We start from the raw sequence: 55,131 nt of genomic DNA, 5'->3' as shown, positions 1-55,131 counted from the left end.
TGCTTGGCCAGGCCTTCCTTGACGAGGCTTTGCAGGTAGCGGTGGGCCGTGGAGCCCCCCGTTCCCGTTCGCCGGGCCACCTCGCCCAGCGCCAGCTCGCTTTCGGCATTGGCCAGGACCATGAGAAACCGGGTGGCGATGGAGACGGACTGGATGGTGCCGGAGCGCTTCTCGCCGGCTGTCGTCTGAGGTGTTGTTGTTTTCAAGGGCTGGGCTTTCTTGCCTGTACCAGGCGCATCGCAGGTGGGGGCGCAGGCGCCGCCGGTGTCGATGATACCGGCTCTGCCGAAGGCTCTGCACGGGTGCGCGCACACCATTTCGCCGCTGTTTTTTTCTTCCGCATGTGGGAATGCATTCCCTACTGTGGAATTTCAATGCATGATGGCGACCTTTGAAAAATACGAATCATTCTCATCAAAGGAAGATGCTGTGAAGCTGTGTTTCCATCGCAGGCTCCCGTCCCGGGCGGGCGCCATCGCACTCTCTACCCTGATGGCGCCGGCCGGCGCCTTTGCACAGGGCGCATCGGGTTCCGGGGGGGAATCCAACGCGCTTGAAGCGGTCGTGGTCAGCGGAGAAAAGGTCAGGCGCGAACTCAAGGACACGGCCTCCTCCGTGTCGGTCAAGGCCGGCAAGGACCTGGCCCGGCAGGAGTCCGGCAATGCCTCGGTCCACGAGGTGCTGCACGATGTGCCCAACGTGGTCTACACCGACACGGTGGGCGCGCCCATCATCCGCGGGCAGGACACGCAGGGCCCCAACAACGGCCAGAACGTCTTCTGGGGCGGCACGGTGCCGCGCGCCACCATCAACCTGGATGGGCACTACCTCAACTACAACGAGATGTTCTTCGGCGCGACCTCGGTCTGGGATGTGGAGAGCATCGAGGTGTTCCGCGGCCCGCAGACCACCTCGCAGGGTGCCAATGCCATTGCGGGCGCCATCGTCGTGAACACCAAGGACCCCAGCTTCAAGCGCGAAGGGGCCTACCAGCTGGAGGCGGGCGACTACCACTCGCGGCGTGCGTCCATCGCCGTCTCCGGCCCCGTGGGCGAGGAGCTGGCCGCGCGGCTGGCCGTGGACTACTCGGGGCGCGATACCTTCATCGACTACACCAATCCGCAGTTCCAGCGGGGCCAGGCCGATCAGGATTTCCGCGCGCTGAACGCACGCATGAAGTTCCTGTGGCTGCCCAGCAGCGTTCCGGGCCTGGAGGCCAAGTTCACCTATTCCCACAACGACAGCAACCGCCCCAGCCAGGAGGCGGCGTCCGCTCCGTTCAGCGCGCTGGAGCACTGGACGACGACCATGCCCAGCTGGAAGCAGAAGACCGACACCGGCATCCTCGACCTCAGCTACGAGCTGGGCAACGGCGTGCGGCTGGTCAACCAGTCCCAGTATTCGCGCTCGTCCGTGCAGCGCTACACGGGCATTCCCGGCGAGGGCGATGCCGATATCCGCCAGAACAATGTCTCCAATGAGTTCCGCGCCCTGGTGGGCAGCGACAAGGACCGCCTGAGCGGCTTCGGCGGCGTCTACTACGCGCGCACCGGCACGGACGAAAGCCTGCTGCTGCGCGGCCTGTCCGCCTTCGACGACACGAAGAAGAACCTGGGCGTCTTCGGCGAGCTGAACTGGCGCCTGGCCGACCGCTGGACCCTGACCAGCGGCCTGCGCTACCAGCAGGACGAGGTGGTGCGCACCGGCACCTCCGTGCTGGCCCCCACCGCCCTCGACTACACGAAAACCTTCTCGGCCCTGCTGCCCAAGCTGTCCCTGGCCTATGCCGCCACACCGCGCTGGACCGTGGGCGCGCTGGTCAGCCGGGGCTACAACCCGGGCGGTGTGTCGCTGAACCTCACCAGCCGGCAATGGGCCTATTTCAAGAAGGAGTCGATCTGGAACTACGAGCTGTTCAGCCGCGCCAGCCTGCTCGATGACCGGCTGATGCTCAACACCAACCTGTTCTACATGGACATGCGGGATGCGCAGTACAACATCCCCGTGGTCATCTCCCCGGGCGTGGCCCAGTCCTACACCATCAACGCGGAGAAGGCCCATGCCTACGGCTTCGAGCTGGGCGCCGACTACCGCGCGCTGGACAACCTGCGGATCAAGGCCGGCGTGGGCGTGCTGCGCACCCGCATCGAGGAAATGGGCAGCAACCCCGGCTACGAGCACAACCGCTTCGCCCGCTCGCCCGGCTACAACCTGAGCCTGGGCGTGAGCTGGGACGCCAGCCCCCGGTTCAATGTCTCCGGCCAGGTGCGCCATCTGGACGGCTACTACTCCGATACCGCCAACACGCGCGCCTATGCGGTCGGCTCCAACACCATCGCCGACCTGCGCCTGACCTATGCCTACAGCGCGCGCGTGCAGTTGTACGGCTATATCAAGAACGTCTTCGACAGGCGCGCACCGACGTACCTGCAACAAAACCGCGGCATCGGCGGCATCGAGGCCAGCATGACCGCGCCGCGCATGATCGGCGTGGGCGTGCGCGGAACGTTCTGAGATGGGAATGACAGCAGACATGACAACCCGCAAACCCCTGCACATCGGCCTTTCGCTGGCCCCCACCTGGCTGAGCGGCGACGCCTGGCGGCGGCCCGGCAGCAATATCGAAGGGCTGTACTCCAGCGACTTCGCCCTGGACCTGGCCCGGCGCGCCGAGGCCGCGCACCTGGACTTCGTCTTCCGCCCCGACGTGAGCTTTCTGCCCATGGAGGCGCTGGAGACGGGCGCGGGCTTCGCCAGCCTGGACCCCACGGTGCTGATGGCCGCGCTGGCGCGCGAGACCTCGCGCATCGGCCTGGTGTCCACGGTATCGACCACGTTTTTCCCGCCCTATGCGGTGGCGCGCCAGCTGCAGTCGCTGCACTGGATCAGCAACGGCCGCGCCGGATGGAACATCGTCACGGCCCTGCAGGGCCACGAGAACTTCGGGCTGCAGGCCATGCCCGATGCCGATGAACGCTATGCGCGGGCCGCAGAGTTCACCGACGTGGTGCGCCGGCTGTGGGCCAGCTTCCCCAACGAGGCCTTGAAGATCGACCGGGACAGCGGCCGCTACGCCGATGCCTCGCTGGTCCACCCCATAGACCACGAGGGACCGCACCTGAAAGTGCGCGGCCCGCTGAACCTGCCGGAGTTCGGCGGCCCGCGCATTCCGCTGGTGCAGGCGGGCGCGTCCAGCACCGGGCGCGACTTTGCCGCATCGGTGGCAGACATTGTTTTCGCGCCCACGCCGGACCTGGACGCGGCGCTGGAACTGCGCCAGGACCTGTCTCAGCGCGCCCAGCGCCATGGCCGCCAGGCGCGGGATGTGCGCCTGCTGCCCGGCCTGAGCCTGTACCTGGCCGACACCCGCGAGCAGGCCCGGGAGATGTTCCAGCAGACGCACGGCCGGGTGGACAGGGACCGCAAGCTGGCATCGATCAAGGCCATGGTCGGCCTGGACCTGACGGACTGGCCCGCAGACCGGCCTATCACCGCAGCCGACCTTCCGCCGCCCGTGGCAACCCCGTCCAGCCGCACGCATGCGGGCCTGCTCAGGCGCCTGATGGAACGCGAGTCATTGCGCATCGACGAGCTGCTGCAGCGGCCGGAAATCCTCTCCGCCGCGCACTGGCAGGTGGTCGGCACGGTGGACGATGCCGTGGCGCAGATCACCCAGTGGAGCGCCGCCGGCGCCATCGACGGCTTTCTGGCCGCGCCCGGCGGCTCCGTCGAGTCCCTGCATTGCGTGCTGGAGCAGTTGGTGCCGCGCCTGGTGGAGGCCGGCCTGTTCCGCTCCCGCTACACGGGCACCACGTTCATGGAGCACCTCGACGAGTCGAGGTAGGGGCTGCGCCCTGCCCTCGCCTGGCCTTCACTGCGCCCGCGTGTCGGAACCGCCATCGGGCTCGAACGCAAAGCCCACGCCATAGACGGAGCGAATCCACTCATGGCGGTCGTCCGCCGCCTTGAGTTTCTTGCGCAGGTTCTTGATGTGGCTGTCGATGGCGCGCTCGTTCACGTCCAGCGTGTCGGCGCAGGCCAGCTCCAGCAGCTGCGCGCGGGAGTACAGGCGGCCGGGCTGACGCATCAGGGCCTGCAGCAAGGTCAGCTCCCGCTTGGTCAGCGGCAGCACGCTGCCGTTGAGCATGGCGCGGCCCTGCTCGGGCAGCAGCGTCAGGCGTTGCTGCGCGGGGCCGGGGCCGGCACTGCGGCGCAGCACGGCCTTGACGCGGGCCACGACTTCGCGCGGGGCGAAGGGCTTGCAGATGTAGTCGTCCGCACCCAGCTCCAGGCCCAGCAGGCGGTCCATTTCCTCGACACGCGCGGTGAGCAGGATGACGGGGCTGGCGCTGTGGGGGCGGAACTGGCGCAGGATGTCCAGGCCGTCCAGCCCCGGCAGCATGATGTCCAGCACGGTGAGGTCGGGCGGGGAGCGCAGCATGCGGTCCAGTGCCTCGCGCCCGTGGCGGATGTGCTCGACTTCGTAGCCTGCATGGCGCAGGTAGTCGATGACGATGGCGGCCATGTCGGTCTCGTCTTCGACCAGGAGGATGCGGGCAGGCTTCATGGCGCGGGATTTTCCAGCAAGGGCAGCCACAGCGTGATGCGCAGGCCGCCGAGCGGCGAGGCAGCCGCCTCGATGCTGCCGCCATGGGCCTGGACGATGGTGCGGCAGATGGCCAGCCCCAGGCCGGAGCCGCCCAGGCCGTCGCCGTCGCGCACGCGGGAGGCGTCCACGCGGTAGAGGCGGTCGAACAGGCGCGGCAGGTGCGGGCTGGCCACGCCGGGAGCCGTGTCGTCCCAGCGCAGCTGCAGCATGCTGCGGTCCTGCATCTGGACAATTTCGGCGGACACCTGCAGCTGCCCGCCCGCAGCCGTGTAGCGCAGGCTGTTTTCCAGCAGGTTGGCAAACACCTGGTGCAGCCGGTGCGGGTCGCCCTGCACCAGCGGCGGCGGAACGCGCGCGGCCAGCTGGTCCACGGTGGAGCGGTCCAGGCCAATGCCGACTTGCTCGAAGCCGGGCCGCGCGCCGTCCAGCGCCTCGCCCAGCAGGGTCAGCACATGCACGGGCACATGGCCCGAGCCGTGCAGGGCCTGCGGGTCGTCCAGGCTCACGCGCAGGTCGCTGACCAGCCGTATCAGCCGCATGATCTGCCGGTGCAGGCGCAGCGCCATGCGGTCGTCCATGGGCAGCACGCCGTCCTGCACGGCCTCGACCTCGGCGCGCATGGTGGACAGCGGTGTGCGCAGCTCATGCGCCACGTCGGCCAGCCAGCGCTGGCGCGAGGCCTCCATGGTGGCCAGCTGCACGGCCATGTCGTTGAAGGTTTCCGCAAGGCGGGCCAGCTCCGCATCGCCCTTGATGGCCACGCGTGTGTCCAGCCGCCCGGCCGCAATGCCGCGCAGGCCGTCGACAAAGGCGGTCAGCGGCTCCAGCCAGCGCCGCGTGAGCCAGGCCGACAGCAGCAGCGCCAACAGCAGGCCGGCCAGCCCGGTCCAGGCCACGAAGTCCATCTGCTGCGCGAGGAAGGCGCGGTCCAGGTCGCGCTGCATGCCCTGCCCTGTCTGCACGGGGGACAGCACGATCTCGCCAATGGCCTGACCATTGGCTGCGCGCAGAACGCGGTGCGCCGCACCTGGCTGCGGCGCCATGCCGGAGATGAGCTGGCCCTGGGCATCCAGCAGGCCCACGCGCGCCCACGGGCCGCCGAACGGGCGATCCGGCGGCGGGCCTGGGCGGTCTGTACGGTCTGTACGGTCTGTACGGTCTGTACGGTCGGAGCGATCTGATCGATCTGATCGATCTGAGCGATCGGCAGGCTCTCCGCCTTCCGGCCCAGGTGGCGGTGGAAACACCGGGCCCGGCCCCGGACCGTGGCTTCCCTCAAAACCAGGCCTCGGCTCCGGCATAGGCATGGGGGGCCGCGGCCCGGGCTCGCCCGCAGGAAAGCCCCGGCCCATGCCTGCGCCCGGGCGCACCATGTCGCGCCAGAAACCGGGGTTGGCGCGCGCCGCATCCCAGCCGCCGTTTTGCTCGTGGTGCTGGACCAGCCGCTCGGCCAGCCCGTCCATGCCGGTCAGCTCCACCTCGGCCATGTACGGGCCCAGGCCCCTCTGCAGCCCCAGGCGGGAGAAGCCGAGAAACACCAGCAGCAGGGCCACCAGCAGCACGGCCAGGGCGAAGAAGGCCTTGTGCTGCAGCTTCAGGCGTGGGAGGCGGAGGCTCATTCAGTTGCTGCGTCAGACGGCAATGCCGATGGATATCGTGGCGGTGTGGCCATTGGTGGTGTCTCCGGTGAAGGTGGGCGTCTGCCAGGCGATCTGCTCGCTGGTGTTGTCGCCGAAGACATTGTCCGATGTCACGCTGACCCGCGACAGGTTGGAGACGCTGGCGCTGTAGCCGCTGACACCGGCATAGACGGCGCTGGCGATGTCCTTGGGCATGGCCATCTGCGAGGTCAGCAGCTTGTTGGTGTAGCTGCCGGCCGTGTTGAGGCTGCGGAACACCTCGAAGTGCATGTGCGGCCAACGCCCGTCATAGCAGCCCGGGAAGATGGTCACAAAGGTGCATTCGCCATTGCTGTCCGTTGCCTGCACGCCGCGCAGGAAGTTCTGGTTGAGCAGGTCGGTGGAGTACAGCGAATACTCGCCCTCGCGGGTGCAATGCCACAGGTAGATGGCATAGCCTTCCAGCGGGCTGCAGTTGGTGCTGACGTTGACCAGGGTGATCCTGAGCGTCAGCGGCAGGCCTGCAGCCGTGCCGCTCATGCCGCCAAAGCTGCTGCGCAGGTCGCTGCGCACCACGCCGCTTTGCGACAGCACATTGACCAGGCTGCCGCGCGAGCCGTTGGAGCCGTCGGCGGGGTAAGGGCCTTCGGTTTCCGTGGGATCGACCATGCAGGTGCCGGTCGTGGTTCCAGTCCCCGTGCCCGTACCTGTGCCCGTACCCGTGTCGGTGCCCGTTCCTGTCCCGGTTCCGGTGCCCGTGCCGGTTCCTGTCGAATCACTGGAATCACCACCGCCGCCACAGGCGGACAGAAGCGCCACGGCGCCGCCAGAGGCCATCAGGCCCAGCATGCGGCGCCGGTCGAACAGGCGGCGCGCCATGACTTGCAGATCGTGCTGAAGGCCCAGGTCGTGGGCATCTTGAGAGTGGTTCATGGGGATGGCTTTTTCATGAGGGCCTGTGCGCAGGCCCGTGGGGTTGCAGACAGCCCGGCGGCGTGGCCCGCCGGGCCACGCGATCACTGCTGCGGATGGGGCGGCGGCCCGCCTGCGCCGGGCCCGCCGGCCGGCATGGCCACCAGCTGCCCGTTCAGGCTGCGGCAGGTGCCGGCCAGCGTCTTGCCATCGGGCATGGTCAGCGTCACGCTGTCACCCTCGGCCTTGCCCTGGCAGGCGGTATAGGCCTCGGGCGGCGGCGACGGCGGATTGCCGTGCCCCCCGTGGCCCTGCGCATGGCTGCAGGCCGCCGCGAAGGCCGCCACAGCCAGCACAAGGGCCGGGCGAATGCGTGAAGCGTTGGTTTGCGAGAAATCAATCATGGTCTTTTCCTGGAGTTGCCAAGGAATTCTTGCGACCAATCTGGGGGAAAATTGGGAGAAGTGGGGACGAGCTGGTACAAGCTCACAGAGCGAGTGAGTCAACAAGCTCTGCATCGCACAACAGAACCATGAAACCAACAAGATTCCTGCTGCTGGCCGCCCTGCTCGGCCCACCCGCTCTTGCCGCAGATCTGACCGTGATCGAAATGCATGCGGCAAGCGGCAATGATCGCCCGTACAGCCTGGATGGCCAGCGGGTCAGTCCGGCTCAGTTGAGAAACACACTCTCCAGGAAGCTGACCGCAGCCCCCGATGCCAAAAGCACGGCACGCATTGCCGTGCTGGTCGATCCCGATGTGAAGGTCGGCGCTCTCTCCGAGCTTCGCGGTCTGGTGATGAAAGTGGGATTCGGCATGCCGCGCTATTTCATGACGACGCGGGTGAATGACAGGCTCTCCGAGATCCAGGTGAACTACAGCCCGGTCTTCCCGAGAAGCGGGCTGGAGGCGGTGATGTCGTCCGGCCAATCGGCTGCGGATCCGTCGCTCACAACGCCAGCGCCACCCCGCTGAGCCGTGCCAGCGCCTGCAACTCATTGATCAGCGCAGACGACAGAGGGATGCCTTCGGCGCGGCGCTGGAGCTCGCATTCATGCTGGCGCAGTCCGGGATAGCGGCCTTGGGTGCCCTGGGCCGCGAGCAGGCCGGTGATCCAGTTGGCCATGTAGTTGTCAAATCCCCGGGGTGACGGTGCGGCCAGGGCTGGGTTGATGACCAGCAGAAAGGCGCAGGCGTTGGCGGCGGAACCTTCCGCCGATCCGGGTACAGCGGGCTGGAACAGGCCGCCGCCCAGCGCGCCCGCCAGGCATTCGACCACCATGGCCAGGCCCAGGCCCTTGTGGCCGGCCATGGGCTGCATGGCGCCCTGCAGTGCGGCGTGGGGATCGGTGGTGGGATGGCCGTGTGCGTCCAGCGCCCAATGCGGCGGGATTTGCGCATGGCCGTCGCGGACGGCAGCCATGACGGCGCCGCGTGCGACCGCACTCAGGGCCATGTCGAAGACCAGTGGCGGCCGTCCGGCCACGGGCGCGGCGAAGGCGATGGGGTTGTTGCCCAGCGCAGGCCGCGTGGCACCGGGCATGGCCATGATGGACGGCGTGCGCTGGCACAGCAGGGCCATGCAGCCCTGTTCCACGGCGGGCAGCAGCAGCACGCCCAGGGCGCCGAGGTGGCCGCAGGCCTCGATGTGGCAGGCCACCACGGCCTGGCTTGCAGCCCTGTCCAGGCAGGCTTGCAGCGCCAGCTCCAGCACGGGCTGGCCCAGGGCATGGTCGCCATGGCAGCGCAGCAGGCCGTTGCGCTCCTGCAGGCTGGGCTTGGCCCGTGTATGGACGGTGCCTTCGCGGATGCGCTGCACATAGGGCGGCAGTCTTGCCACGCCATGCGTATCCACGCCGCGCAGGCTGGTGCGCACCAGTGCCTGGGCGGTGGCCTGCGCGTGGCATGCGCTCACATCAAAGGCCTGGAGCACGCCAGCAGCCCAGGCTTGCAGCGCTGCGGCGGGCATGCGCACGGCGTCGGTCAGCGGGTTCAGGGAATCAGTCAATGCGCTGCAGCTCCTGGCGAAAGGACATTGCACGCTCCACGTAGCTGGCGGCGCTTTGCAGCAGGCCCGCGACTTCTTCGTCACTGAGCGTACGCACCAGCTTGGCGGGGGCGCCAAGAATCAGCGAGCGCGGAGGGAACTGCTTGCCTTCGGTGACGATGGCGCCGGCACCCACCAGGCTGTGCGCGCCGATGACGGCACCGTTGAGCACCACGGCCTGTATGCCGATGAGCGAGCCCTCCCCCACGCTGCAGCCATGCAGCATGGCCTGGTGGCCCACGGTGACATGGGCAGCCAGGGTGAGCGCGAAGCCGGGATCGGCATGCAGCACGGCGCCTTCCTGCACGTTGCTGCCCTCGCCTATGCGCACGGGTTCGTTGTCGCCGCGCGCCACGGCGCCGGGCCAGAGGCTGGCGCCCTCGCCCAGTGTGACGTCGCCGATGAGCGTGGCCTCGGCCGCCACATAGGCGGATGCGGGCAGCTGCGGTGCCTTGTTCCGATAACGATAGAGGGCCATGCGCTTACTCCAGCGTGACATTGGCTTTTTTGACCAGGCGCGCAAAGCGTTCCTGCTCGGAGCGCAGGAACTGGGCTGCCGCCTCGGGGCTGTTGAGCACGGTGTATTCGTCGCGCCGTGCAAAGCCGGCCTTGACCTCGGGGTCGGCAAAGGCGGTGGCGATGCCGTCGTGCAGGCGGCGCACCTGGGCGGGCGGCATGCCCTTGGGGCCTATGGCGGCCACCCAGCCGGCGATGTCCACGCCGGGAAAGCCCTGCTCTGCCACGGTGGGCACATCGGGCAGCGATGCCACGCGCTCGCGGCCCATGATGCCGATGGCACGCAGCGCGCCGGATTTGAGGTGCGCCTGCGCCGTGCCCACGGCGATCACGCCGAAGTCCACCTGCCCGCTGAGCAGGTCCACCACCATCTGGCCCACGCCCTTGTAGGGAATGTGGCGTGCCGTGGTGCCGGCCGCGTCCAGAAAGACTTCGGCCGCGAGGTGGAAGATGGTGCCGTTGCCGGACGAGGCGTAGTTGAGGTCGCCGGGCCGCGCCTTCATGAGCGCCTGCAGTTCGCGCGCATTGCGCGCCGCCACCTTGGGGTGGACGACCAGCACAAAGGGCGAGCCGCCGACGATGGACAGCGGCGTGATGTCGGCCAGGCTGTCGTAGGGCAGCTTCTTGAAGACGCTGGGGTTGACGGCGTGGTTGTTGGAGATGAAGGCGATGGTGTTGCCATCGGCCGGCGCCTTGACCAGCATCTGCGTTCCCGTGGTGCCGCCCGCGCCCGGCAGGTTCTCTATGACCACGGGCTGGCCGCCCAGCGAGCGCACCAGCGCAGTCTGGGCCGAGCGCACGATGGTGTCGGCGCCCGAGCCTGCCCCCACGGGCAGGATGACGCGCAGCGGCGTGCCATTTTGGGCACGCACGCCCAGGGCAGCGGCCCCCAGCGATGCGCCGGCCAGGGCCAGCAGGGTGCGGCGGCGGGTGGGATGGGACGAGTGCATGGGGTTGTCTCCTTTTTGTGTTGTCTCATGCGCGCCGGGGTGTTTTTCTGCTGCCTTCGGCGCCCGGGTTTGGCTGTCAGGTCCGTGATGCAAGGGCTCCGAGGATTTCTTCGGTGTGCTCGCCAATTCCGGCCAGCGGCATGCGCACGCCGGGACGGTGGCCGTTCATGAGCAGGGGCAGCAGCACCACGTCGGTCTGGCCGCCGTCTTCGGTCTGCATGGAAGCCAGGCCGCCGCTTTGGCGCAGGTGCGGGTCGTCCACCAGTTGCTCGGGCCGAGTGATGGGCGCGTAGGGAATGCCTGCGGCCTCCAGCTGCGGCGCGAGCCGGGCCGATTCATGGCTGGCCAGGATGGAGCCCAGCTCGGCCAGCAGTTGAGGGCGCACGGCCACACGGGCGGCGTTGTCGGCGTATTCGGGGCGCTGCAGCAGGTCGGCGCGGTCCAGCACGCGGCACAGGGTGGCGAACTGCTTGTCGCTGACGGCGCCGATGAACAGCTGCTCGCCACCGGCCAGGGTGAACACGTCGTAGACGCTCCAGGCCGACACGCGCGAGGGCATGGGCGGCGGTGCCTCGCCCGTCATCAGGTACTGCTGCATGTGCTGGGAGGACAGGAAGACGCAGTTCTCGAACAGCGCGCTTTGCACCTCCTGGCCGCGCCCGGTGCGCTCACGCTCGCGCAGGGCGGCGAGCACGCCGATGGCGCCGAACATGCCGCCCATGATGTCGTTGACGCTGGTGCCCGCGCGCAGCGGCCGGCCCACGGGTCCGGTCATGTACGACAGGCCGCCCATCATCTGCACCACCTCGTCCAGCGCCAGGCGCTTTTCGTAGGGGCCGGGCAGAAAACCCTTGTGGCTGACATAGATGAGGCCGGGCGCGCGCTGCGACAGCGTGGCGTAGTCCAGGCCCAGGGACTGCATGAGGCCGGGGCGGAAGTTCTCCAGCACCACGTCGCTGCCAGCGGCCAGCTCGGCAGCGGTGGCGCAGCCCGCTTCGGTGGTGATGTCCAGCACCACGCTTTTCTTGTTGCGGTTGAAGCTGCGGAAAAAGCCGATGCCCAGGCCGGGCAGCGTGCGCGTTTTGTCGCCGCCCGGCGGCTCGACCTTGATGACTTCGGCGCCCAGGTCGGCCAGGATCATGCCGCAGGTGGGGCCCATGACCATGTGGGTGAATTCGATGACGCGGATGCCGGACAGCGGCAGCAGGGGTTCGGTGGCCATACAGGTGTGCTCGTGGGAAGGTAAGGGGTTCATGCAGCGGCAGGGGCTGCGTCGGCTTTGACGCTGCGCGGCAAGCCCGCGCGCCACAGCGCGCCGTGCAGGCTTTCGCCGTCCAGCCAGGCGGCCACCTTGGCGCGCAGGCGCAGCAGGGCCTCGATGTCCAGGCCCGTGTCGATGTCCATGGTGTCCAGCATGAAGGCCAGGTCTTCGGTGGAGGCATTGCCGCTGGCGCCGGGCGCATGGGGGCAGCCACCGATGCCGGCCAGCGTGGCGTCAAAGCGCGTGACGCCGGTTTGCAGTGCGGCATGCACATTGGCCAGCGCCAGGCCACGCGTGTCGTGGAAGTGGCCGCACCAAAAGTGTTCGCCCGCAATGCGCCTCGCCTGCTCGAACAGCGATTGCACCTGGCCCGGCCCGCCATGGCCCACGGTGTCTGCCATGCTGACGCGGTCGGCCCCCGCGTCCAGCAGGGCCTGCATGCAGCGCAGCACCTCGGCCGGTTCCACCCGGCCCTGCAGCGTGCAGCCGAAGGCCGTGCCAATGCCGCCTTCGATCAGCATCTTCGAACCTGCAGCATCGCGTGCGGCACGCATGCGGGCTACCTCGGCCACGACCTCATCGGGCGTCTTGCGCAGGTTGGCCAGGCTGTGTGCATGGCTGGCCGACAGCGGCACCAGCATCAGGTCGGCCCCGCTGGCAAGGGCGCTTTCGGCACCACGCATGTTGGGCACCAGCACGGAGACGAACAGGCCCGGCAGCGTTCGGGCATAGGCCACCAGCTCGGCCGTGTCGGCCAGTTGGGGCAGCAGGCGCGCAGGGACGAAGGAGCCGACTTCGATCTCGCGCTGGCCGGCAGCGTAGGCATCGCGTATCCATTCCTTCTTGCGCTCGGTGGACAGCACGGTCTGGATGCTTTGCAGGCCATCGCGCAGGCCGACCTCGCGGATGACGGCGGACTGCAGGGCACGGATGGGTTCTGGCATGGGAAGGTTCGCGTGGGGTGGTTTGTCTTGAATGGCACTTTAGACATTCCCACCAGCGTGCAGAAGCGATAATTTTTCGCCTTAGAGTTTCCCAAATGGAAATCCATAACCGCCATGAAAGACCTGGACCTGACCACCCTGCGGCTCTTTGTCGCGGCCTGCGACCTGGGCAACATCGCCCGCGCGGGCGAGCAGCAGCACATCGGCTCATCGGCCATCAGCAAGCGCATGGCGCTGCTGGAAGAGCAGGTGCAGGCCCCGCTGCTGGAGCGCCACCGCCGCGGCGTAGTGCCCACCGCAGCCGGGCTGATGCTGCTGGAGCACGCACGCGCCATGCTGGCCAGCGCCGACCGCGCGGCCCGCGACATGGCGGCCTACCAGCATGGCGTGAAGGGCCAGGTGCGGATACTGGCCTCGGTGTCGTCGATTGCCGAGTCCCTGCCCGATGACATTGCGGCCTTTCTGCAAAAGCCCGAGCACGCGCAGATCCGCGTGGACATCGAGGAGCTGACCAGCAGCGAAATCATCCGATCCATCCGCGAAGGCCTGGCCCTGGTGGGCGTGTGCTGGAACGCGGCCGATCTGGAGGGCCTGCAGACCCTGCCCTACCGCTGCGACACCCTGGCCGTGGCCGTGCCGGCCGGCCACCCGCTGGCCTTGCGCGACAGCTGCAGCTTCAGCGAAACGCTGGATTGCGAGCATGTGGGCCTGCCCGCCTCCACGGCCGTCTACACCATGCTGGCGCGGGCGGCGGCCATCATCGGCCGGCCCCTCAATTACCGCGCCGTGGTCAGCTCCTTCGACGCCACGATCCGCTGCGTGCGCGCCGGCCTGGGCGTGGCCATCATGCCCAGGGAGATCCTGGGCATGGCGGGCTCCGGTCAGGGCGTGCAAGGCGTGAACATGGTGCCGCTCACCGATGCCTGGGCGCGGCGGCAGTTCGCCATCTGCTTCAGGGACGGCAGCCGGCTATCGCCTGCGGCGCGCACGCTGGTGGACTATCTGGCCGGGTGCGCCCAGGCGGGCTGAACAGGCCTTGGGAGTTATCACGATTAATTGAAGTTTGCGTGATACATCCGCTACGGGGTCCCTCCAACAATGGGACCCATGAACACCGCCCTCATCACCCCCCAACCGGCACAGCCCCAGGATGGTCAGCGCATCCACCCGCTGTGGCTGCGCCTCACGCATTGGCTCAATGCGCTGGCCGTGGTCATCCTGGTGACCAGCGGCTGGCGCATCTACAACGCGGCGCCGTTCTTTGATTTCAGCTTTCCGGGCTCGATCACGCTGGGCGGCTGGCTGGGCGGGGCGCTGCAATGGCATTTCGCGGCCATGTGGCTGTTGGTGTTCAACGGATTGCTGTACCTGTTGCTCAACATCGCCAGCGGCCGGTGGCTGCGCAAGTTCTTTCCCGTCAGCGTGCAGGGCGTGCGCCAGGACCTGGTGGCCGCCCTCAAGGGCCGGCTCTCGCACGCCGACCCGGCCCGCTACAACCATGTGCAAAAGCTGGCCTACCTGTTCGTGGTGCTGGACCTGGTGGTGATCGTGCTGTCGGGCCTGGTGCTCTGGAAGTCGGTGCAGTTCCCGCTGCTGCGCGAGCTGCTGGGCGGCTATGAATCCGCACGGCGCGTGCACTTCTTCGGCATGGCTGCGCTGGTCGCCTTTGTGGTGGTGCACCTGGCAATGGTCGCCCTGGTGCCCCGGACGTTCCTGACCATGATCCACGGCCGTGCGCCCAAGTCACCATGAAAATCTTCAAAGCCCCTTCCCTGCCCGGCGTCGATGGCGAGGCCGTGGTGCACGAGGCACGCTCGCTGATCGCCCGCAAGCTGGACCAGCCCGCACGCCGCGCCTTCTTGCAGCGCTCGCTGACGCTGGGCGGCCTGTCCCTGCTCACGGGCTGCAGCATCAGCGATGACAGCCACGTCGAGGCCGCGCTCAGCCAGGTATCGCGCTTCAACGACCGCATGCAGGGCCTGCTCTTCAGCCCCACGCGGCTGGCGCCCACCTATTCCGCAGCCGAGATCACGCGCCCCTTCCCCTTCAATGCCTACTACGGCGAGGACGAGGTACGCGAGGTGGACGAGGCCAGCTGGCGCCTGGAGGTGACCGGCATGGTCGCCGACCGCCATGCCTGGACCCTGGCCGAGCTGCGCGCCATGCCGCAGGACGAACAGATCACGCGCCATATCTGCGTGGAAGGCTGGAGCGCCATAGGCCGCTGGGGCGGCGTGCGCTTTGCCGATTTCCTGCGCCACATAGGCGCCGACACCAGCGCCAAGTACGTCGGCTTCAAGTGCGTGGACGACTACTTCACCAGCATCGACATGGCCACGGCCCTGCATCCGCAGACGCTGATGGCATTGACTTACGACGGGCAGCCCCTGCCGCCCAAATATGGCTTTCCGATGAAGCTGCGCATGCCCACCAAGCTGGGCTACAAGAACCCGAAGCACATCCAGGCCATGTTCGTCACCAACACCTACTCCGGCGGCTACTGGGAAGACCAGGGCTACAACTGGTTCGGAGGCAGTTGAGCGGCCTTCCAAGCCGCTGGGCCGCCAACGAAGGTGCGAGGCCGGGCCCATCCAAAGCCGGCCGATTTGCAATCCCGCAAACCGCTAATCCAAAGGAAGACTCAAATGACCAAGCTCACCACCACCCTGCTCGCCACCTGCCTCGCCCTGGCCGGTGCCACCACGGCATTCGCTGCGGATGAGATGGCGAAGGACGGCATGTCCAACGGAGCCATGTCCAAGGATTCGATGTCCAAGGATGGAATGAAGAAGGACTCCATGGCCAAGGACGGCATGAAGAAAGACTCCATGTCCAAGGACGGCATGCACAAAGATGGCATGCACAAGGACGGCATGTCCAAGGATGGAATGAAGAAGGATTCCATGGGCAAGGACGCCATGTCCAAATAAGCAGACGGACTCGCCTGATCCGTCTGGTGCCCTCCAGGCGGTCGGGCCGTCGGGGCTGCTTGGAAAGCTGACTGGGGCTGCCGATCAGGCAACCAGGCACAGAGCCCGGTCCTGCCTGCGCCCCGAATGCCCGCTCTGCAACAGAAGCGGGCCGGCGGGCTTCAGCGGCGCTGCGGAGGACGCGGGCCCGGTGCGCCGGAGCGTTGCTCGATGTGGCGGAACGTGAGGCGACCCTTGTTCAGGTCATAGGGCGACATTTCAAGTGTCACCTTGTCGCCGGCCAGCACGCGGATGCGGTGCTTGCGCATTTTTCCGCCGGTATAGGCGATGAGCTGGTGGCCGTTTTCCAGCGTTACGCGGAAGCGGGAATCAGGCAGCACTTCGTCTACCCGGCCTTGCATTTCGATCAGTTCTTCTTTAGCCAATGGGACTCCTGTGAGTACATGTTGAAAGGGTTGCGTCGCCGCAAGTTGCTGGTGCAGCACCATGCTGCGGCCTTGGGCCAGCGCAGGATGACCGCTGCACGCAGGCAGCGGAGCATCGAAAAAAGGGAAAAGAGGACCCTGCAGGTGGCAGGGAGAGTGCGGACCCGGGAGGTGGGTTGGATTCGCGTGGTGCTCGCCGTTGAGAGTGACAGTTGCGGACCTCGTCACAGACTTTGTGACAGTGGGCGGCTAACGGCAGCCCGGAGACCGCGAAGGTGTCAGACGGGCACTGAGGAGGCGAACAACAAGGACAGCACCTCCATCAGTATAGGTGAATTGCCAGCCGCGCGTTGAAGCGGCGCCGGGTACCGCATCTGTACGGGGCGGCATTTTCCCTGTCGCGACCGGGGCAATTCGCAGTCGAACCGGAAGAAGTGCCCTCTCTTGGTGGTTGCAGCGGCATCGAAGCGGCCGCCGGCGGCCCGCCTCATGCCTTTCACTCATGCCTTTCACCTATCCCAGCTTGGGCAGCAGATTGAACAGCAGCACCATCAGCAGGCCCACAAAGGACACGATGGACTGGACCACGGTAATCGTCTTGGTGGCCTCGCCCATGCTCATGCCGAACGACTCCTTCACCATCCAGAAGCCCGCGTGGTTGGCGTAGTTGAAGAACAGTGAGCCGCAGCCGATGGCCAGCGCCAGCAGCGGCACGTTCAACGAAGGATCGGAGGCCGCCAGCGGCGCCAGCAGGCCCGCCGCGCCGACGATGCCCACGGTGGCCGAGCCGGTGGACACCGACAGCAGCATGGCGATCATCCAGCCCAGCACCAGCGGAGGCAGGGCGAACTGCTGGGTCATGTGGACGATGGCATCGCCCACCTTGGCGCTGGTCAGGATCTGCTGGAAGGCGCCGCCGCCCGCAATGATGAGCATGATGCCGGCGATGGGCTTGAGGCTCTGGCCCAGCGCGTCGCGCAGCTTCTCGGCATCGGCGCCGCGGAGATAGCCCAGGGTGATGGAGGCAAACACCACGCCCAGCAGCATGGCCACCAGCGGATTGCCCAGGAAGGCCGCCGCATGCAGCAGGCCCGAATCCTTGGGCAGAAGCACCTCGGCCAGCGCATGCACCAGCATCAGCAGCGCGGGCAGCAAGGCGCACAGCACGCCCATGCCGATGCTGGGCGCACTGCCCTCCCCGCCTTCCTTCTTGCCTGATGTGAACTGCTCCAGCAGGGCTGCATCGGGGCGCGTGCTCATGCGCGGCGTGATGAAGGCGCCGTACAGCGGGCCACCCAGCACCATGGCGGGAATCACGGCCAGAAAGCCGTACAGCATGGTCGGGCCGACCGTGGTGTGCAGCGTGGCAATGGCGGTGAGAGGGCCGGGGTGCGGCGGCACCATGCCGTGCATGGCGGCCAGCGCGGCGATCACGGGCACGCCCACATAGACATAGGCCGATCCCTTGAAGCGCTCATTGCTTTCCAGCTTGCGCGCCACGCTGAAGATCAGCGGCAGCATGACCACCAGCCCCACCTCGAAGAACATGGGAATGCCGATCACGAAGGCCACCAGGGTCATGGCCCAGGGAATCATGCGCTCGGACGTGCGCTGCAGGATGGCACTGGCCAGCCGCTCAGTGGTGCCGGAGTCCGCCAGGATCTTGCCCAGCATGGCGCCCAGGGCAATGACCACGCCCACCGCGCCCAGCGTCTTGCCGGCCCCGTTGGTGAGGTTCTTGACGATCTCGCCCGGCGCCATGCCGGTGGCAAAGCCCACGCCGATGGAAACCACCAGCAGCGCCAGCAGGGGATGAAGACGGATGCGCGAGACGATCAGCGCGACGAGGACCAGCACGCTGGCCAGCGCGATGAGCAGCAGTTGGGTATCGAATGAAGACATAGGAAGCTTGGAGTTGTGATTCTTGGCGTTGGACCTCGCCTGCGCGCTTGCGGCATGCGGCATGCCGCAAGCGGTGGGCGGTTTCCAATCGCTACAAATCGTATGCCTGGGCCTGTCGGCGGGTTGTAGGTTTCAGGCTTGTTCACAGAGTTCGCGCTGGCGCCGGTCCACAATCGTGCCTGCCGGGCAAGCCCGGCGCTGCCATCCCGGAACCCATGCGCATACACCATCCCCCCGTACCAGAGCTGCCCGGAATCTCCCTTCGCCAGATCGAACGCTCGGACATCGGCGCCTGGTACGCCTACCTGAGGCTGCCCGCCGTCACCGAGCACACCAGTTGGAACCTCGCCTCAGGCGACGACCTGCTGCCGCTGTTCGATGCGTTCGAGTCCCCGTCCGCCGACTCCCAGCGCCGCCTGGCCGTCGTCGATGCCCGCAGTGGCCGGATGGTGGGCAGCATCGGCTTTCACACCATCTCCGGCGTGAACCGCACCGCCGAAATCGCCTACGACCTCGCCCCGGAGTACTGGGGACGCGGCATAGCCAAGGCCCTGTGCGCGACAGTGACCCAATGGGCCTTTCAGGAATACGGCTTCATCCGCATCCAGGCCGCGATACTGGAGTCGAACCAGGCCTCGGCCAAGGTCGTGCAGGCCTGCGGGTACCGGCATGAGGGGCTGCTGCGTTCGTTCAGGCTGGTTCGCGGAATGCCCAGGGACTATGCGCTCTATGCGCGGCTTGCGGCAGACGAATGAGCGGGCGATAAGCCCAGGCATCCCCATGCACTCCTGCAGCGATCCTCACGCGCCCCGCACTCTGGACCTCATCCCCAACGATCCTGTCCAGCCCGAGTTCCAGCGCCTGGTGGCAGATGCGCGCGCAGCCATCGCCAGCGACCTTGGCGAGGCGCTGGACAGCCTCTACCTGTATGGCAGCGTGGCGCGCGGCTGCGCAAGGGCAGGCTTCTCGGACCTGGACCTGACGATCGTGCTGGCCCGCCCCCTGTCCAGGCAGGAGAGCGCCCGGTTGGAACAATCGCGCCAGGACCTGCAACTACGTCACAAAGAAGTCGTGAAGATCGATTTCGACCTGGGCACTCGGCAAGAGGTGCTGGATCCGGCTCATCTTTACAGCTGGGGCTACTGGCTCAAGCATGAGTGCCGCTGCATCCATGGAGAAGACCTGGCGCAGCAGTTTGAGGCGTTCGAGCCGTCCAGGGCGATTGCACAGGCCGTCAATGGCGACTACGTGCAGGTGCTGAACGACTACCTGCAGCGCATTGCTGCAACCCGGGACGACATGGAGGCCCTGCGTCTGCAACGCGAAGCCGCACGCAAGCTGATCCGGGCCACCAATGTGCTGCGCCCCTGCTCAGGCGGCTTCTGGCCGCGCACGCTGGAGGAGTTCGCCGATTGCTTTGCGCAGCTCCATCCGGAAATGGCGCAGTCCGTGGCTTTCTTTCTGGCGCAGTCAAGGACGCCCGAGGCACCCAGAGCTCGTTTCAACGCAGAGCTTTCGGCCTTCATCAGCTGGATTCGGCGCCAGCGGGCTGCATCTACGGCAGTCTAGGTACGGGGCAACGCCAGGGCCCCAAGCCGCCAGACGCCTGGCTGCCACAAAAGCTTCAAATCTCCGTCACCGCACCGTCACGCGCAGCGGGTGCAATGTAAACGTTTTCAAGAAATCGTTTACATCCATGAGCATCACCGAGGTTGCACGCCGCGCGGGCCTGTCCGTCGCCACTGTTTCGCGGGTTTTCAATTCGCCGGAGGTGGTCAATGCGCAAACGCGCAGCACGGTGCTGCGCGTGGCGCAGGAAGTGGGCTATGTGGCCAATGCCAGCGCCCGCACGCTGCGCACGCGCAGCAGCAAGGTGCTGGGCGTGGTGCTGCCCACGCTCACCAATCCGGTGTTTGCCGAGTGCCTGCAGGGCATTGCCTCACAGGCGGCGCTGCGCGGCTATGCGATTTCGCCCTGCACCACCGAATACGACCACGCCGGTGAAGGCGCGGCCACCACGCGGCTGCTGGCCAGCGGGGTGGATGCGCTGGTGCTGGTGGTCTCCAACCCTGGCGATTCGGCGGCGCTGGCGCGTGTGCGCCAGGCCGGCAAGCCCTATGTGCTGGCCTATCACCACACCCATGAGCATGCCTGCGTGGGCGTGGACAACACGGGCGCCGTCAGGGAGCTGGTGCTGCGCCTGGCTGCGGCAGGCCACAGCCGCATCGGCATGGTCACGGGCCAGTTGCAGGCGTCCGACCGCGCCCAGCAGCGCTGCCGTGGCTATGCGCTGGGCATGCAGGCCGCAGGCCTGGCGCCGCTGCCGGTCTGGGAGGTGCCCTTTGCCGCCACGGCCGTGCAGATGCTGCAGCAGCACCTGAGCGAGCAGGCGCCGCCCACGGCCATTGTCTGCAGCAACGATCTGCTGGCGATACGCACCATCCGCGCGGCATCGCTGGCCGGGTTCCGCGTGCCTGCGGACCTCAGCGTCGTCGGCTTTGACGGGATTGCCATGGCCGGCGATCTCACGCCTTCGCTGGCCTCGATTTCCCAGCCCAACCACGACATCGGCTCGGCCTGCGTGCGCCTGCTGTGCGATGCGCTGGCGGGCAAGAAAACCCTGGCCGCGCAAGACGGCCTGTGCCTGCCGCATGGCTGGCGCAGCGGAGAGTCCTGCCGGCTCTGAAACCAACAACAGCGGCCCGCGCAAGCCAAGGCCGCGCCCTTCCCTTCCCCACGCTCCCCAACCTCGTCGAGTACGCACCATGAAACTGACTGACCTCCCCTTCAAGCTCTCCTTCAAGCCCTCCTTCAAGCGCCTTGCCCTGCTGGCCGCCACCACCGCCGTCTGCGGCACGGCGCTGGCCCAGAGCGCCATCTGCTACAACTGCCCGCCCGAATGGGCCGACTGGGGCACGCAGATCAAGGCCATCAAGGCCGATACCGGCATCACCGTGCCGCCCGACAACAAGAACTCCGGCCAGTCGCTGGCCCAGCTGGTGGCCGAGAAGGCCAGCCCCGTGGCCGATGTGACCTACCTGGGCGTGACCTTCGCCATCCAGGCGCAGAAAGACGGCGTGGTCGCCGCCTACAAGCCCGCCAACTGGGACCAGATTCCCGCCGGCCTCAAGGACCCCAAGGGCGAGTGGGTGACCATCCACTCGGGCACGCTGGGCTTCATGGTCAACAAGGCGGCGCTGGGCGGCAAGCCCGTGCCGCAGTCCTGGGCAGACCTGCTCAAGCCCGAGTACAAGGGCCTGGTCGGCTACCTGGACCCGGCATCGGCCTTCGTGGGCTATGTGGGCGCCGTGGCCGTGAACCAGGCCATGGGCGGCACGCTGGACAACTTCCAGCCCGCCATCGACTACTTCAAGAAGCTGCAGAAGAACGAGCCCATCGTGCCCAAGCAGACCTCGTATGCGCGCCTGCTGTCGGGCGAGATCGGCATCCTGCTGGACTACGACTTCAATGCCTACCGCGCCCGCTACAAGGACAAGGCCGACGTGGACTTCGTGATCCCCAAGGAAGGCACCGTGGTCATGCCCTATGTGATGAGCCTGGTGAACAAGGCGCCGCACACGGACAACGGCAAGAAGGTGCTGGACTATGTGCTGTCCGACAAGGGCCAGTCCATCTGGGCCAACGCCTACCTGCGCCCCGTGCGCGACGTGGCCCTGCCCAAGGAGGTGGCCGGTCATTTCCTGCCCGCCAGCGAGTACGCACGCGCCACCTCGGTGGACTACCAGAAGATGGCCGATGTGCAAAAGGGCTTCTCCACGCGCTACCTGCGTGAAGTGCGTTGAGCCGGGCGGACTGCATCGTGGGCATTCCCTCCCAAGCGCCAGGCGACTGGCGCGCCCGCGCGCTGCTGCTGGCCTGCAGCGCGCCGGCCGTGGCCTTCTTCGCGGCGTTCTGGCTGCTGCCGGCCGGCCTGCTGCTGGCGCTGCCGGCGCGTGAAGGCTGGCGCACCTACTTCGCCACGCTGACCGACGCGCTGTACCTGCAAAGCCTGCTGCAGACGCTGGCCCTGTCGCTGGCCGTGACCCTGGCCACGCTGCTGATCGGCGCGGTGATGGGCATTGCGCTGGCGCGCCACCGCTTCACGGGGCGCGGCCTGCTGCTGTCGCTGCTGACGCTGCCGCTGTCGTTTCCGGGCGTGATCATCGGCTTTTTCATCATCCTGCTGGGCGGGCGCCAGGGCGCGCTGGCCGATCTGTCGGTGGCCCTGGGCGGCGAGCGGATCACCTTCGCCTACGGGCTGCTGGGCCTGTTCCTGGGCTACCTGTATTTCTCGCTGCCACGCGCCATTGCCTCCTACACGGCAGCGGCCGAGGCGCTGGACCTGCACCTGGAAGAGGCCGCGCGCTCGCTGGGCGGCAATGGCTGGCGCGTGGCGCGCGATGTGTGGTGGCCCCAGCTGCTGCCCACCACGCTGGCCTGCGGCGCCATCGTGTTCGCCACGTCGGTGGGAGCCTTCGGCACGGCCTTCACGCTGTCGAGCAAGTTCGAGGTGCTGCCCATCACCATCTACAACGAGTTCACCAACTACGCCAACTTCGCCCTGGCCGCCAGCCTGTCGATCAGCCTGGGGCTGATCACCTGGCTGGTGCTGTGGCTGTCGCGGCGCTGGGCCGGTCCGGCTGCCTCGGGAATCTGACCATGCGGACCACACAAAAAATGCCACCACTGATGTGGCTGGTGACGGCCACCGTCACCCTGTTCATGCTGGCGCCCATGCTGCTGTCGGTGCTGGCCGGGCTGGTGCAGAACTACGGCCAGGGCCTGTCCAGCGGCTTGACCACGCGCTGGCTGGCCGAGGTCTGGGCCGGCTATGGCAATACCGTGCTGATGTCGCTGCTGCTGGCCTGCGCCTGCGTGGCCATGACCTTGGTGCTGGGCGTGCCCTGCGCCTATGCGCTGGCGCGCAGCCGCTCGCCCTGGGCCCGGCATTTCGAGGAGCTGCTGACGCTGCCCGTGGCCATTCCGGGCCTGGCCAGCGCCCTGGCCCTGCTGCTGGCCTATGGCAGCGTGGCCGCCTTCCGCCAGAGCTTTGCTTTCATCCTGGTGGGCCATGTGGTGTTCACCCTGCCCTTCATGGTGCGCATGGTGGGCTCGGCACTGCGCCGCCAGGAGCTGGTGGCGCTGGAGGAGGCTGCGCGCAGCCTGGGCGCCTCGTTCGCGCAGCGCTTCCAGGGCGTGCTGGTGCCTGCCGTGCTGCCCGCCATCGTGGCCGCCTGCCTGATGGTGTTCACCCTGTCCATGGGCGAGTTCAACCTGACCTGGATGCTGCATACGCCGCTGACGCGCACCCTGCCCGTGGGCCTGGCCGACAGCTATGCGTCCATGCGCATCGAGGTGGGCTCGGCCTACACCCTCATCTTCCTCATCGTCATCCTGCCCGTGATGTGGCTGCTGCAGGCGCTGGGGCATTTCATCGAGAAGCATTATGGAAAGTAACAGCGTCGCCATCGACATCCGGCAATGCGCCAAGACCTATGCCGACGGCACGCGCGGCCTGCAGGCCACCGACCTGCGCGTGGAGCCCGGCGAGGTGCTGGCCCTGCTCGGCCCCTCGGGCTGCGGCAAGACCACGCTGCTGCGCATCATCGCGGGGCTGGAGACGCCGGACGCGGGCAGCCGCATCGCCTTCGGCGACACCGACGTCACCCGCGTGCCCATAGAAAAGCGCCAGGTGGGCATGGTGTTCCAGCACTACGCGCTGTTCCCGCAGATGAGCGTGCAGGCCAACATTGGCTACGGCCTGCGCATACGCGGCGCGTCCGAGCAGGAGCAGCGCCGCGTGGTGGGCGAACTGGTGGATCTGGTGCGCCTGAACGGCCTGGAGCACAAGCGCCCGGCCGAACTGTCCGGCGGCCAGCGCCAGCGCGTGGCCCTGGCCCGCGCCGTGGCATCGCGCCCGCGCGTGCTGCTGCTGGACGAGCCGCTGACCGCGCTGGACGCCAAGCTCAAGGAAACCCTGCGCGACGAGCTGGCCCAGCTGCTGCGCCAGCTGCGCATCACCGCCGTCCATGTCACGCACGACCAGCAGGAAGCCATGGCCATTGCCGACCGCATGGCCGTGATGCAGGCAGGCCGCATCCTGCAGGTGGGCGACGGTGAGAGCCTGTACCGCCGACCGGCCCATCCCTTTGTCGCCACCTTCCTGGGGCGCGTGAACCAGGTCGAACGCAGCGAAGACGATGCGCGCAGCAACCGGCTGGCGCTGGCCGGCATGGAGCTGGCCTGCCCGGCCGAATGCACGGGCGCGGCCCGGCTGCTGCTGCGCCCTGAAGACATCGATGTCTGCGCCGCCGGCACGCCGGGCGGCGTGCCCGCATCGGTGGCGCGCCGCGTCTTCCTGGGCGACCGCCTGCAGCTCACGCTGGAACTGGCGGGCCACACGCCGCTGATGGCCGACGTGGCCCGCGACCACGCCGCGCAATCGGGCGACCGCGTGGCCTTGCGCATCGCCCCCCACCAATGGATGCCCAACCATGCCCACGCCTGAAACCCTGCGCCCCTCCATGACCACCTTCCTGGCCCAGCTCACCGACCTGCATATCCGCGAACCCGGCCGCCTGACCTACCGCCGCATCGATACCGCCCAATACCTGGAGCGCACGGTGCAAAGCGTGCTCGCCCTGCCGCAGCAGCCGCACGCCGTCGTGATCACGGGCGACCTGACCGACTTCGGCAGGCCCGCCGAATACGCCCACCTGCGCAGCCTGCTGGCGCCGCTGGGCGAGCTTCCCATCTACCTGCTGCCCGGCAACCACGATGACCGCGACGCGCTGCGCACCGCCTTTCCCGAGCACACCTGGCTGCGCAGCGAAGGCTTCATCCAGTACGCCGTGGACATTGGCGCGCTACGGCTGATCGCGCTGGACACCGTGGTGCCGGGCCACAGCGAGGGCGCGCTGTGCGAGGAGCGCCTGCAATGGCTGGAGCTGCAGCTGGCCGCCAGCGAGGGCCGCCCGGTGGTGATCGCCATGCACCACCCGCCCTTCGAGACCCTGATAGGCCACATGGACAAGATAGGCCTGCTGCAGGGTGCACAGGCACTCGAAGACCTGGTGCGCCGCCACCCCAACGTGCAGCGCGTGATCTGCGGCCACCTGCACCGCAGCATCCAGGTCGCCTTCGGCGGCACGGTGGCCATGACCTCGCCCGCGCCCGCCCACCAGGTCTGCCTGGACCTGGCACCCGATGCGGCATCGGCCTGGACGCTGGAGCCGCCGGGCTTCATGCTGCACGCCCTGCCGCACGGCGGCCGACTGGTCAGCCATGCCGTGGCCAGCGGGCAATTCGACGGGCCGCATCCGTTCTGGGATGCGGACGGGCGGTTGATCGACTGAGCCCGAGCCGGCGCGCCCTGGCCGCGTCAGCGGCCCGCGCCGACCCGCTGGCGCCGCCCCAGCCCCATCCATCCGATGGCTGCAGCCAGCAGGCTCAGGACCGCAAGGGCTGTGTGCTGCAGCGTCGGCACGGGGGTCACCTGGCCACCGCCGGGGGGAGCCGCCACCGTATTGATGGACGCGGAAGCCATGCACGGCACCGTTCCCACGACCTGCCCTGCTTGCATGCACTGCACCGACGGGTCCCCGGCATTCACGGTGGCCACATTGGTAATGGTTGAGGGCGCCGGGTTGGACACGCTGGCCATCACGGTGAAAACCAGCGAGTCTCCTGCCGCGAACACGGGCACCGTGACCGCCAGCGATCCGGAGCCTGACGCCACGGGACATGGCGTGCTGGCGCCGGGCGTACAGATCCAGGTGGCGCGCTCCAGGCCGGCAGGCAGGCTGTCGGCAATCTGCGCCTGGGTGGCGGGCACGGTCCCCGTATTCCTGACGGTGATGGTGTAGCGCACCTCCTGCCCCGCCTGCACCTGGCCTGCGGGCGAGATGCTGTGGGTCAACGACAGGGCAGGATGCACGGCCTCCCTGTGCCAGGACATGACGTTCTGGTTTTGCACGGGCGCCCCGGTCCACGCAACGGACACGCCGTTGCCGGGTATCTCGTAGGTCCCCAAACAGGTGTCGCTTTCCCCCGAATAACTGACCTGCTGGGATGTTTCCGAGAACAAGGACGCGCACATCGCGTTGTTCATGGCACCCAACTGTTCCGTGGCCATTTCAAACCGGCTCAGCATATCCACATCATTGGGAGATCCACCCGGGCCAATTTGATTGATGGAGCGGTGCGGATTGTTTCCCGTCAGCCAGCGTTGAAGGTGGATTCTGTTTCTCACGATATTGGACCCACTGTCCGTGGAAACCCTGAATATGAATGCGCGCACATCCGGATCGGAACTGCTGTAGGTGTTCAATCCGTCCGAGAAACTATAGGAAGTCACCAGCGCCCTTATTTCGCTCTCGTCCAGATTGGGCTGCAAGGGTGCGGCCGTTTCAAACCAGCCGGCCAGGCGGGCGGTCCTCGGAAAATCCTGGCATGAGCCGTGAGACCCCAGGGGACAAGCCGTGCGATCCTGGAAATCCGAGTAGGAGGTTCTCATCTCCCCGTAGTAACGGGTCACTTGCGCGCTGGCGGGGGGGCAGGCCGAGAGTGCTGCGCCGGCCATCAAGGCAGCCATGAGGGCGTGATTTTTCATAGAACTCCCAGTAATAGATAGATTTGCGCTATCAAGGTATCACTGGTATTGAAATTTAAAAATCACCAATCCCCTACAGCCACCATCCAATGACAAATATTTGCAATCCCGCCATTGGAATTGAACTCCAAGTTGTCGTCCTGCCTACTTTTCAACGGAGAACGCCGATGAATGCGGAACTGCATAACAACCCATCTGCCGCCCAATATCTTTTTTGATTGGAATGCACAATACCCAATTTGAATCGAATCTATTGTGACAAAAGTTTCAAATAGTAAATGACAGTGATGAATGGCGGTAGATCCGAACCTGGAACGCCGAGGACGGCACCCTCACCGGTCCACAGGCAGCGCCAGCGTCTCCTTGACCTCTTCCATCACCACATAGCTGTGCGACTCGGCCGGCACGGGCAGTTTCTTGAGGATGTCGCCCAGCAGGCGGCGGTACTCGCGCATGCCGCCCAGGCGGGCCTTGACCAGGTAGTCGAAGCTGCCCGAGACCAGGAAGCACTCCAGCACGTCGGGCACGTGCAGCAGTTCCTGGCGCACCTTGTCGAAGACCTCGCCCGACTTGGACGAGAGCTTGATCTCCACGAACACCAGCAGCGTCTTGCCCAGCGCCTCGGGCGAGAGGTGGGCGTGGTAGCCGGTGATCACGCCATCGCGCTCCAGGCGGCGCACGCGCTCCGAACAGGGCGTGGCCGAGAGGCTGACCTGCTCGGCCAGTTCGGTCATGGAGATGCGGCCGTCGCGCTGCAGGATGTCGAGGATCTTGCGGTCGGTGCGGTCGAGCACGCGGTTTTCACTTTTGGCGGCCATGGCGGCGATTCCCGGGGCTTATCAATCACTGGAGAGTAGCAATATTTCAGTGGTTTCCACTGCCTCATCGTCAATAGACTTTGATTTCATCTTGTTGACCTGGCGGTGAATCGTATGAAAGTCCTTGTTCTTGGCGGCGGTGTCATCGGCGTGACCAGTGCGTACTACCTGGCGCGGGCCGGTGCCGAGGTCACGGTGCTGGACCGGCAGGATGCGCCCGCGTCCGAAACCAGCTTTGCCAACGCAGGCCAAGTCTCGCCCGGCTACTCCACACCCTGGGCGGCGCCCGGCATTCCGCTCAAGGCCCTGAAGTGGATGCTGCAGGAACACGCGCCGCTGGCCGTGCGCCTGGACGGCAGCCTGTTCCAGCTGCGCTGGATGGCGCAGATGCTGCGCAACTGCTCTGCCCAGCGCTACGCCGTCAACAAGGAACGCATGATGCGCGTGGCCGAGTACAGCCGCAGCTGCCTGCAGCAGTTGCGCGCCGATACCGGCATCGCCTACGAGCAGCGCACCGGCGGCACCTTGCAACTGTTCCGCACCCAAGCCCAGCTGGACGCCGTGGAGCGCGACGTGGCCGTGCTGCGCGACTGCGCCGTGCCCTACGAACTGCTGGACCGCGACCAGCTCGCCCAGGTGGAGCCCGCGCTGGCCCAGGCGCGCGACCGGCTGACCGGCGGCCTGCGCCTGCCCAAGGACGAGACCGGCGACTGCCACCGCTTCACCAACGAGCTGGCCCGCATCGCCACCGGCCTGGGCGTGGAGTTGCGCTTCAACCAGAACGTGGATGGCCTGGTGGTCGAAGGCGGCCGCATTGCCGGTGTGCGCGTGAATGGCGAGCTGCTGACCGCAGACCGCTACGTGATGGCCTTCGGCAGCTACTCGCGCCAGGCGCTGGAGCCGCTGGGACTGGACCTGCCCGTCTACCCCGTCAAGGGCTATTCGCTCACCGTGCCGCTGGGCAACCCGGCGCTGGCGCCGCAGTCCACCGTGCTGGACGAGACCTACAAGATTGCCGTCACCCGCTTTGACGACCGCATCCGCGTGGGCGGCATGGCCGAGCTGGGCGGGTTCGACCTGCGCCTGGACCCGCGCCGCCGCGCCACGCTGGAGCTGGTGGTCAACGACCTGTTCCCGGGCGGCGATGTGGCGCGCGCCAGCTTCTGGACCGGGCTGCGGCCCATGACGCCGGACGGCACGCCCATCATCGGCGCCACGCGCTACTCCAACCTGTTCCTGAACACCGGCCACGGCACGCTGGGCTGGACCATGGCCTGCGGCTCGGGCCGCCTGATCGCCGACCTGATCACCGGCCGCAGCCCGGAAATCAGCACCGACGGCCTGGCCCTGGACCGCTACACGCACCGGCCGGCCCGGCATCTGGGGGGCAGCTCCACCCCCGTGTCCGCCTGAGCGCAAGACATCTTGAACACTTGAGGCGGCCTGCACCGGCCCTGCTGAACGGGCCGCTACCCCAGCGTCAGGTCCCGCAGCGCGGACATCAGCGGCGACCAATGGGCTTTGGGGTGGCTGATGAGAAGCCAGCTGCGGCGCGTGCGCAGCTCGGGGATGGGCAGGGACTGCAGGCGCTCGGGATTGCTGCGCAGCACATGGCTGGGCACGTAGCACAGCAGGTCGGTCTGGCCCACGATGTCGATGGTGGCCTCGGTGTTGTGCTGAATCTCCAGGGCCACGGTGGGCGCGCCCAGGCCCTGGGCCGCGAAGGCCTCGTCCACCACCTTGCGCACGGCGGCGCCCGGTGCCGGCAAGGCCCAGGAGTAGCCCTGCAAATGCCCGAACCTCAGGCCCTGCTCCAGCGCCAGCTGGAACAGCGGGTGGCGCGGCCGTGCGGCGGCCCATAGCTCATCCTCGCCGATGACCACCTGGGCGCAGCGCGTGGCATGGCCCGGGTAGGACGGCACCACGGCCAGGTCCAGGCTGCCGTCGAGCAGCGCGCGCTCCAGGTCGTCGGACTTGCCCACGGTCAGCCGCACGCGCAGGCCGGGGCGACGGCGCAGCAGCTCAGCCACGGCCCGGGTGGCGCGGCTTTCCGAAGTGGCCTGCGTGAAGCCCAGGCGGATCAGGCCCACATGCTGGGCCTGGATGTCGCTGGCGGCGCGCATCGTCTCCTCATGCCGCAGCACCAGTTGGCGCGCGGGCTCCATGAACAGCTGGCCGCTGCTGGTCAGCGCCACGCCATGCGTTCCGCGCGTGAACAGGGCCGCTCCCACGCCCTGCTCCACGCGGCGCACGATCTTGGAGACGGCCGGTTGGGTCAGTTGCAGGGCAGCGGCCGCACGCCCGAAATGGCCATGCTCGGCCACGGCCAGAAAGCAGGCCAGCTCGTTATAGGCAAATCCCGTCATGCCATTCCTTGTCAACGAAGAAAAACGAGAAAGCTTGCTACCTTGCCGAGCAAAGCCATTCCAGATGTGCATCGATTTTCGCTGGTTTGGTTATCACCAAGACAGGGCTTGTGGCTAGAGTTTTGGCATGGAAACTTTTTGAGCCACACCATGAACCCACCAAACATCGTGCTCATCGTCGCGGACAACCTGGGTTGGGGCGAGCTGGGCTGCTACGGCGGCGGTGCGCTGCGCGGCGCGCCCACTCCGCGCATAGACCAGCTGGCCTGCGAGGGGCTGCTGCTGCAGAACTTCAACGTGGAAAGCGACTGCGTGCCCACGCGCTCGGCCCTGATGACGGGGCGCCACCCCATCCGCACGGGTGCCCTGCAATCGGTGCCGGCCGGGCTGCCCCAGGGCCTGACGCGCGGCGAGACCACGCTGGCGCAGCTGCTGTCCGCCCAGGGATATGCCACGGCGCATTTCGGCAAATGGCATCTGGGGGACATTCCGGGCCGTTATCCCTCGGACCGGGGTTTCGACGAGTGGTACGGCATTCCGCGCACCACGGACGAAAGCCAGTTCACCGCGACCACGGGCTACGACCCCCTGGTGGCGCCCCTGCCCCACATCATGGAAGGCCGCGCGGGCGCGCCTTCGGACGATGTCAAGGTCTATGACCTGGAATCGCGGCGCAACATCGATGCCGAGCTGGTGGAGCGCTCGCTGGACTTCATGCGCCGCAACCACGCCCGGGACCGCCGCTTCTTCCTGTACCTGCCCCTGGTGCACCTGCACTTTCCCACGCTGCCGCATGCGGATTTCGCGGGCCGCACCGGCCAGGGCGACTTTGCCGACTCCATGGTGGAGATGGACCATCGCGTGGGCCAGATCTCGGACGAGATCGACCGGCTCGGCCTGCGCGAGGACACCCTGTTCATCTTCTGCAGCGACAACGGCCCCGAGTTCCGCCAGCCCTACCGCGGCACGGCCGGCCCCTGGCGCGGCACCTACCACACGGCCATGGAGGGCAGCCTGCGCGTGCCCTTCATCGCACGCTGGCCGGGCCGCATCCAGGCCGGGCGCACCAGCAATGAAATCATGCACGTGACCGACATCTTCTCCACCCTGGCGGCGGTGGCGGGCGCCGCCGTGCCGCAGGACCGGCCCATCGACGGCCTGGACCAGACGGCCTTCCTGCTGGGCGAGCCCCGGTCCGCGCGCGAGGGCTTTCTCTTCTACATCAAGGACCAGTTGCGGGCCGCGAAGTGGCGCGACTGGAAGCTGCATTTCTACTGGGAGCCCGAGGTCAACGAGAGCAAGGGCAAGCTGGAGTCACCCTACCTGTTCAACATCGTGCGCGATCCCAAGGAGGAGCATGACGTGCTGATCTTCAACACCTGGGTGCTCAACCCCATGCTGACCATGGTCCAGCGCTTCAACGAAAGCTGCAAGGCACACCCCAACACCGCGCCCGGCGCCCCCGACCAATGACCTGCGCACCCCTACCCGCCCCGCAGGCCAGCGGCCGCCTGCCGACCACCCGCCGCCATGCACTGCGCCCCCTGGCCGCCGCAGCCCTGCTGGCCCTTGCACTGCCCACGGCCCGCGCGGCCGATTCCCCGGCGCACGCCCCGCAGGGCAAGCCCATCACCTGGATCGTGGGCTTTGCGCCCGGCGGCAGCCTGGACGTGCTGACCCGCCATGTGGCCCGGCAACTGGAGGCCAGGGCCGGTGTCAGCGTGGTGGTGGAAAACCGGCCGGGCGCCTCGGGCGCGATCAGCCTGCAGGCGGCAGCCAAGGCACCTGCAGATGGCCTGACCCTGGTCTCCGTTCCCGGACCGCAGCTGTCCGGCCCGCGCCAGCCCGAGGTGGGCCGCGAGCTGACCGCCGTGGCCGTGATGGCCCGGGGCGCCATGGTGCTGGTGGGCCCGGCCCCGGGTGCGGCCGGCAGCCTGGGCGACCTGGTAGCCGCCATGAAAGCCAAACCGGGCCAATGGAGCTACGCCAGTTCGGGCACGGGCACCTCCCAGCATCTGGCGGGCGAACTGCTCAACGCCCTGGCGGCCACCAGCATGGTGCATGTGCCGTACAAGGGCGGCGGGCAGGCCGTGACCGATGTGGTGGGCGGGCAGATCCCCCTGGCCATGCTGGGCGTGACGCCCGTGCTGCCGCACATCCAGTCGGGCCGGCTGAAGGCCTATGCCGTGACCAGCGCCACGCGCATAGACAGCCTGCCTGATGTACCGACCATGCGCGAGGCCGGCGTACCCGGCTACGAGGCCACCCAGTGGTATGCCGTGGCCGTGCCCTCCGGCACGGCCCCCGAGCGGCTGGCCCAGCTCAATCAGTGGATCAACCAGGCCATACAGTCGCCCGAGCTGCGCCCCACGCTGCAGGCCGCCGGGGCCGTGGCCACGCCCATGTCCCTGCCCGAGATCCAGCGCTTCATGTCCCAGGACAACGCCAAGTGGAAGAAGCTGGCCGCAGACCGGCGCCTGGCGCTGGACTGACCCCACAGCGCCGGGCCACGCCAGGCCGGGCCACGCCGGGCCGCCACCCCCTTTCAATGCGCCGAGAACCCCAGCAGGTACTCGTAGCTGAGGCTGGTGGTGCGCGCATCGCCTGCCACGGGCAGGCGCACGATGGCCAGCAGCTGGTTCATGCCGGCACGCGGTGTGACGGTCACCAGGCCGTCGGCATCGGTTGCCAGTGGCGGACCGCTTTCTCCCAGCGACACGCGCACGCCGGCCCGGGGCTGGCCGTCCAGCAGCACCTGGAATTGCTGGGGCTCGCCCGCGTGGGGCGAGCGGCGGGTCTTGGCGATGATCTCCAGGGTCTGGCCCAGCTTCTCGCGGGTGACCGGGCCCCATTCGAGGATGGTCTTGTGGAACTTGAGCGCATGCACGCCGCTGGTGGCGCCGGGGTTCTCGGTCATGGGCTTTTCAAGCATCGGCCCCTCGCCCACGCGGCTGAAAAATCCGTTGTCGAAATGCGCGGCCAGCAGCGCGGCCTTGCGGGCCGGCGTGGCGCGGGCGCCACCGGGCACGGGCTGCACGGCCACGTCGATGCGGCGGCCGCGCGCGTCATAGGCCTCAACGCTCTTGAGCTTGCCGGCCGCAAAGTTCTCCAGCTGGCCCTCATGGCCGCCGAATTGCACGGTGTAGGCGCCGTCGGCATCGGGCTCCAGCCAGACGTTATGGGCCTGGGCCAGCGGCGCGCAGGCCAGCAGGACCACGAATGCGGCGGTTGCAACGGATGCGAAACAGGGGTTGGATTTCATTTTTTCCTCCTCAAAACTGTGTCTGCACGCCGACCTTGAGCGTGCGCGGCGCGCCGGGCGCGAACAGCGGCACGCCGCGGATGACCGAGGCCGACGTGGCATAGGCCTTGTCCCCCAGGTTGGAGACCACGGCGTAGATGCGGCTGCGCGCCGAAGGCAGGCGCCAGCTCAGGCCCAGGTCCCAGGTGGCGTAGCCGCCGTAGAACACGCTGTTGTCGGCAGTGACCGCATAGCGGCCCACGCGGCGCCAGGTGAGCGTGCCCTCCCACTGCGCCAACGGGCGCCAGGCCAGGCCCACGGTGGTGGTCTGCCGGGGCACGCCGGCCACCTGGTTGCCGACCAGGGCCGGATTGCCGTTTTCGGTCACGCGCGAATGGGCGCTGCCCCAGGCCAGTTGCAGGTCCAGGTTCTTGCGCACGGCCCACAGCGCGCTGGCCTCCACGCCCGTGCGGCGCGTGGCGCCGAAGTTCTCGTACACGCCGGGCGCCAAGTTGCGGATCTCGCCCGAGGACTGCAGGCGATAGGCGGCCACATCCAGCACCAGGCCCGGCATGGGCTTGATCTGCGCGCCCACTTCGGTCTGCCGAAAGATGTTGGGATCGAGCCGCGCGGCGCCCAGCGCGTACTTGGCGAAATCGCTGGCCAGCGCAAATCCTTCGGACCAGTTGGCGCGCAGCAGCACGCCCGGCGCCACCTGCGAGCGCAGGCCCAGCTTGGGGCTGGCATGCGCCGTGCGCGCCAGCGGGCCACAGGGGTCGCTGCCCGTCTCGAGGCCATTGGGACGGCAACCGCCCGTGAAGCGATCCCAGCGCAGGCCGGCGGACAGCTGCAGCAGGCGGTGAACGGGCGCATCCACCTCGGCAAAGGCCGAAAGGGTGTTGAGCCTGGAATTGCGGTCGTCAATGGCTGCGCCCGTGCGCTCGCGCCATTGCAGGCCGTCGTAGAACTGGTAGTCGGTGGACTCGCGCACGGCCTCCAGCCCGGCCACCCAGTTGAGCGGGGTCAGCGCCGTGACATGGCGGCCATTGAGGCTGGTGCCGGCGCCGTAGACGGCGCGGTCATAGCTTTCTTCGCGCTGGCGCCACTGCAGTGCGTCGATGGGCCGGCTGAACCAGCGCGTGAAGCTCTGCTGCGTGGTGTAGGCATAGCCCAGCCAGGTCAGCCGTGGCGAGAGCGCGTACTGCACATCGGCGCGCAGCGTGGCGAAGTTCTTGCGCGTGCCATCGTTCATGGCGCGCGGGTCCATGCCTTGCGGATCGCGCGCGAACTGCCCCGCCGTCAGGTACGACGGCGAATCGCCCTCACCATGGTGCAGCCGCGCCGACAGCGCCACCTCCAGCTGCGGCGTGAGCCGCTTGCTCCAGCGCAGCGCCGCCGTGCTGCGCTGGAACTGCGACTGCGCGCGAAATCCATCGGTGCGGTAGTGCTGGGCCGCCAGGTTCAGGAATTCGCCCTCCCCCGGCTTCAGCCCCAGCGCCGCCTGAGCGTCCAGCGTGCCGTGCGAGGCCAGGCTCACGTCGGCCTCGCGGTAGGGGGTGTAGTCGCCCTGCTTGCGCGTCTCTATCGCCATCAGCCCTGCGCGGTTGAAGTTGCCGTACAGCGCGGACACGGGACCCTTGTAGATGCTGATGCGCTCCATCTCCAGCGGCACGATCACGCCCAGGTCCACATAGCCGTCGGCATGCGACATGGCCTCGTTCAGTGGAATGCCGTCCAGCACCACGCCCACGTCGCCGCCATGGCCGCCACCGCCGAAGCCGCGCATGACGATGGCGTCACCCACGCCGGACAGCTGGTAGTTCTGCACATTCATGCCCGGCACCTGGCGCAGCAGCTCCTGCGGATGGCTGACATGGGCGTTGGCGATGTCCTCGGCCTCGATCACCGTGGTGGTGTAGGCGGCCGAGGCACCGCGCGCGGTCTGGCCCTTGACCTCGACAGGCTGCAGGCTGGCCGTGGCGTCGCCCGCCTGCTGCGCACCGACATGGGGAATGCAACCCAGGCCCAGCAGGCCAGCTGCTGCAATCTGGTGCACGGCAAGGCGCCGGGAAGGGGAATTCAGGGGATGTGTCATGCGTTTCCAGGAGTTGTATGAAGAAAAAAGCAAACTTCATACCGACCTGCATGACAGGGGCTGCGCGCCCGGCCCCGGACTGCCTCAATCGTCGTGCGAATGCGGATGGTGGTGCACGTGATCGTGCCCGCCAAGCTCTGCCCTGCGCACCATCACCACGTTGAGCTGGCCGTGGTGCACGCCGCGCTCGGCCGTGATGGTGTCGGCAAAGCGCCGCACGGCGCTGGCCGGGCCGCGCAGCATGACGGTTTCAATGCATTGCTCGTGGTCCAGGTGCACATGGGTGGTGGCCATGTGCAGTTCATGGTGGTCGTGCTGCAGGCTGGCCAGGCGCTCGGACAGATCGCGCTCGTGGTGGTTGTAGACATAGGACAGGTTGGCCACGCACAGGCCGTCGGCGTCCTCGCGCTCGCGCACCTGGGCCAGGTGGGCGCGCAGCACGTCGCGGATGGCCTCGGAGCGGTTGTCGTAGCCGCGCGCGGCGATCCATGCGTCGAAATCACGGGCCAGGTCGTCGTCGATGGAGATGGTGAAGCGTTCCATGGGCAGCAGAAGTGGGGAAACAGGTGGCGGGAACAAAAAAGGTCGGCATCACGCAGGATGTGCCGGCCATTGTCCGGCCATCCAGGCCGGTGCCCTGCATGCAACACCCGCGCCAATCACTGTCGGCGCAGGCTGGCAATAGCGACAAACCACCACGGTCATGCTTTGTTCACATTCGCGCAATATCCGGTTACCCTGATCGAGGTTGCGCAGTGCGCACCGTCGATCGCTGAAAGGGGCGCGGCATGCAGTATTCATTCGATCAGCTTCTGGACATGCTGCTGTCCCTGCTGGAGGCTGCGCCCGCCTGTTCCTCGCGCGAACAGTCCTTCGAGCAGCTGCGCACGCTGTGGCTTCAGACCCACAGCTATTTCGCGGCCCCCGAGACCGAGCTGCGCCGCATCAGTACACGCCGGCTGGAAGACTTTCACGGCTGGAAGGACCTGGACAAAGACCCCTGCTACCTGGACCACGATCCCGGCAACGGCAGTGCCCTGCGCATCTACCTGCACCGCGATGGCGGCATGGTGATACAGCGCCTGCAGGGCGATGGCCGGCAGATCCTGTTCTCGCGCCTGGGCGTGCAGTTGCAGCCTGCTAGCTGAGCCTGCGCCCGGCCTGCGGGGCCAATTGCTCCGGGGAAGACAGGGTCCGGCCCTTGCGCTCCAGCAGCCACAGCACGGCCAGCGCCGTGACCACCGCCAGCCCCGCCAGCAGCAGCAACAGATCGTGGAAGGCCGCGCCGTACACCTGCGCAAGCAAGCCGTCCTGCCCCGGCAGCGCCTGGGCGGCGCGCGCCAGATCGGCCTGGGCCAGCTGCCCGGCCATCTCGCGCCGCAGGCCCGCATCGGGCGACAGCCCGCCAAGCCGCCCCTCCACCAGCACCGACAGCACGGCGCCCGCCACGGCCAGGGCCACGCCGTCCGCCGAGATGCGCACGGTGTTGAAGATGCCCGTGGCCATGCCCACGCGGTCTGGCGCCACGGTGCTCACGGCCAGCCCGTCCATCAGGCCCCAGGGCAGGCCAATGCCGGTGCCTATCAGCAGCAAGGGCAGCGCCAACGCCGGACCGACGCCCTGCCCGAAGGCAGCCGCCAGCCACCACAGGCCCGCCGCAGCCAGCAGCAGACCGGCCGCCGACAGCCGGCCCGGGCTGATCCAGCGCGACAACAGGCCCACCAGCAGGGCCGCCAGCAGCGGCACCACCAGCAAGGGCGCCGCCAGCCAGCCCATCATGCGGCCCGCCGCCAGCGGGCTGAGGCCCTCCACGCCGATGAAGCGCCCGGGCAGCATGACCACCAGAGAGATGAACAGAAACGCCGGTGACGCCGCCAGCAGCTGCACGCCCAGAAAGCGCGGCTGCGAGAACAGCGACAGATCCAGCAACGGACGGGCCACGCGCCGCTGCACCGCCACGAAGACCACGAGCAGCACGGCGGACAGCACCAGCGGCCCCAGCACCTCGGCATGGAGCCAGCCGCGCTCGGGCACCATCAGCACGCCGTAGGTGAAGCCGCCCAGGGCCAGGGTGAACAGGACTGCGCCCAGCCAGTCGGGCCGGTCGGCAGACAGGGCTTCATCGCGCCGCGCGCTGGCCATCACCATGGGCAGGCCCAGCAGCGCCACCAGCCCTGTCCCATGGAACACCCAGCGCCAGCCCAGGCTGTCCACCATCAGGCCCGACACCCAGGGGCCGAAGGCCAGGCCCAGGCCAAAGGTCGTGCCCAGCAGGCTGAAGGCCCGCATGCGCGCCGCGCCCTCGAACAGCGGCGCCAGCGAGGACATGGCCGCCGCAAAGGCCACTGCCCCGCCCAGCCCCTGCAGCAGGCGCAGCCCATCGGCCCAGCGCAGATCGGTTGCCAGGCCCACGCCAAAGCTCAGCAGGCCGAACCAGACCAGCCCCAACAGCCACAGGCGGCGCCGGCCATGGATGTCGGTCAGGCTGCCGGCCACCATCATGGCGCTGCCGTAGCTCAGGATGTAGGCATTCATGATCCAGCCCAGCTGGGAGGGCGTGCCGCCCAGCTCGGCATGGATGGAAGGCAGGGCCACGGCCGGGCCCGTGAAGCTCAGGGGAATCAGCAGCCCCGTCAGGCAGACGGCCAGCAGTTGCAGCCATTTGAGGGGGCTGCCGCGAGAGAGGGAAGACATGGTTTGTGCGCCATTTCAAGAAACGACCGCCAGCGTAGGCCCGTCTTCATCTGAGACAATCCATCTTCATTTCCGAACACTTGAGACACTAGAGTCTCAAATCATCTTCTTCACACACCTCTTCACACAGCACATGGAAATAGACAGCCTGGGCAGCATCGGCCTCTTTGTGCGCGTGGCCGAGCGGCTGGGCTTCTCTGCCGTGGCGCGCGAGCTGGGGCTGTCGCCCTCGGCCGTGGGCAAGGCCGTGGCGCGGCTGGAGGAGCGCCTGGGCGTGCGCCTGTTCAACCGCAGCACGCGCACGCTGGCACTGACGGCCGAGGGCGAACGCTTTCTGGAGCGCTGCCGGCGCATCCTCTGCGAGGTCGAGGCCGCCCAGCAGGAACTGCGCCATGCGGGCGAGCGGCCCCAGGGCCGGCTCAAGGTCAGCCTGCCACGCCACTGCGGTTTGTTCGAGCAGGCGCTCTCGGACTTCCTGCTGGAGTACCCCGAGGTCGAACTGGACCTGAATTTCTCGGACCATCTGGTCGATGTGATCGGCGACGGCTTTGACGTGGCCATACGTGCCGCGCCGCTGCAGGACTCGGGCCTCAAGCAACGGCGGCTGGGCGGCTTCCGGCGCGTGCTGGTGGGCTCGCCCGCCTATTTCCAGCGCCATGGCAGGCCGGCGCAACCTGCCGACCTGGCCCGCCACCAATGCCTGCACTACCGCTATCCGGCCACCGGCCGGCTGGAGCGCTGGCCCTTGGGAAACGACGACGACACCGCCCCGCCCGCGCTGCCCTCCAGCGTGGTCTGCAACAGCGTGGAGATGCGCATCTTCCTGGCGCTGCGCGGCCAGGGCATTGCCTGCCTGCCGGACTTCACCGTGGCCCGCCAGCTGGAGCAGGGCCTGCTGCAGACCGTGCTCGACCCGTTCACCGCCAACGCCCAGGGCACGGTCTGGATGGTCTGGCCCCCGGGCCGCGACCTCTCGCCCAAGGTCAGGGCCTTTCTCGAATTCATGGCGCACAGGCTGTTTGCCTGAACCGGGTCAGCGCATCCGCTCAGGCCCGCAGTTGCGAGACGGCCCAGGCCGCGATGAACAGGCCCAGGCCGAACACCGTGTGCGCCATCAGGCTGCGCAGCCGCGCCACGGCGGGCTTGGGTGTCTTGCGGGCAAACAGCCCCGCCCCCATGCACGGCTGCAGCGCCAGGAAGGGTGCGGCCACGGTGAACACGCCCCAGGCCAGGGCCGGCCACAGCGTGGGCGCCCGGGCCCAGCCCTCACCCGCCAAGGCCAGCAGGGCCGCCGCAAAGGCCACGCCGATCGCATAGTGCGCCACCCAGCCCAGGGCCTTCTCACCCGCCACCGGCGCGGACCGGCCGATGCCGGCATGCACCAGCCGGCCGCGCGGCAGATGGCCCAGCCAGCGGCCCACCATGGCGTAGTCCAGCGAAGGCACGCCCCACAGACGCTGCAGCAGCAGCGCCCACACATCCATCACCAAGGTCGCGCCTGCGCCCGTCAGCACGGCGCGCAGCAGGAATTCCGGCACATCCAGCATGTCTTTTCACTCTCTTGCAGGTTTGCAGCGGCCTCCTTGGATGCCACCGCATGCACAATGAACAATACATTCAATTAATTGATTGAATGTTTGTGTGATGCTAGGCTATCCCCCATGAATCCGTCAAGCAGCCCTGTACCGATCGAGGCCTTCCCCGACCTGGCCGACCTGGCGCGCACCCTGGGCCATGCCCACCGCCTCACCTTGCTGAGCCATGCGGCCGAAGGCGAGCAGCCCGTGGAGCGCCTGGCCGAGCTGTGCGGGCTGTCCGTGGCCAACACCTCCCAGCACCTGCAGCACCTCAAGCGCGCGGGCATGGTGCTCACACGGCGCGAGGGCAAGCATGTGCTGTACCGGCTGGGCGACGGGCCCATCACCGGCATCATCGATGCGCTGCACGACTATCTGCAATTCCGCCACGCCGAGATCCGCGCCGTGGTCTCCGACAGCCTGCGCCAGCGTGACCGCCTGCAAGCCGTTGCGCTGGACGAGCTGCTGCAGCGCATGCAGATGGACGACACCATCGTGCTGGACGTGCGTCCGCCAGCGGAATTCGCCCAGGGCCACCTGCCCGGGGCCGTCAACATTCCCCTGGAAGCGCTGGAAGGCGAGCTGGACGCGCTGCCGCCCGACAAGGACATCGTGGCCTATTGCGGGGGCCAGTACTGCGTGCTCTCGGCCAATGCCGTCACGGCGCTGCGCGCCAGCGGCCGGGAGGCGCGGCGCTTCGAGGCGGGCTTCACCGGCTGGCAACAGGCCGGCCTGCGCGTGGAGGCCGGCGCCTAGCGCAGCAGCCGCGCCAGCCCCTGCTCGAACCGGCCATGCAAGGCCTGCGCGCCCTCGCCCGACAAGGCCAGCGCCAGCGCATGGCCATGCGTGTAGTCGATCAGCAGGTCCAGCAGCACGGCGGCATCGCCCTCGTTTTCGCCGGGCTCGCACTGCTGCACCTCGCCGCGCAGCCGCTGCGTGAAGGCGGCCAGCGAATCGGTGAACAGGGCCGGGTCGCCCAGAATGCACACCGTCAGCGCCGGATGGCGGCGCACGCGCTCCATGTAGCCCGCCAGCAGCGCCTGCACGCGCTGCACGGGTGCAAGCCCGGGCGAAGGTTCGGCCAGCGGCAGGCCATGCACGCGCTCCACCAGGCTGCGCATCAATTCCTGCTGGTCACCCACATGGTGGATCACCGACATGGGCGTAATGCCCAGCTGCCGCGCCAGTGGCCGCAGTCCAAAGCCCTGCGCGCCCACGGCCTCCAGCAAGGCCAGCCCGGCGTCCAGCACCTGATCGCGGCTGAGCGAGCGCCCGGCCGAGGGGCGCCCGCGCCGTGCAGTCTGTGCAGTCGATACAGCCCGTACAGCCGGCTCACTCATCGCCGCCACCGTTGCGCACCATGACCCGGCCGCCCGCCTCCACCCGGTAGCGCGTGCTGACCATGCCACTGGGATAGGCCTGGGAGGCCAGGCACGTCAACCGCAGATCGCAGCCAATATCGCCAAACAGCGGCCGCCCCGCGCCAATCAGCACGGGCACGCGGGTGATAGTCATCTCGCCCACCTCACCCGCCGCCAGAAACGCGCGGATCACGGCTCCGCCGTCGATATAGGCGCTGCCCCAGCCCTCGGCCCGCAGCTCGGCCACCAGTTGGGCAGGCTGGGCGGACGTGATGCGCAACTTGCCGCTCAGGTGGGCAGGCACATCGCCCGCGCCCAGCGTGCGGCTCATCACCACCACGGGCTTGTCGAACGGCCAGGACTCGAAGCCGAGCACGCTTTCATAGGTGGAGCGGCCCATGACGATGCCGTCCACCGTCTTCATGAAGGCCGCGTAGCCGTAGTCCTCGCCGCCATCGCCCCCGGCCGGCAGCCAGTCCAGCGAACCATCGGGCCGGGCAATGAAGCCATCGACCGAAGTGGCGATGAAGACCTTGCCGAATGCATTGCTGAGGGCTTTTGCGGGTGCCATGGCGATCTCTCCATCCAATTAAACATACACCGTATGATAAATAATCCGCAGCCCCTTGCCAACCGTTCCCATGCTCAGGCGCCGCGCGAAGCAGACCACTGCACCGCCAGCACGCTGGCCAGCACCACCAGCAGGCCCAGGAAGGACATGCCCGTCATGGACTGCGACAGCAGCACCCAGCCCAGGACCACAGCAGTGAGCGGGCTCAGCAGGCCCAGCGAAGACACGGCCACCGAAGGCAGGCGCCCGATGCCGCGAAACCACAGCACATAGGCCAGCAGCGCACCGGCAAGACACAGGTAGGCATAGGCGCCCAGCTGGGTGAGCGACAGCGCGGGCAGCGGCGCATCCACCCACCAGGCCAGCGGCAGCAGCATCAGCCCGCCAAACAGCAGTTGCCAGCCCGTCAGCGCCAGCACCGGCAAGTCCACGCGCCAGCGCCGCGTGAGCCAGGTGCCGGCCGCCATGCACACCGCACCCGCCAATGCCGCCGCCATGCCCACGGGCTCGAACAACGTCTGGGGCGACAGCAGCAACACCGCCATGCCCGCAATGCCGGCCACGGCGGCCCACAGCGTCAGCCGCGCGGGGGAGCGCCCGTCCACGCCCCATGCCAGCGCCATCACCAGCAGCGGCTGCACGGCGCCCAGCACGGCCGCCAGCCCGCCCGGCAGCCGGTAGGCCGCCACGAACAGCAGCGCCTGGAACACGCCGATGTTCAGCGCGCCCAGCACCAGCAGCCGCCACCAGCCCGAGCCCACGGGCAGCCGCCGCGTGAAGAGCACCAGCAGCAGCCCGGCCGGCAGCACGCGGATCAGCGCAGCCGTGAACGGACGGTCTGGCGGCAGCAGTTCGGAAGTGACGATGTAGGTGGAGCCCCAGATGGCAGGCGCCAGCGCGGTCAGCAGGATGTCGCGCCAGGACAGGTCGGGGCTGGCCGAGGACGCGGAAGAAGAGGATGGCGAGGAGGACATGGCACTTATCTTCAATTCAAGACAAATCCATTATGCACGACTTATCTTAAAATCAAGACAAATGCCGAAACCCACCCTCCCCCGCCTGCCCGACCGGGTAGACACCATCCTCGAACAATGGGCGCGCGAACGCCCCGACCTGGACGCCAGCCCCATGGGCCCCATAGGCCGCATCAAGCGCTGCGCCGCCCTGCTGGAGCAGCGGCTGGAAGAGTGCTTTGCCCGCTTCGGCATGACCATGTGGGAATTCGACGTGCTGGCCACGCTGCGCCGCTCGGGCGCGCCCTTCTGCCTCACGCCCACGGCCCTGTTTTCCACGCTCATGGTCACCTCGGGCACCATGACCCATCGCATGAAAAGCCTGGAGACGCGCGGCCTGGTGCAGCGCCTGCCCAACCCGCAGGATGCGCGCAGCATGCTGGTGCAGCTCACCGACCAGGGGCTGGAGCTGATAGACCGCGCCGTGGAAGCGCACCTGGACAACGAGCGCGCCATGCTGGCGCCCATGCCCGTTGCCGAACTGGCCGCGCTGGACCAGCGGCTGTCCCTGCTGCTGCGCGTGCTGGAGGGCGGGCCTGACGAGGGCACCCGCCCGGCCCCCTGAACTGGCGTATGTCCAGGTCGTTGGGACTGGCGACGGTCGTGGTGCTCACGCCCTTCGTCATGACCCGGGAACGCTTTTGGCAAAAGAGGTGCTTCCCTTGAAGCACATCGCAGGTACCCAGCCGCTTCTCGATCCGCCATGGCAGGAATTGCTTACCCGCATGTCTCAAGACCTGCGCAACAGCCCGCATCCTGGACTCGGCTGGGCAATGCCAGAAAATCCTGATCACGCAAGCGCGACCCACAGAAGACCATTGGCTTTCCCACAATCTGCTGCAAAAACCTTGGTGTCGAGTTTTTGTAGCCAGATGTAATGATTTCACCAAAGATTTCCACTAAGATGTCCATTCCAACGGTGAAATGGCGATAACAGATTCTCAAACGACTTTGATACTCCCTCAACGCACCACACCATCTTGATAATGGTTTACTAATCTCCCACCTTGGATACAAAAGGCTGCCACAGGCTGAATGCGCGCGATTTTCAATCGTCCAATGTTCAGGCTTTTTCCGGCTGATCCTTTACCGCACAATTTTCACACGAATGGCATGACGTCAGTTTACTCAGGCGGTAAACAGGCGGTTTAGCCAGTTATTCAATCTTTCAAACGGCACTGTGCAAAGCAGTCTCGCCGAGGCTTCGGCGTGGGATAGCCCTATGGCATCGGCACATAAAAAATGGGAGACATACCATGGATAGATCGGAAATAGCTTTGGCAAATAGCGAATGCCATCTCGATGCTGCGCATCCAACAGCAGATGAAGTCATCGCGTCTGCGCTCACCGCGCGCGAAATCGATGTACTCGAAGCGATGGCCAAAGGCCTCGGCTGCAGGGACATTGCGCACAAGCTGGGCATCAGCGAACACACGGTACGCAAGCACCGCAGCAATATGTGTACGCGGCTGGGCCTGCGCAATGCCGTAGAACTCGTCACGCATGCCAGGCGGCACGGCTGGATGAGCGCTGCCCGCTCACCGCTCCCTCTGTCTCCCCGCGAGCAGGAGGTGATGGTGCACGTGCTGGCGGGCCAGACCAGCAAGGAGATCGCACGTTCGCTTTACCTCAGCGACTTGACCGTGCGCAAGCATCGCGAAAACATTCTGCGCAAACTGGGCCTGACAAGCACCGCCCAGTTGCAGACATTTGCGCCAACGGCAACTCGCAATGGCGGCAGCATCTGATATCCAGGCCAGCGTGCATCGCCTGTCCGTGCTCACCGAATACGACATTGGAAGTATTCCACCCTCCTGATGCAATTGGGCATGATGAGTCCAACGAATACTTATGACGGCTTCAGCAGGCGCCAGTGCATTCCAGGTTTGCGCGGTTGATATGGAATATCCGCGCTAGCCTTGAAAGGCTGCAAAGGCTCATATCCCTTCACCTCTTCGCCTCTACGGTCAGCGTCCGTCGAGGCATCTTCCCGGCGCCCACGTGTCGGATTCCTGCACGCAACTCAAAGGAGTATCCCGCCATGAACCACTCTTCGCGGTCACCACCTGAGATTTCTCCCGGGCACCCCGTGCCTTAGGCCCAATACCGGGCAATCATTCTCATTGGCAAAGAAAAGCGTTCATGACTTCAAACCTCATGTCGCTCCCTATTCATTCAATTTCAGGAATTGCACGCCATGTCAGATCAAGCCATGTTCAGCCAGTTGTACAACGCCCTTGTCGATAATCTCGGCACCCCGAATTTCCAGTTGCTTGGCACCCCCAAGGACTTCAGCTGGGGCACGGCTCCAACCGGGCAATGGGACGCGGCGGCCTATCAGGTCGTCAGCGGCATGCCGCAGTGGTCTGCGATCGGCCAGTACGGCAGCCTCGATGCAACGCTCTTCGACGCCGTTCGCCAGATCTTCGGCCACGTGACATTCAAGGTCAGCCCCGAGCAGCAGGCCGATCAGACAGCGCTGGCCAACCTGTGCGTCCAGAAAAGCAATGCGATCGTCAAGGCCAACAGCGACATGAACCAGGTCTACCTGAGTGCAAAGCAGAACGGCGGCTTGATATTCGCGGCCCGCTACCCTGACATCAGCACGTGGATCAACAACGCGCCGGAGGCTGCTGCCTACATTACGACCATCCAGGCGGCCACCAACGCCTACAACCAGGCGGTCAAGATGAAGATGGAGCTGGAGCGGGCCAGCATGCCCAGCGATCTGCAGCGCGCCATCGACATGATGCAGACGCCGTCGGGCGACCCCGCCACGAACAACGCACCGGCAGGCTGGACCAAGGTGCCGGATGGCGCGGGCATCCTGCGCTGGCAGCCGGACTTCCACATCGACACGAACGGCGCGGACTGGCGCGCATCGCTCAGCAACGGCAGCGCAGGCGCGTTCTCGATCGCGATGAAATCTTCGCAATCGAGCAGCGACTTCAAGTCCTCGTTTGCCAAGGGCTCGACCAGCGTTGGCAACTTCTTCTGGAGCGTCAACGCATCGGGCGGCTGGAGCAAGTCCGACCTGTTCAACCAGGACTCGAGCTCGGCCGTGAAGATCAGCTGCGAGTCCTCCACGCGCGTGAAGGTGAATCCGGGCGACTGGTACCCGGGCGGCTTCATGAGCGAACTGGCCAAGGCACAGCAGGGGCCGAACGGCCAGGGCTACACCATCGTCGCCCCGTGGGTGGCAAACGGCGGCCCGGGATCGAGCTCCCTGTTCGGCCCGAACGGCATCGTCGCGGCACGGGTGTCCGAGCTGCTGGTCGTCTACAAGCCTTCGTTCGAGATCACGATGAGCGCCAACACCTACCAGCAGAACAAGCAGGCCTTCGAGGCCAGCGCGGGTGTGCGCATCGGACCCTTCACCTTCGGTGGCACGGGCGGTCACCAGTCCGAGTACACCAAGAGCACCGCACAGGCCAATACCTTCAAGGGAAGCAGCACCTCGGTGAACCCGCAAATCATCGGCGTGATCGTCGACTTCCCGGGCATCCACTGACCTGAAGACCAGCGGGTGGGCGGGACTGGCGGGTCCCGCCCACCCCGCCCACCCCCGTCAACCGGAGACAGCGTTCATGAACGTGATCCATCAGTTCCTCGGCGGCCTGGCTGATCTGGTGCCTCCGCCCCCAAGGGCCCCCAGCGTATCGAGCGGGCCGAAAACCGGCATGGTGTTCAAGCGCTCGGCATCCATTTCGGCGCCGCTGGTGCGGGGGCAGATGCTGATGCCGGTGACCGCGTGGAACTGGCCGGATCCAGTGACCGGCACCATGGCCGACGCGCAGTTCCTCTTTGCAGATACGGTGCCCCAGTCCGCTGCCAATGGCGCGCTGTACCAAGCGTCGGGGCGCAGCTTTTCGCAGGGATACAAGACCTTTCTGCAGGTACTCGAAGCCTGCAAATTTCCCTATCAGTCGATGCTTGCAGGCGCCATGCAGAAGATGGCGGCACCTCCAGGCGACCCTGCCTACTCGCCCACTCCGGTGGGATGGACCAAGGTGTACGAGACCGGCTACCTCCAGTGGAAACCGATCTGGACACTGCCCAAGAGTTCGTCGGAGTGGAGCGCAGCAGTGGCTGTCGGCACGATCGCAAACCCCGGCACCTTGCGCTTGAATCTCAACGACACATCCGGCGCAGGGCCGCAGGCTCCGGCTTCCCTGCAGGCCCTGGACGCTTCCGGCCGCGTCCTTGCGCTACCCGCAGCTTCGCTGGAGACGGTCACGATCACCTCTGAATGCTGGGACCAAGTGCCGATCTACCCCGGCAGCTGGTACGACGCCTCGATGGTGGCGCTGGGTCGCGGCCTGGTGCCGGATGCAGGCGTGTTCTTCGGGCCTGGCGGACTGATGGCGTGCCGTGTGTCAACTTTCTACGTCGCGTTGAAACCCCGCTTCGACTTCACTGCCGCAGCGCCGATACCCGCCTCGCTGCGCCAGACGCTGGACGAGGCGGACACCGTGCAGGCCATGGGTGTGACGGTTCAGCGAGCAAGCGGAGACGGGCAGCCAAACCAGGCCTTGCGCCTCGTGAACACCGACCCTGCCCCCGTCATCGTGGCCGTGAGCCTTGAAACCTTGGCGTGATTCGTCACATCCACCGTCACGTCCACCGTCATGTCCACCGTCACCCCAGCCCCCGCCTACCAGCGGTAGGTGGCCGTGGCCACTGCCTGCCGCAGCTCGCCGTAGCGGCAGCTGCCTGCGCTGCAGTTGCTCAGATAGGCCTTGTTGCCCAGGTTGCGCAGGTTCAGCGCCAGGCTCCAGCGCTGCAGGTCGTAGGCGACCAGGGCATCCACCACCGTGTACGAAGGCAGCGGGGCCGCTGCCGACTCCTGGTAGCCGCGGTTGGAGCCCATGTAGCGCGCTCCAATCCCCACCCGCAGGCCGGTTGCAAAGCGGTAGTCGGCCCATACCGACAGCTGGTTGCGCGACACCGCCTGCATCTGCTTGCCGATCTCCGAAGGCGTGCTGCTGGCCGTGACGATGGCCTTGGGCGTATAGGTATAGGCAGCGATCACGTTCAGGTTCTTCAGCGGTTGGAACGCGGCCTCCAGCTCCAGCCCGCGCACCGCAATCTCGCCGGTCTGCCGGGGCAGGAACTCCGGCGTGTAAGTGATGTAGTTCCTGCGGCGCAGATCGAAGATGGCGGCGCTGTAGCGGCCTTTTCCATCTGTCGGCACATAGCGCACGCCGGCCTCGTACTGGCGCCCGGTTTCGGGCTTGAGCGGCGTATTGGTCTCCGGGTCCATGGTCACCGTGGGCGAGAACGACTCGGAATAGCTCACATAGGGCGCCCAGCCGCTGGGGTGCAGATAGACCAGTCCCGCGCGGCTGGTGAACTTGTGGTCGTTGATGCGCGTGCGGCTGCCGTCGATATGGCTGCTCACCGTGGCCGAGGCGCTGTCGTACCGGCCCCCCACCGTGGCCACCCAGTCGCCCCACTTGATCTGGTCCTGCAGGTAGATGCCCGTCTGTGTCAGCCGCGTGCGGGCGTCGAACCAGGGATCACCGGGCACCACATCGTTCGTATACACCGGCGCATAGCCGTCGATGCCCGACACCGTGCCCGCGTTGTAGGTGCGCTGGTCATTGCGCGAGCCCTGGTAGTCCAGCCCCGCCAGAAACGTGTGCTGCCAATCGCCCAGCCGCAGCTTGGCCTGGGCCTGGTTGTCTATGGTCAGCAGCCGCGCCCGCTCCTTGCTGCCGAACGGAAAGCGGTTGAGCCGCCGGAAATTGGCCGGGTCCAGCGGATCGGCAGGGTTGACGGTGGCGAAATCGCTCTGGTTGTAGACCTGCTGGTAGTCCACCTTGATGGCGCCGTAGCGCGCGTTCTGGCGCAGCGTCCAGGTGTCGTTCAGGCGGTGCTCGAACAGATAGCCCAGCATCCACTGGTCCTGATTGAAATGGTCGAATCCCGGCTCGCCCACATAGGTGCCCGGCGAGAACTTGCCGTTGGGATTGGGCAGCAGCGTGCCCACCTCGGGAAAGCTGCCGTAGGAGCTGCCATCGCGTATGCGCAGATAGTGCGCCAGCACGGTCAGCGAGGTATCGGTGGAGGGCTTCCACGTCAGCGAAGGCGCCAGGTACACCCGGTCATTGGGCAGGCCGCTGGCCTGCAGCTCGGCATCGCGCACCATGCCGGTCACGCGGTACTGCAGCGTGCCCTGCGCATCCAGCGCCCCCGCAAAATCCCCGCCCACCTGGCGCCGCCCATGGTTACCCACCTGCACCTGCAGCTCACGCAGCGGCTCGCCCGTGGGCCGCTTGCTGACCACGTTGACCATGCCGCCCGGCCCCGTCTGCCCATACAGCACCGAGGATGGGCCGCGCAGCACCTCGATGCGCTCCGTGCCGTAGTTCTCCGTCTGCCACACGGCCCAGCCGTTGTTGTTGCGCAGCGGCAGGCCGTCCAGGTAGTAGCCGGGCGTCTGCGCATCAAAGCCGCGGATGATGGTCCAGTCAAAGCGCGAATCCGCACCCCAGGGCGACACATTGATGCCCGGCGTATAGGCCAGCGCATCCTTGAGCCGCAGCGCCCCGCTGGCGTTGATGAAATCCGAAGTCACCACCGAGATCGACTGCGGCGTCTCCTCCAGCGGCGTATCGGTCTTGGTGGCCGTGGCGCTGCGCCGGGCCACATAGCCGGGCACCGGCCCCGTGGCCGTCTCGGCATCCACCGCCCCGCTCACGGTCACCGTGGGCAGGCGCGGCACCTCCTGGGCCGAGGGGGATGGCGCCGCAGGCGCGGGCTGGGGCGCCGCCCGCAGCACATAGCCACTGGCCGTCCTGGCCAGCGCATAGCCGCTGCCACGCAGCAGTACGCCAAAGCCTTCTTCCACGCCATGGCGGCCCTGCAGCCCGGGGGAGCGCAGGCCGCGCAACTGATTGGCATCGATGGCAATGGCCACGCCCGCCTGCAGCGCAAAGCGATTGAGCGCATCGGCCAGCGGGCCGGCAGGCACGTCATAGGCAATGGGCTGCGCGGGGGCCTGCGCGACCGCGGCCCCCGTTCCCGTGGCAGCCAGCGCCGCCACCGCAGCGGCGATGGCGATCCTGGCGAACCGCCCGGGCAGCGACGGGGGGCGGCTGCGGCCTGCGTTGGTCGGCAATGGCATGGCAGAGGATTCCTTCCTTGGTTCGTTGGTGTCTTCCAGGGCTTGACGCACGAACTGCGGAAAGGCGAACCAGATTGGCAAAAAAATTTTGAAATCGTCCCCTCAGGGACCGGGCGCATCCACCAGTACCAGCCAAGGCGTGAGCTTGCGAATGCGCAGCTCGGGAAAACTGCTCATCAGCAGCTGCAGCGCGCGGTCCGTATCGTCAAGCGGCAGCACGGCGCTCACGCGCAGGTGGTGGATCTGTGCGCTGTCGTAGCGGATATGGCCGGGCCGGTGGCGGGCCAGCGCATCCAGCACCTCGGCCAGGGGCTGGTCGCTCACCACCAACTGGTGGTTGCGCCAGGCATCCGCCAGGCCCCGGGCGTCCATGGCCTGCACGGGCCCCAGGCCGTGGTCCGTGATGCGTACACGCTGGCCGGCATCCACCGTGGAGGAGTCCTGGCCGCCCGCAGCGGCCTGCGCCGCCACGCGCGACTCCAGCACGCTCAACACCGTGGCATCGGCCTGCCGGTCCACCACAAAGCGCGTGCCCAGCGCACGCAGGCTGCCCTGCGCGGTTTCCACCACAAAGGGGCGCGATGCATCACGGGCCACATCGACCAGAATCTCGCCCTGCACCAGCTCCACCGTACGGCGCCGCTCGTCATAACGCAGGTTCACCGCGCTGCCACTGGCCAGGGTGATGCGCGTGCCATCCGCCAGCGCCCGGGTCTGCCACTGGCCTGTGGCCGTGCGCAGGTCCGCCATCAGATAGCCCGGTGGCCAGGCCTGCAATGCCACCCAGGCCGGCAAGGCCAGCACGGCAGCCAGCATCAGGGCCGCACCGGCACGCCGAGTGCGCCGAGCCCGGCGTGTCTGCCCATCCTGCTTTCTTCCAGCACTGCCCGACGCATCCAGCGCCGCACGGGCTGGCCGGCTGCCGGCCGGGCCGCTGCGCGCAGCCTGCAGGCGGTCCAGAAACTGCTCCATGTCCAGGGCGGCGGCCGCATGGCGCGGGTCGGCACGCTTCCATGCTTCAAAGCCCGCGCGGGCCGTGGCGCATTCGGCCTCGTCATCGCCCGTCAGCGCCACAAGCCACTGCGCCGCCTGCTCGGCCAGGGCATCGTCATCCGGCCCTGCGCCGGGCATGCGCTCCGCTCTACCGGACATGCTCGGCCACGGCAGGGCAATGGGCGCGGCAGTGCAGCAGCGCCTGCACCAGGTACTTCTGCACCATGCGCGTGGAAACACCCAGGCCCTGTGCAATCTCGGCCTGCGGCTGCTCGTCCAGGTAGTGGCGCAGAAACGCCTCGCGCGGGCGCTCGGCCAGCCCCTCCAGCGCAGCGCCAATCTGCTCCAGCGCCTGCACCGCCATCAGGATTTCTTCGGGCGCCGGATAGCCGGGCAGACTCTGCGCCACCAGCGCCAGCTCATCCAGATAGGCCTGCGCCATGGCCTGGCGCCGCGCCCGGTCCACCAGCAGCCGCCTGGCCGTGGTCGTCAGGTAGGCGCGTGGCTCCGCCATGCCCAGCAACGCATCGCGCGACGCCAGGATGCGCACAAACGTGTCATGCGCCACATCGGCCGCATCAAACGCATTGCCCACCCTGCGCCGCAGCCAGCCGCGCAACCAGCCATGGTGGTCGGCATAAAGGGCAGCCATGCGTTGCTGCAGCGCGGATTCGGTGGAAGACACGGTTTCTTCTGCGCTGCGCCCGGGGCAAGGCGGCAGCCGCAGCGGCGGAATTGAGAATGAAACGCATTCTATCGAGACAGAACGCATGCGTATCAGTCTGCGGCGTGCCCGCAACGGGCGCGGTGGCAGGCATGGACTGCGGGCAACGGTGCGGCGGATGCGGCCAAGCCAGTCCAGGGCACCTCCATGCCCCTGCCCCACCCTATCGCAGACCTTCCGCCTGCAGCGACTGGCGCACGGCAGGCCGCTCCCGCATCCGCGCGTACCAGGCTGCAAGATGCTCCAGGCCATCAAAGTGAATGCTCGTCTTGTAGACCGACTCCAGCCACGGCGCCTGCCCCCACTGCGTGAGCGCGTACAGATAGGCATCGGCCACGGTGAAGCCATCGCCCATCAGGTAGCGCTTGCCGGCCAGTTGCGCGTTCACCCAGGCATACCGCTGCTCCAGCTTGGGCTTGGCCGTCTCCACGCCGTACTTTCCCGCCAGCACGGCATACAGCAGCGGGATGAAGCCCTTGTGGATTTCCGAGTTCAGAAAGGCCAGCCACTCCAGCAGCCGATAGCGCTCCAGGCTGCCATGGGCCGGCGCCAGATGGGACGCAGGCCGCAGGTCCGCCAGGTACTGCAGGACGGCGGGCCCTTCCCGCAGCAGGCTGCCGTCGTTCAATTCCAGCAGGGGGACATAGCCGAACGGGCTGAGCGCACGGAAATCCCTGCCGTCTTCCGTCTGGTGGGTCTTGTGGTCCACCCGGACCAGGTGGAAATCAAGCCCCAGCTCGTTCAGGACAATGTGCGGCGCCAGCGAACAGGCGCCCGGCAGGTAATACAGCTTCATGGAATTTCTCTGGTGATGGAACAAGGGGCCTGCGCGTTCAGGCACGGCCCCTGGCCAATGTCATGCACCAGGGATAAATCTGGAAGAAGGCAATAAAACTGCCCATAGGTTAAAAAAATATACCTGCCGCCTGCCTATGATGAATGTGCTATGAAATCCAACATCTCCGGCTGCTCCGTGGAAGAAGCCATGCGCCTGCTGGGCGGCCGCTGGAGGCTGCTCATCGCCTCCTACCTCATCGACGGCCCCCGCCGCTTCAACGACCTGCGCCGCGACATGCCCGGCATCTCCCAACGCTCCCTCACCCTGGACCTTCGCGCGCTGGAGGAAGCGGGCCTGGTCAAGCGCACGGTCTACCCCACTGCGCCGATCAAGGTGGAGTACGAATTGACCCAGGATGGGGAGCGGCTCAAGCCGGTGGTGGGGGTGATGAAGGAGTTTGGGTTGTGGGTGAAGGGGAAGGCGCCGGACTAACGAGAACTGCGCCGGCTGGCTGTCTCCATCCGCCCCCCTGCTGACAGGCAAGCCCCATCGCCGCATGAACGGTGATTTCCAGAACAACGACCATGACGAACCAGCCTTCCGAGCAGGCATCCCGCGCCGAGTACGCGCGACGGATCAATCGCGTGCTCAACTACATCGACGCCCACCTGGATCAGCCTCTGGATGGCGCACATCTGGCCGACATCGCCAATTTCTCGCGCTTCCACTTTCACCGAATTTTCGCGGCATGGATGGGAGAAACGCTGGGCAGCTATGCGCAGCGCCGACGGCTCGAGAAGGCGGCGTTCCGGCTGTCCTGCGGCAGCAAGGAAACCGTGCTTGAAACCGCCTTGGCCACCGGCTTCCAATCGGGCGAAGCATTTGCGCGCGCCTTCAAGCTCAAGTTTGGCTGCACGCCATCGGCCTGGCGCTCCACCACGCTTGAGCGGCTGAAAACCCAGGCGGCCGCCATCGGGCAGCCGCAAGGCAGCCAGGAGAGCAATCCTGATCAGGTCTTCGGCAATCTCCATCAGGAAGACCCCCGCGCGTTCGGCGAACCTCAGGGCTCTTGTCACCTGAAGGAAGAAATCGCCATGGACGTCCGCATCATTGATCTACCCAAAGCACATGTCGCCTATCAACGCTTGATCGGCCCCTATGGGCCAGCCATAGGCCAATTCTGGCGAGGCACCATTGCGCCGTGGATGCACTCCAATGGCCTCAGCGATCAAACGTGCTACGGCATAGGCTATGACGACCCCTCTCTCACACCCGCCAGCAAATGCCGCTATGACGCCTGCGTGGAAGTCCCCGCGCATTTCGTCGCCAGCGGCCAGGTGGACACCCAATCCCTGCCGGGCGGCCGCTACGCGGTAGCAAGATTCAAAGGAAAACCCGAAGGTCTGGCCAATGCCTGGATGTGGCTGACGCGCGAATGGATGCCGTCCAGCGGGATGCAATGCGACGACCGGCCTTGCTTTGAGATGTTTTCTGCGGTCACCGCCATGGATGCCGAGACTGGTGATTTCTGCTGCGACATTTGCATTCCGGTGCGGACGCTGTAAAGCGACTCAAGCCGGTTGAGGTTTGTCGAATGTGTTGGGTTGGCCGGGTGAATCCACTACCCGCTGCAGGCGTTGGACCTTAGCCGTCAGGTGTCGGCTTTGCAGCGGGTGAGGCCGCTCATGGGCTCATCGTGAGCTTTAGGGCACAGACGTATAGCGGTCGTCATCCGAGCACCAAGGCTGGCGGCAGCCCAACGATTTCTCAGGTGGACAGCCGACAGTGACGGATACCGCAGGCTGCAAGAAGTCCGTTTTCATGGCTCGTGAATTGGTACTACTGACCCTCTGCAGCCATCCGGTGCGACGAATATGGTGCTCACAAGCAGGCCTTGGTCTCGCCATTCCGCCAATTACCAGGCTGCGAATGCGTCAAGCCGTACCGCCCACATGACTCATAGTGGCATGATCGCCACTCCATGACCTGGTCGCCACCATTCGAAAAACACCTCATCCAGCGCATCGCGCTCGCGTTGATCGTTAGTCCACGCCTTGGCAATATTGAACACTTTCTTCATTCTCGCAAGTTGCTCATCAAGACTAGGCATTTCTCGAGTCTGCAAGCCCTGGACGACTCCGGTGATGCGGTCAACATCCTCCTGACAGAGTTCATTGGGCGCCACACTGAAACTGGTCACTCCAGTGCGTGTCATGACCGGGGGAATTGCGCGAAAAATGACTCGATGAAGTGCCTTATCACCGGTAGCCAGCGCGGACTGGCTTCCGATCGAATATCCTAATTGGCGCAGAAATGGTAGCATCAGCCACATATTTAGGTCGCCTGCACGATTGCGGAGGTACGAGACACTCATGTAATCGCTTTCGTCTTTGCCTGCGGGTTGGAAATCCAAAAAAGAAGAGAGATAAGAGTAAGCAGGCTTTGGATCATTTTCCCACCTAAACGACTGCTGCTTTTTCAGCGTAACCCCCAGCGCTATCAGGGCAATAGCACCAGTGAAGCGCGGAATATCTGACTGCCCCATTTCTTTTAAGCGCGCCAGCGACTCATCAACTGATATCTTCTCCGATAGCAGGCACTTCATAATTGCGACAAACGGAATTACCGAGGTAAACTGCCTGCGAAGTGCCTTTTCGTTCTTCATTAATAAATGAACTTGATCGCTTGCGTATCCTTTGCGAAACTTGAGGCCGTACTGCTCAAGATTATTAATCCATCCATCGATGCGAGTGTCCGGATCATTGCGAAAACATGAATTCGACATCCATTGCTCTTGAATTGCCATCCAGGGATTTATCAAACAATTTTTAAGTGTAATCTCAGGTAGTTCCGAAAGCCATTTAGACCTGACAAGGGCATTGTTATCCAAGAAGAGTTCGAGTTCTCCTCGGCTCCGTTCAACGTTTAAAAATGGCCAGATCACGGCGGTACCTGACTCGGTACGTTGACAGCGTTGAAGATATGGGATAGCTTCGTTCATATGTGAATTTGGTTTTTAAGATTCAAGAGAGAAGACACCCCCT

Annotated in this window: 56 protein-coding genes (1 of these 56 running past the window's edge); 28 read left to right on the top strand and 28 right to left on the bottom strand. The window is 66.6% G+C overall.

Features of this window, described 5'->3' with window-relative positions; all coding sequences use genetic code 11:
* Positions 1 to 206, bottom strand: partial view of an IclR family transcriptional regulator gene (locus BO996_RS14720; RefSeq protein WP_012204987.1) — the 5' end (the start) only. It extends 586 nt beyond the left edge of the window; the window shows 206 of its 792 coding nt (coding positions 1–206); its start codon is at positions 204 to 206; its stop codon lies beyond the left edge, outside the window.
* A 358-nt stretch (positions 207 to 564) separates the two neighbouring features.
* Here BO996_RS14720 and BO996_RS14715 point away from each other — a divergent pair, with 358 nt between their 5' ends.
* Positions 565 to 2,514, top strand: coding sequence for a TonB-dependent receptor (locus tag BO996_RS14715; RefSeq protein WP_232240311.1), 1,950 nt, complete (start codon positions 565 to 567; stop codon positions 2,512 to 2,514).
* A 19-nt stretch (positions 2,515 to 2,533) separates the two neighbouring features.
* The gene (locus BO996_RS14710; protein ID WP_071955271.1) at positions 2,534 to 3,844 is read left to right on the top strand and encodes an NtaA/DmoA family FMN-dependent monooxygenase; all 1,311 of its coding nucleotides are present in this window, start codon (positions 2,534 to 2,536) and stop codon (positions 3,842 to 3,844) included.
* A gap of 27 nt (positions 3,845 to 3,871) precedes the next feature.
* On the opposite strand, the gene BO996_RS14705 is transcribed toward BO996_RS14710, so the two are convergent.
* The 4 genes from BO996_RS14705 to BO996_RS14690 all read right to left on the bottom strand — a co-directional run bounded on the left by BO996_RS14705 (position 3,872) and on the right by BO996_RS14690 (position 7,544).
* Positions 3,872 to 4,567 (bottom strand): response regulator, encoded by a 696-nt coding sequence (locus BO996_RS14705; protein WP_012204984.1) that lies wholly within the window; start codon positions 4,565 to 4,567, stop codon positions 3,872 to 3,874.
* On the bottom strand, positions 4,564 to 6,228 hold the full coding sequence (locus BO996_RS14700) for an ATP-binding protein (protein ID WP_071955269.1): 1,665 nt from the start codon (positions 6,226 to 6,228) through the stop codon (positions 4,564 to 4,566). Before BO996_RS14700 ends, BO996_RS14705 begins: the two co-directional genes overlap by 4 nt.
* A gap of 12 nt (positions 6,229 to 6,240) precedes the next feature.
* Positions 6,241 to 7,161: a dioxygenase family protein gene (locus BO996_RS14695; protein WP_071955267.1), complete on the bottom strand. Its 921-nt coding sequence runs from the start codon at positions 7,159 to 7,161 to the stop codon at positions 6,241 to 6,243.
* Between the two features lie 83 nt (positions 7,162 to 7,244).
* Positions 7,245 to 7,544, bottom strand: a complete 300-nt coding sequence (locus BO996_RS14690; protein ID WP_016448111.1) for a hypothetical protein — start codon at positions 7,542 to 7,544, stop codon at positions 7,245 to 7,247.
* Positions 7,545 to 7,672: 128 nt separating this feature from the next.
* Here BO996_RS14690 and BO996_RS14685 point away from each other — a divergent pair, with 128 nt between their 5' ends.
* Entirely contained in the window at positions 7,673 to 8,116 is a 444-nt protein-coding gene (locus tag BO996_RS14685; RefSeq protein WP_071955265.1) for a hypothetical protein, read from the top strand.
* On the opposite strand, the gene BO996_RS14680 is transcribed toward BO996_RS14685, so the two are convergent.
* From BO996_RS14680 to BO996_RS14660, 5 genes are all read right to left on the bottom strand, one after another.
* Complete coding sequence (locus BO996_RS14680; RefSeq protein ID WP_232240310.1) at positions 8,091 to 9,149, bottom strand: Ldh family oxidoreductase; 1,059 nt, start codon at positions 9,147 to 9,149, stop codon at positions 8,091 to 8,093. The two genes, BO996_RS14685 and BO996_RS14680, sit on opposite strands and share 26 nt — an antisense overlap.
* The gene (locus BO996_RS14675; protein ID WP_065347208.1) at positions 9,142 to 9,666 is read right to left on the bottom strand and encodes a gamma carbonic anhydrase family protein; all 525 of its coding nucleotides are present in this window, start codon (positions 9,664 to 9,666) and stop codon (positions 9,142 to 9,144) included. Before BO996_RS14675 ends, BO996_RS14680 begins: the two co-directional genes overlap by 8 nt.
* 4 nt (positions 9,667 to 9,670) lie before the next feature.
* Entirely contained in the window at positions 9,671 to 10,654 is a 984-nt protein-coding gene (locus BO996_RS14670) for a tripartite tricarboxylate transporter substrate binding protein (RefSeq protein ID WP_071955254.1), read from the bottom strand.
* Positions 10,655 to 10,730: 76 nt separating this feature from the next.
* A complete protein-coding gene (locus tag BO996_RS14665; protein ID WP_332258410.1) occupies positions 10,731 to 11,876 on the bottom strand; it encodes a CaiB/BaiF CoA transferase family protein in 1,146 nt (381 codons plus the stop codon).
* Positions 11,877 to 11,905: 29 nt separating this feature from the next.
* Entirely contained in the window at positions 11,906 to 12,859 is a 954-nt protein-coding gene (locus BO996_RS14660) for a hydroxymethylglutaryl-CoA lyase (RefSeq protein WP_071955250.1), read from the bottom strand.
* A gap of 114 nt (positions 12,860 to 12,973) precedes the next feature.
* On the opposite strand from BO996_RS14660, the gene BO996_RS14655 reads away from it, so the two are divergent.
* From BO996_RS14655 to BO996_RS14640, 4 genes are all read left to right on the top strand, one after another.
* Positions 12,974 to 13,888: a LysR family transcriptional regulator gene (locus tag BO996_RS14655; protein ID WP_063326433.1), complete on the top strand. Its 915-nt coding sequence runs from the start codon at positions 12,974 to 12,976 to the stop codon at positions 13,886 to 13,888.
* 69 nt (positions 13,889 to 13,957) lie between these two features.
* Positions 13,958 to 14,611 (top strand): cytochrome b/b6 domain-containing protein, encoded by a 654-nt coding sequence (locus tag BO996_RS14650; protein ID WP_063326434.1) that lies wholly within the window; start codon positions 13,958 to 13,960, stop codon positions 14,609 to 14,611.
* The gene (locus tag BO996_RS14645) at positions 14,608 to 15,399 is read left to right on the top strand and encodes a molybdopterin-dependent oxidoreductase (protein WP_071955248.1); all 792 of its coding nucleotides are present in this window, start codon (positions 14,608 to 14,610) and stop codon (positions 15,397 to 15,399) included. The genes BO996_RS14650 and BO996_RS14645 overlap by 4 nt, the downstream gene beginning before the upstream one ends.
* A 105-nt stretch (positions 15,400 to 15,504) precedes the next feature.
* Positions 15,505 to 15,789, top strand: coding sequence for a pentapeptide MXKDX repeat protein (locus tag BO996_RS14640; RefSeq protein WP_071955246.1), 285 nt, complete (start codon positions 15,505 to 15,507; stop codon positions 15,787 to 15,789).
* A gap of 161 nt (positions 15,790 to 15,950) precedes the next feature.
* Here BO996_RS14640 and infA read toward each other — a convergent pair whose 3' ends face one another.
* Positions 15,951 to 16,214, bottom strand: coding sequence for a translation initiation factor IF-1 (gene infA / locus BO996_RS14635; protein ID WP_012204971.1), 264 nt, complete (start codon positions 16,212 to 16,214; stop codon positions 15,951 to 15,953).
* Positions 16,215 to 16,727: 513 nt separating this feature from the next.
* Positions 16,728 to 18,116: a GntP family permease gene (locus BO996_RS14630; protein WP_016453662.1), complete on the bottom strand. Its 1,389-nt coding sequence runs from the start codon at positions 18,114 to 18,116 to the stop codon at positions 16,728 to 16,730.
* A 215-nt stretch (positions 18,117 to 18,331) separates the two neighbouring features.
* On the opposite strand from BO996_RS14630, the gene BO996_RS14625 reads away from it, so the two are divergent.
* The 8 genes from BO996_RS14625 (at position 18,332) to BO996_RS14590 (ending at position 25,471) form a co-directional block, all read left to right on the top strand.
* On the top strand, positions 18,332 to 18,871 hold the full coding sequence (locus BO996_RS14625) for a GNAT family N-acetyltransferase (protein WP_071955244.1): 540 nt from the start codon (positions 18,332 to 18,334) through the stop codon (positions 18,869 to 18,871).
* A 25-nt stretch (positions 18,872 to 18,896) separates the two neighbouring features.
* Positions 18,897 to 19,685 (top strand): nucleotidyltransferase domain-containing protein, encoded by a 789-nt coding sequence (locus BO996_RS14620; protein ID WP_071955242.1) that lies wholly within the window; start codon positions 18,897 to 18,899, stop codon positions 19,683 to 19,685.
* Between the two features lie 127 nt (positions 19,686 to 19,812).
* Complete coding sequence (locus BO996_RS14615; protein WP_071955240.1) at positions 19,813 to 20,802, top strand: LacI family DNA-binding transcriptional regulator; 990 nt, start codon at positions 19,813 to 19,815, stop codon at positions 20,800 to 20,802.
* Between the two features lie 79 nt (positions 20,803 to 20,881).
* Positions 20,882 to 21,919, top strand: coding sequence for an ABC transporter substrate-binding protein (locus tag BO996_RS14610; RefSeq protein ID WP_071955238.1), 1,038 nt, complete (start codon positions 20,882 to 20,884; stop codon positions 21,917 to 21,919).
* A complete protein-coding gene (locus BO996_RS14605; protein WP_071955236.1) occupies positions 21,916 to 22,773 on the top strand; it encodes an ABC transporter permease in 858 nt (285 codons plus the stop codon). The genes BO996_RS14610 and BO996_RS14605 overlap by 4 nt, the downstream gene beginning before the upstream one ends.
* Before the next feature lie 32 nt (positions 22,774 to 22,805).
* Positions 22,806 to 23,573, top strand: a complete 768-nt coding sequence (locus tag BO996_RS14600; RefSeq protein ID WP_083571154.1) for an ABC transporter permease subunit — start codon at positions 22,806 to 22,808, stop codon at positions 23,571 to 23,573.
* Complete coding sequence (locus BO996_RS14595; protein ID WP_071955232.1) at positions 23,563 to 24,624, top strand: ABC transporter ATP-binding protein; 1,062 nt, start codon at positions 23,563 to 23,565, stop codon at positions 24,622 to 24,624. Before BO996_RS14600 ends, BO996_RS14595 begins: the two co-directional genes overlap by 11 nt.
* On the top strand, positions 24,611 to 25,471 hold the full coding sequence (locus tag BO996_RS14590) for a phosphodiesterase (protein WP_071955230.1): 861 nt from the start codon (positions 24,611 to 24,613) through the stop codon (positions 25,469 to 25,471). Before BO996_RS14595 ends, BO996_RS14590 begins: the two co-directional genes overlap by 14 nt.
* Positions 25,472 to 25,497: 26 nt before the next feature.
* Here the strand turns inward: BO996_RS14590 and BO996_RS14585 are convergent, their stop codons facing one another.
* Positions 25,498 to 26,727: a DUF11 domain-containing protein gene (locus BO996_RS14585; RefSeq protein ID WP_071955228.1), complete on the bottom strand. Its 1,230-nt coding sequence runs from the start codon at positions 26,725 to 26,727 to the stop codon at positions 25,498 to 25,500.
* A 332-nt stretch (positions 26,728 to 27,059) separates the two neighbouring features.
* Positions 27,060 to 27,545, bottom strand: a complete 486-nt coding sequence (locus BO996_RS14580; RefSeq protein WP_012204957.1) for a winged helix-turn-helix transcriptional regulator — start codon at positions 27,543 to 27,545, stop codon at positions 27,060 to 27,062.
* Positions 27,546 to 27,659: 114 nt separating this feature from the next.
* Here BO996_RS14580 and BO996_RS14575 point away from each other — a divergent pair, with 114 nt between their 5' ends.
* On the top strand, positions 27,660 to 28,958 hold the full coding sequence (locus BO996_RS14575; RefSeq protein ID WP_071955226.1) for a D-amino acid dehydrogenase: 1,299 nt from the start codon (positions 27,660 to 27,662) through the stop codon (positions 28,956 to 28,958).
* 56 nt (positions 28,959 to 29,014) lie between these two features.
* Here BO996_RS14575 and BO996_RS14570 read toward each other — a convergent pair whose 3' ends face one another.
* Positions 29,015 to 29,911 carry a LysR family transcriptional regulator gene (locus BO996_RS14570; protein WP_013802902.1) on the bottom strand — a complete coding sequence of 299 codons (897 nt, stop codon included), beginning with the start codon at positions 29,909 to 29,911 and terminating at the stop codon, positions 29,015 to 29,017.
* A 150-nt stretch (positions 29,912 to 30,061) separates the two neighbouring features.
* Between BO996_RS14570 and BO996_RS14565 the strand changes: the two genes are divergently transcribed.
* A complete protein-coding gene (locus BO996_RS14565) occupies positions 30,062 to 31,384 on the top strand; it encodes an arylsulfatase (protein WP_063327938.1) in 1,323 nt (440 codons plus the stop codon).
* Positions 31,381 to 32,403 carry a tripartite tricarboxylate transporter substrate binding protein gene (locus BO996_RS14560; protein WP_071955224.1) on the top strand — a complete coding sequence of 341 codons (1,023 nt, stop codon included), beginning with the start codon at positions 31,381 to 31,383 and terminating at the stop codon, positions 32,401 to 32,403. Before BO996_RS14565 ends, BO996_RS14560 begins: the two co-directional genes overlap by 4 nt.
* 53 nt (positions 32,404 to 32,456) lie before the next feature.
* Here BO996_RS14560 and BO996_RS14555 read toward each other — a convergent pair whose 3' ends face one another.
* From BO996_RS14555 to nikR, 3 genes are all read right to left on the bottom strand, one after another.
* A complete protein-coding gene (locus BO996_RS14555) occupies positions 32,457 to 33,173 on the bottom strand; it encodes a DUF4198 domain-containing protein (protein ID WP_071955222.1) in 717 nt (238 codons plus the stop codon).
* A gap of 10 nt (positions 33,174 to 33,183) precedes the next feature.
* Positions 33,184 to 35,247, bottom strand: a complete 2,064-nt coding sequence (locus tag BO996_RS14550) for a TonB-dependent receptor (protein ID WP_071955221.1) — start codon at positions 35,245 to 35,247, stop codon at positions 33,184 to 33,186.
* A gap of 84 nt (positions 35,248 to 35,331) precedes the next feature.
* Entirely contained in the window at positions 35,332 to 35,790 is a 459-nt protein-coding gene (gene nikR, locus BO996_RS14545) for a nickel-responsive transcriptional regulator NikR (protein ID WP_071955219.1), read from the bottom strand.
* Between the two features lie 245 nt (positions 35,791 to 36,035).
* On the opposite strand from nikR, the gene BO996_RS14540 reads away from it, so the two are divergent.
* Positions 36,036 to 36,395: a hypothetical protein gene (locus tag BO996_RS14540; RefSeq protein ID WP_043825588.1), complete on the top strand. Its 360-nt coding sequence runs from the start codon at positions 36,036 to 36,038 to the stop codon at positions 36,393 to 36,395.
* Here the strand turns inward: BO996_RS14540 and BO996_RS14535 are convergent.
* Positions 36,388 to 37,941, bottom strand: coding sequence for an MFS transporter (locus BO996_RS14535; protein ID WP_071955217.1), 1,554 nt, complete (start codon positions 37,939 to 37,941; stop codon positions 36,388 to 36,390). The genes BO996_RS14540 and BO996_RS14535 overlap by 8 nt on opposite strands.
* A gap of 139 nt (positions 37,942 to 38,080) precedes the next feature.
* Here BO996_RS14535 and BO996_RS14530 point away from each other — a divergent pair, with 139 nt between their 5' ends.
* Complete coding sequence (locus BO996_RS14530; RefSeq protein ID WP_071957110.1) at positions 38,081 to 38,968, top strand: LysR family transcriptional regulator; 888 nt, start codon at positions 38,081 to 38,083, stop codon at positions 38,966 to 38,968.
* 19 nt (positions 38,969 to 38,987) lie between these two features.
* Here the strand turns inward: BO996_RS14530 and BO996_RS14525 are convergent, their stop codons facing one another.
* Positions 38,988 to 39,488, bottom strand: a complete 501-nt coding sequence (locus BO996_RS14525; protein WP_071955215.1) for a DUF2938 domain-containing protein — start codon at positions 39,486 to 39,488, stop codon at positions 38,988 to 38,990.
* A gap of 114 nt (positions 39,489 to 39,602) precedes the next feature.
* Between BO996_RS14525 and BO996_RS14520 the strand changes: the two genes are divergently transcribed.
* Positions 39,603 to 40,274 (top strand): ArsR/SmtB family transcription factor, encoded by a 672-nt coding sequence (locus BO996_RS14520; RefSeq protein ID WP_071955213.1) that lies wholly within the window; start codon positions 39,603 to 39,605, stop codon positions 40,272 to 40,274.
* Here the strand turns inward: BO996_RS14520 and BO996_RS14515 are convergent.
* The 3 genes from BO996_RS14515 to BO996_RS14505 form a co-directional block, all read right to left on the bottom strand.
* Positions 40,271 to 40,858: a TetR/AcrR family transcriptional regulator gene (locus BO996_RS14515; protein WP_071955211.1), complete on the bottom strand. Its 588-nt coding sequence runs from the start codon at positions 40,856 to 40,858 to the stop codon at positions 40,271 to 40,273. The genes BO996_RS14520 and BO996_RS14515 overlap by 4 nt on opposite strands.
* Positions 40,851 to 41,450, bottom strand: a complete 600-nt coding sequence (locus BO996_RS14510; protein ID WP_071955209.1) for a dihydrofolate reductase family protein — start codon at positions 41,448 to 41,450, stop codon at positions 40,851 to 40,853. Before BO996_RS14510 ends, BO996_RS14515 begins: the two co-directional genes overlap by 8 nt.
* A gap of 74 nt (positions 41,451 to 41,524) precedes the next feature.
* Entirely contained in the window at positions 41,525 to 42,424 is a 900-nt protein-coding gene (locus BO996_RS14505) for an EamA family transporter (RefSeq protein WP_198041289.1), read from the bottom strand.
* A gap of 61 nt (positions 42,425 to 42,485) precedes the next feature.
* On the opposite strand from BO996_RS14505, the gene BO996_RS14500 reads away from it, so the two are divergent.
* The 5 genes from BO996_RS14500 (at position 42,486) to BO996_RS14485 (ending at position 47,061) form a co-directional block, all read left to right on the top strand.
* A complete protein-coding gene (locus BO996_RS14500) occupies positions 42,486 to 43,028 on the top strand; it encodes a MarR family winged helix-turn-helix transcriptional regulator (RefSeq protein WP_063326454.1) in 543 nt (180 codons plus the stop codon).
* Positions 43,029 to 43,125: 97 nt separating this feature from the next.
* On the top strand, positions 43,126 to 43,341 hold the full coding sequence (locus BO996_RS29070; protein WP_156897957.1) for a hypothetical protein: 216 nt from the start codon (positions 43,126 to 43,128) through the stop codon (positions 43,339 to 43,341).
* Between the two features lie 378 nt (positions 43,342 to 43,719).
* The gene (locus tag BO996_RS14495) at positions 43,720 to 44,211 is read left to right on the top strand and encodes a response regulator transcription factor (protein ID WP_071955207.1); all 492 of its coding nucleotides are present in this window, start codon (positions 43,720 to 43,722) and stop codon (positions 44,209 to 44,211) included.
* 449 nt (positions 44,212 to 44,660) lie between these two features.
* Positions 44,661 to 45,974, top strand: a complete 1,314-nt coding sequence (locus tag BO996_RS14490) for a hypothetical protein (RefSeq protein WP_043825568.1) — start codon at positions 44,661 to 44,663, stop codon at positions 45,972 to 45,974.
* Between the two features lie 76 nt (positions 45,975 to 46,050).
* On the top strand, positions 46,051 to 47,061 hold the full coding sequence (locus BO996_RS14485; protein WP_071955205.1) for a hypothetical protein: 1,011 nt from the start codon (positions 46,051 to 46,053) through the stop codon (positions 47,059 to 47,061).
* Positions 47,062 to 47,117: 56 nt separating this feature from the next.
* Here BO996_RS14485 and BO996_RS14480 read toward each other — a convergent pair whose 3' ends face one another.
* The 4 genes from BO996_RS14480 to gstA form a co-directional block, all read right to left on the bottom strand.
* Positions 47,118 to 49,592, bottom strand: coding sequence for a TonB-dependent siderophore receptor (locus tag BO996_RS14480; RefSeq protein ID WP_156897956.1), 2,475 nt, complete (start codon positions 49,590 to 49,592; stop codon positions 47,118 to 47,120).
* Between the two features lie 102 nt (positions 49,593 to 49,694).
* Positions 49,695 to 50,744 (bottom strand): FecR family protein, encoded by a 1,050-nt coding sequence (locus BO996_RS14475; RefSeq protein WP_232240533.1) that lies wholly within the window; start codon positions 50,742 to 50,744, stop codon positions 49,695 to 49,697.
* A complete protein-coding gene (locus BO996_RS14470; RefSeq protein WP_043824270.1) occupies positions 50,734 to 51,270 on the bottom strand; it encodes a sigma-70 family RNA polymerase sigma factor in 537 nt (178 codons plus the stop codon). Before BO996_RS14470 ends, BO996_RS14475 begins: the two co-directional genes overlap by 11 nt.
* A gap of 202 nt (positions 51,271 to 51,472) precedes the next feature.
* On the bottom strand, positions 51,473 to 52,105 hold the full coding sequence (gene gstA / locus BO996_RS14465; RefSeq protein ID WP_071955201.1) for a glutathione transferase GstA: 633 nt from the start codon (positions 52,103 to 52,105) through the stop codon (positions 51,473 to 51,475).
* Positions 52,106 to 52,255: 150 nt separating this feature from the next.
* Between gstA and BO996_RS14460 the strand changes: the two genes are divergently transcribed.
* Both BO996_RS14460 and BO996_RS14455 read left to right on the top strand, forming a co-directional pair.
* Positions 52,256 to 52,579 carry a winged helix-turn-helix transcriptional regulator gene (locus BO996_RS14460; protein WP_071955199.1) on the top strand — a complete coding sequence of 108 codons (324 nt, stop codon included), beginning with the start codon at positions 52,256 to 52,258 and terminating at the stop codon, positions 52,577 to 52,579.
* 92 nt (positions 52,580 to 52,671) lie between these two features.
* Positions 52,672 to 53,652, top strand: a complete 981-nt coding sequence (locus BO996_RS14455) for an AraC family transcriptional regulator (RefSeq protein ID WP_071955197.1) — start codon at positions 52,672 to 52,674, stop codon at positions 53,650 to 53,652.
* Positions 53,653 to 54,044: 392 nt separating this feature from the next.
* Here the strand turns inward: BO996_RS14455 and BO996_RS29065 are convergent, their stop codons facing one another.
* Positions 54,045 to 55,088 carry a hypothetical protein gene (locus BO996_RS29065; protein WP_071955195.1) on the bottom strand — a complete coding sequence of 348 codons (1,044 nt, stop codon included), beginning with the start codon at positions 55,086 to 55,088 and terminating at the stop codon, positions 54,045 to 54,047.
* Positions 55,089 to 55,131 lie beyond the last annotated feature (43 nt).

This window comes from Delftia sp. HK171 (assembly GCF_001886655.1).
GTDB lineage: Bacteria > Pseudomonadota > Gammaproteobacteria > Burkholderiales > Burkholderiaceae_C > Comamonas > Comamonas acidovorans.
This window is presented reverse-complemented; position numbering and strand designations above follow the sequence as displayed.

What these genes read in the sequence shown, in the direction of transcription:
- BO996_RS14540 (WP_043825588.1), top strand. Translation starts at nt 36,036, where the DNA reads ATGCAGTATTCATTCGATCAGCTTCTGGACATGCTGCTGTCCCTGCTG.
- BO996_RS14550 (WP_071955221.1), bottom strand. Translation starts at nt 35,247, where the DNA reads ATGACACATCCCCTGAATTCCCCTTCCCGGCGCCTTGCCGTGCACCAG.
- BO996_RS14515 (WP_071955211.1), bottom strand. Translation starts at nt 40,858, where the DNA reads ATGAGTGAGCCGGCTGTACGGGCTGTATCGACTGCACAGACTGCACGG.
- BO996_RS14630 (WP_016453662.1), bottom strand. Translation starts at nt 18,116, where the DNA reads ATGTCTTCATTCGATACCCAACTGCTGCTCATCGCGCTGGCCAGCGTG.
- BO996_RS14655 (WP_063326433.1), top strand. Translation starts at nt 12,974, where the DNA reads ATGAAAGACCTGGACCTGACCACCCTGCGGCTCTTTGTCGCGGCCTGC.
- BO996_RS14535 (WP_071955217.1), bottom strand. Translation starts at nt 37,941, where the DNA reads ATGTCTTCCCTCTCTCGCGGCAGCCCCCTCAAATGGCTGCAACTGCTG.
- BO996_RS14580 (WP_012204957.1), bottom strand. Translation starts at nt 27,545, where the DNA reads ATGGCCGCCAAAAGTGAAAACCGCGTGCTCGACCGCACCGACCGCAAG.
- BO996_RS14495 (WP_071955207.1), top strand. Translation starts at nt 43,720, where the DNA reads ATGGATAGATCGGAAATAGCTTTGGCAAATAGCGAATGCCATCTCGAT.
- BO996_RS14695 (WP_071955267.1), bottom strand. Translation starts at nt 7,161, where the DNA reads ATGAACCACTCTCAAGATGCCCACGACCTGGGCCTTCAGCACGATCTG.
- BO996_RS14560 (WP_071955224.1), top strand. Translation starts at nt 31,381, where the DNA reads ATGACCTGCGCACCCCTACCCGCCCCGCAGGCCAGCGGCCGCCTGCCG.
- BO996_RS14685 (WP_071955265.1), top strand. Translation starts at nt 7,673, where the DNA reads ATGAAACCAACAAGATTCCTGCTGCTGGCCGCCCTGCTCGGCCCACCC.
- BO996_RS14555 (WP_071955222.1), bottom strand. Translation starts at nt 33,173, where the DNA reads ATGAAATCCAACCCCTGTTTCGCATCCGTTGCAACCGCCGCATTCGTG.
- BO996_RS14590 (WP_071955230.1), top strand. Translation starts at nt 24,611, where the DNA reads ATGCCCACGCCTGAAACCCTGCGCCCCTCCATGACCACCTTCCTGGCC.
- BO996_RS14475 (WP_232240533.1), bottom strand. Translation starts at nt 50,744, where the DNA reads ATGTCCGGTAGAGCGGAGCGCATGCCCGGCGCAGGGCCGGATGACGAT.
- BO996_RS14510 (WP_071955209.1), bottom strand. Translation starts at nt 41,450, where the DNA reads ATGGCACCCGCAAAAGCCCTCAGCAATGCATTCGGCAAGGTCTTCATC.
- BO996_RS14645 (WP_071955248.1), top strand. Translation starts at nt 14,608, where the DNA reads ATGAAAATCTTCAAAGCCCCTTCCCTGCCCGGCGTCGATGGCGAGGCC.
- BO996_RS14640 (WP_071955246.1), top strand. Translation starts at nt 15,505, where the DNA reads ATGACCAAGCTCACCACCACCCTGCTCGCCACCTGCCTCGCCCTGGCC.
- BO996_RS14610 (WP_071955238.1), top strand. Translation starts at nt 20,882, where the DNA reads ATGAAACTGACTGACCTCCCCTTCAAGCTCTCCTTCAAGCCCTCCTTC.
- BO996_RS14455 (WP_071955197.1), top strand. Translation starts at nt 52,672, where the DNA reads ATGACGAACCAGCCTTCCGAGCAGGCATCCCGCGCCGAGTACGCGCGA.
- BO996_RS14490 (WP_043825568.1), top strand. Translation starts at nt 44,661, where the DNA reads ATGTCAGATCAAGCCATGTTCAGCCAGTTGTACAACGCCCTTGTCGAT.
- BO996_RS14675 (WP_065347208.1), bottom strand. Translation starts at nt 9,666, where the DNA reads ATGGCCCTCTATCGTTATCGGAACAAGGCACCGCAGCTGCCCGCATCC.
- BO996_RS14625 (WP_071955244.1), top strand. Translation starts at nt 18,332, where the DNA reads ATGCGCATACACCATCCCCCCGTACCAGAGCTGCCCGGAATCTCCCTT.
- BO996_RS14460 (WP_071955199.1), top strand. Translation starts at nt 52,256, where the DNA reads ATGAAATCCAACATCTCCGGCTGCTCCGTGGAAGAAGCCATGCGCCTG.
- BO996_RS14480 (WP_156897956.1), bottom strand. Translation starts at nt 49,592, where the DNA reads ATGCCATTGCCGACCAACGCAGGCCGCAGCCGCCCCCCGTCGCTGCCC.
- BO996_RS14705 (WP_012204984.1), bottom strand. Translation starts at nt 4,567, where the DNA reads ATGAAGCCTGCCCGCATCCTCCTGGTCGAAGACGAGACCGACATGGCC.
- BO996_RS14600 (WP_083571154.1), top strand. Translation starts at nt 22,806, where the DNA reads ATGTGGCTGGTGACGGCCACCGTCACCCTGTTCATGCTGGCGCCCATG.
- BO996_RS14595 (WP_071955232.1), top strand. Translation starts at nt 23,563, where the DNA reads ATGGAAAGTAACAGCGTCGCCATCGACATCCGGCAATGCGCCAAGACC.
- BO996_RS14660 (WP_071955250.1), bottom strand. Translation starts at nt 12,859, where the DNA reads ATGCCAGAACCCATCCGTGCCCTGCAGTCCGCCGTCATCCGCGAGGTC.
- BO996_RS14525 (WP_071955215.1), bottom strand. Translation starts at nt 39,488, where the DNA reads ATGCTGGATGTGCCGGAATTCCTGCTGCGCGCCGTGCTGACGGGCGCA.
- gstA (WP_071955201.1), bottom strand. Translation starts at nt 52,105, where the DNA reads ATGAAGCTGTATTACCTGCCGGGCGCCTGTTCGCTGGCGCCGCACATT.
- BO996_RS14500 (WP_063326454.1), top strand. Translation starts at nt 42,486, where the DNA reads ATGCCGAAACCCACCCTCCCCCGCCTGCCCGACCGGGTAGACACCATC.
- BO996_RS14505 (WP_198041289.1), bottom strand. Translation starts at nt 42,424, where the DNA reads ATGTCCTCCTCGCCATCCTCTTCTTCCGCGTCCTCGGCCAGCCCCGAC.
- BO996_RS14485 (WP_071955205.1), top strand. Translation starts at nt 46,051, where the DNA reads ATGAACGTGATCCATCAGTTCCTCGGCGGCCTGGCTGATCTGGTGCCT.
- BO996_RS14670 (WP_071955254.1), bottom strand. Translation starts at nt 10,654, where the DNA reads ATGCACTCGTCCCATCCCACCCGCCGCCGCACCCTGCTGGCCCTGGCC.
- BO996_RS14650 (WP_063326434.1), top strand. Translation starts at nt 13,958, where the DNA reads ATGGGACCCATGAACACCGCCCTCATCACCCCCCAACCGGCACAGCCC.
- BO996_RS14570 (WP_013802902.1), bottom strand. Translation starts at nt 29,911, where the DNA reads ATGACGGGATTTGCCTATAACGAGCTGGCCTGCTTTCTGGCCGTGGCC.
- BO996_RS29065 (WP_071955195.1), bottom strand. Translation starts at nt 55,088, where the DNA reads ATGAACGAAGCTATCCCATATCTTCAACGCTGTCAACGTACCGAGTCA.
- BO996_RS14615 (WP_071955240.1), top strand. Translation starts at nt 19,813, where the DNA reads ATGAGCATCACCGAGGTTGCACGCCGCGCGGGCCTGTCCGTCGCCACT.
- BO996_RS14575 (WP_071955226.1), top strand. Translation starts at nt 27,660, where the DNA reads ATGAAAGTCCTTGTTCTTGGCGGCGGTGTCATCGGCGTGACCAGTGCG.
- BO996_RS14665 (WP_332258410.1), bottom strand. Translation starts at nt 11,876, where the DNA reads ATGGCCACCGAACCCCTGCTGCCGCTGTCCGGCATCCGCGTCATCGAA.
- BO996_RS14620 (WP_071955242.1), top strand. Translation starts at nt 18,897, where the DNA reads ATGCACTCCTGCAGCGATCCTCACGCGCCCCGCACTCTGGACCTCATC.
- BO996_RS14690 (WP_016448111.1), bottom strand. Translation starts at nt 7,544, where the DNA reads ATGATTGATTTCTCGCAAACCAACGCTTCACGCATTCGCCCGGCCCTT.
- BO996_RS14710 (WP_071955271.1), top strand. Translation starts at nt 2,534, where the DNA reads ATGACAACCCGCAAACCCCTGCACATCGGCCTTTCGCTGGCCCCCACC.
- nikR (WP_071955219.1), bottom strand. Translation starts at nt 35,790, where the DNA reads ATGGAACGCTTCACCATCTCCATCGACGACGACCTGGCCCGTGATTTC.
- BO996_RS14520 (WP_071955213.1), top strand. Translation starts at nt 39,603, where the DNA reads ATGAATCCGTCAAGCAGCCCTGTACCGATCGAGGCCTTCCCCGACCTG.
- BO996_RS14565 (WP_063327938.1), top strand. Translation starts at nt 30,062, where the DNA reads ATGAACCCACCAAACATCGTGCTCATCGTCGCGGACAACCTGGGTTGG.
- BO996_RS14700 (WP_071955269.1), bottom strand. Translation starts at nt 6,228, where the DNA reads ATGAGCCTCCGCCTCCCACGCCTGAAGCTGCAGCACAAGGCCTTCTTC.
- BO996_RS14585 (WP_071955228.1), bottom strand. Translation starts at nt 26,727, where the DNA reads ATGAAAAATCACGCCCTCATGGCTGCCTTGATGGCCGGCGCAGCACTC.